47 protein-coding genes and 1 riboswitch (2 of these 48 cut by a window edge) are annotated in these 57,671 nt (G+C 73.9%); of the genes, 15 read left to right on the forward strand and 32 right to left on the reverse strand.

The window, feature by feature from the left end; all coding sequences use genetic code 11:
* The 3 genes from AC07D6_RS08560 to mnmA all read right to left on the reverse strand — a co-directional run.
* Positions 1-941, reverse strand: the 5' portion of a protein-coding gene (locus tag AC07D6_RS08560) for an alpha/beta hydrolase (RefSeq protein WP_479043023.1). It extends 850 nt beyond the left edge of the window; the window shows 941 of its 1,791 coding nt (coding positions 1-941); it begins with the start codon at positions 939-941; the stop codon falls past the left edge of the window.
* Complete coding sequence (locus AC07D6_RS08565; RefSeq protein WP_315875521.1) at positions 938-1,372, reverse strand: hypothetical protein; 435 nt, start codon at positions 1,370-1,372, stop codon at positions 938-940. Before AC07D6_RS08565 ends, AC07D6_RS08560 begins: the two co-directional genes overlap by 4 nt.
* Before the next feature lie 360 nt (positions 1,373-1,732).
* Positions 1,733-2,860, reverse strand: coding sequence for a tRNA 2-thiouridine(34) synthase MnmA (gene mnmA, locus AC07D6_RS08570; RefSeq protein WP_315875522.1), 1,128 nt, complete (start codon positions 2,858-2,860; stop codon positions 1,733-1,735).
* A 73-nt stretch (positions 2,861-2,933) separates the two neighbouring features.
* Here mnmA and AC07D6_RS08575 point away from each other — a divergent pair, with 73 nt between their 5' ends.
* Positions 2,934-3,668 carry an N-acetylmuramoyl-L-alanine amidase gene (locus AC07D6_RS08575; RefSeq protein WP_479043025.1) on the forward strand — a complete coding sequence of 245 codons (735 nt, stop codon included), beginning with the start codon at positions 2,934-2,936 and terminating at the stop codon, positions 3,666-3,668.
* Here AC07D6_RS08575 and AC07D6_RS08580 read toward each other — a convergent pair.
* From AC07D6_RS08580 to AC07D6_RS08590, 3 genes are all read right to left on the reverse strand, one after another.
* Positions 3,665-4,828 carry a cysteine desulfurase family protein gene (locus tag AC07D6_RS08580; protein ID WP_315875524.1) on the reverse strand — a complete coding sequence of 388 codons (1,164 nt, stop codon included), beginning with the start codon at positions 4,826-4,828 and terminating at the stop codon, positions 3,665-3,667. The genes AC07D6_RS08575 and AC07D6_RS08580 overlap by 4 nt on opposite strands.
* Before the next feature lie 82 nt (positions 4,829-4,910).
* On the reverse strand, positions 4,911-5,273 hold the full coding sequence (locus AC07D6_RS08585; protein WP_479043027.1) for a hypothetical protein: 363 nt from the start codon (positions 5,271-5,273) through the stop codon (positions 4,911-4,913).
* Positions 5,274-5,380: 107 nt separating this feature from the next.
* Entirely contained in the window at positions 5,381-5,539 is a 159-nt protein-coding gene (locus tag AC07D6_RS08590) for a hypothetical protein (RefSeq protein WP_315875525.1), read from the reverse strand.
* Positions 5,540-5,638: 99 nt separating this feature from the next.
* Between AC07D6_RS08590 and AC07D6_RS08595 the strand changes: the two genes are divergently transcribed.
* Positions 5,639-6,271 (forward strand): TetR family transcriptional regulator, encoded by a 633-nt coding sequence (locus tag AC07D6_RS08595; protein WP_479043028.1) that lies wholly within the window; start codon positions 5,639-5,641, stop codon positions 6,269-6,271.
* Between the two features lie 50 nt (positions 6,272-6,321).
* Here the strand turns inward: AC07D6_RS08595 and AC07D6_RS08600 are convergent, their stop codons facing one another.
* The 10 genes from AC07D6_RS08600 to AC07D6_RS08645 all read right to left on the reverse strand — a co-directional run bounded on the left by AC07D6_RS08600 (position 6,322) and on the right by AC07D6_RS08645 (position 16,430).
* Positions 6,322-7,146 carry a thioesterase family protein gene (locus tag AC07D6_RS08600; RefSeq protein ID WP_479043030.1) on the reverse strand — a complete coding sequence of 275 codons (825 nt, stop codon included), beginning with the start codon at positions 7,144-7,146 and terminating at the stop codon, positions 6,322-6,324.
* 26 nt (positions 7,147-7,172) lie between these two features.
* Complete coding sequence (locus tag AC07D6_RS08605; RefSeq protein WP_479043031.1) at positions 7,173-7,850, reverse strand: trimeric intracellular cation channel family protein; 678 nt, start codon at positions 7,848-7,850, stop codon at positions 7,173-7,175.
* Between the two features lie 175 nt (positions 7,851-8,025).
* Entirely contained in the window at positions 8,026-9,108 is a 1,083-nt protein-coding gene (locus AC07D6_RS08610) for an ABC transporter ATP-binding protein (protein WP_315875529.1), read from the reverse strand.
* A complete protein-coding gene (locus tag AC07D6_RS08615) occupies positions 9,105-10,106 on the reverse strand; it encodes an ABC transporter ATP-binding protein (protein WP_315875530.1) in 1,002 nt (333 codons plus the stop codon). The genes AC07D6_RS08610 and AC07D6_RS08615 overlap by 4 nt, the downstream gene beginning before the upstream one ends.
* 6 nt (positions 10,107-10,112) lie before the next feature.
* Positions 10,113-11,066 carry an ABC transporter permease gene (locus AC07D6_RS08620; protein ID WP_315875531.1) on the reverse strand — a complete coding sequence of 318 codons (954 nt, stop codon included), beginning with the start codon at positions 11,064-11,066 and terminating at the stop codon, positions 10,113-10,115.
* Position 11,067: 1 nt separating this feature from the next.
* The gene (locus AC07D6_RS08625) at positions 11,068-12,072 is read right to left on the reverse strand and encodes an ABC transporter permease (RefSeq protein ID WP_315875532.1); all 1,005 of its coding nucleotides are present in this window, start codon (positions 12,070-12,072) and stop codon (positions 11,068-11,070) included.
* 90 nt (positions 12,073-12,162) lie between these two features.
* Positions 12,163-13,833, reverse strand: a complete 1,671-nt coding sequence (locus AC07D6_RS08630; RefSeq protein WP_479043033.1) for an ABC transporter substrate-binding protein — start codon at positions 13,831-13,833, stop codon at positions 12,163-12,165.
* A gap of 207 nt (positions 13,834-14,040) precedes the next feature.
* Positions 14,041-14,859: an enhanced serine sensitivity protein SseB C-terminal domain-containing protein gene (locus AC07D6_RS08635; RefSeq protein WP_479043034.1), complete on the reverse strand. Its 819-nt coding sequence runs from the start codon at positions 14,857-14,859 to the stop codon at positions 14,041-14,043.
* A gap of 53 nt (positions 14,860-14,912) precedes the next feature.
* Positions 14,913-15,692, reverse strand: a complete 780-nt coding sequence (locus AC07D6_RS08640; RefSeq protein WP_479043036.1) for an enhanced serine sensitivity protein SseB — start codon at positions 15,690-15,692, stop codon at positions 14,913-14,915.
* An 84-nt stretch (positions 15,693-15,776) separates the two neighbouring features.
* Entirely contained in the window at positions 15,777-16,430 is a 654-nt protein-coding gene (locus AC07D6_RS08645) for an AAA family ATPase (protein WP_315875536.1), read from the reverse strand.
* Between the two features lie 148 nt (positions 16,431-16,578).
* A riboswitch (glycine riboswitch) is annotated at positions 16,579-16,676 on the forward strand.
* A 160-nt stretch (positions 16,677-16,836) separates the two neighbouring features.
* Between AC07D6_RS08645 and gcvT the strand changes: the two genes are divergently transcribed.
* The 4 genes from gcvT (at position 16,837) to AC07D6_RS08665 (ending at position 21,257) form a co-directional block, all read left to right on the forward strand.
* Positions 16,837-17,952 (forward strand): glycine cleavage system aminomethyltransferase GcvT, encoded by a 1,116-nt coding sequence (gcvT, locus tag AC07D6_RS08650; RefSeq protein WP_479043037.1) that lies wholly within the window; start codon positions 16,837-16,839, stop codon positions 17,950-17,952.
* A 96-nt stretch (positions 17,953-18,048) separates the two neighbouring features.
* Positions 18,049-18,423: a glycine cleavage system protein GcvH gene (gcvH, locus tag AC07D6_RS08655; RefSeq protein ID WP_315875538.1), complete on the forward strand. Its 375-nt coding sequence runs from the start codon at positions 18,049-18,051 to the stop codon at positions 18,421-18,423.
* A gap of 34 nt (positions 18,424-18,457) precedes the next feature.
* Positions 18,458-19,717 carry a serine hydroxymethyltransferase gene (glyA, locus tag AC07D6_RS08660; protein WP_315875539.1) on the forward strand — a complete coding sequence of 420 codons (1,260 nt, stop codon included), beginning with the start codon at positions 18,458-18,460 and terminating at the stop codon, positions 19,715-19,717.
* A 172-nt stretch (positions 19,718-19,889) separates the two neighbouring features.
* Positions 19,890-21,257, forward strand: a complete 1,368-nt coding sequence (locus AC07D6_RS08665) for an L-serine ammonia-lyase (protein ID WP_315875540.1) — start codon at positions 19,890-19,892, stop codon at positions 21,255-21,257.
* Between the two features lie 129 nt (positions 21,258-21,386).
* Here AC07D6_RS08665 and AC07D6_RS08670 read toward each other — a convergent pair whose 3' ends face one another.
* Positions 21,387-21,602 carry an EF-hand domain-containing protein gene (locus AC07D6_RS08670; protein WP_315875541.1) on the reverse strand — a complete coding sequence of 72 codons (216 nt, stop codon included), beginning with the start codon at positions 21,600-21,602 and terminating at the stop codon, positions 21,387-21,389.
* A 92-nt stretch (positions 21,603-21,694) separates the two neighbouring features.
* Here AC07D6_RS08670 and AC07D6_RS08675 point away from each other — a divergent pair, with 92 nt between their 5' ends.
* Positions 21,695-22,333 carry a GNAT family protein gene (locus AC07D6_RS08675; RefSeq protein WP_479043039.1) on the forward strand — a complete coding sequence of 213 codons (639 nt, stop codon included), beginning with the start codon at positions 21,695-21,697 and terminating at the stop codon, positions 22,331-22,333.
* Between the two features lie 31 nt (positions 22,334-22,364).
* Here the strand turns inward: AC07D6_RS08675 and AC07D6_RS08680 are convergent, their stop codons facing one another.
* From AC07D6_RS08680 to AC07D6_RS08700, 5 genes are all read right to left on the reverse strand, one after another.
* Positions 22,365-23,543: a YVTN family beta-propeller repeat protein gene (locus AC07D6_RS08680; RefSeq protein ID WP_479043040.1), complete on the reverse strand. Its 1,179-nt coding sequence runs from the start codon at positions 23,541-23,543 to the stop codon at positions 22,365-22,367.
* Between the two features lie 379 nt (positions 23,544-23,922).
* Positions 23,923-24,429 carry an ATP-binding protein gene (locus AC07D6_RS08685; protein ID WP_479043041.1) on the reverse strand — a complete coding sequence of 169 codons (507 nt, stop codon included), beginning with the start codon at positions 24,427-24,429 and terminating at the stop codon, positions 23,923-23,925.
* Between the two features lie 298 nt (positions 24,430-24,727).
* A complete protein-coding gene (locus AC07D6_RS08690; RefSeq protein ID WP_315875545.1) occupies positions 24,728-25,495 on the reverse strand; it encodes an enoyl-CoA hydratase/isomerase family protein in 768 nt (255 codons plus the stop codon).
* An 87-nt stretch (positions 25,496-25,582) separates the two neighbouring features.
* Complete coding sequence (locus tag AC07D6_RS08695; RefSeq protein ID WP_479043042.1) at positions 25,583-26,842, reverse strand: L,D-transpeptidase; 1,260 nt, start codon at positions 26,840-26,842, stop codon at positions 25,583-25,585.
* 206 nt (positions 26,843-27,048) lie between these two features.
* On the reverse strand, positions 27,049-28,245 hold the full coding sequence (locus AC07D6_RS08700) for a L,D-transpeptidase (RefSeq protein ID WP_479043043.1): 1,197 nt from the start codon (positions 28,243-28,245) through the stop codon (positions 27,049-27,051).
* Positions 28,246-28,454: 209 nt separating this feature from the next.
* On the opposite strand from AC07D6_RS08700, the gene glgX reads away from it, so the two are divergent.
* From glgX to AC07D6_RS08720, 4 genes are all read left to right on the forward strand, one after another.
* Positions 28,455-30,782, forward strand: coding sequence for a glycogen debranching protein GlgX (gene glgX, locus AC07D6_RS08705; protein ID WP_479043045.1), 2,328 nt, complete (start codon positions 28,455-28,457; stop codon positions 30,780-30,782).
* A gap of 219 nt (positions 30,783-31,001) precedes the next feature.
* Entirely contained in the window at positions 31,002-32,801 is a 1,800-nt protein-coding gene (locus AC07D6_RS08710; RefSeq protein WP_315875549.1) for an ABC transporter ATP-binding protein, read from the forward strand.
* Positions 32,798-34,669: an ABC transporter ATP-binding protein gene (locus AC07D6_RS08715; RefSeq protein WP_315875550.1), complete on the forward strand. Its 1,872-nt coding sequence runs from the start codon at positions 32,798-32,800 to the stop codon at positions 34,667-34,669. Before AC07D6_RS08710 ends, AC07D6_RS08715 begins: the two co-directional genes overlap by 4 nt.
* A gap of 476 nt (positions 34,670-35,145) precedes the next feature.
* Entirely contained in the window at positions 35,146-37,188 is a 2,043-nt protein-coding gene (locus AC07D6_RS08720) for a M4 family metallopeptidase (protein WP_315875551.1), read from the forward strand.
* Between the two features lie 74 nt (positions 37,189-37,262).
* On the opposite strand, the gene AC07D6_RS08725 is transcribed toward AC07D6_RS08720, so the two are convergent.
* The 6 genes from AC07D6_RS08725 to AC07D6_RS08750 all read right to left on the reverse strand — a co-directional run bounded on the left by AC07D6_RS08725 (position 37,263) and on the right by AC07D6_RS08750 (position 44,930).
* On the reverse strand, positions 37,263-38,198 hold the full coding sequence (locus AC07D6_RS08725) for a hypothetical protein (RefSeq protein ID WP_479043046.1): 936 nt from the start codon (positions 38,196-38,198) through the stop codon (positions 37,263-37,265).
* Positions 38,199-38,486: 288 nt separating this feature from the next.
* Positions 38,487-41,132 (reverse strand): alpha-glucan family phosphorylase, encoded by a 2,646-nt coding sequence (gene glgP, locus AC07D6_RS08730; RefSeq protein WP_479043047.1) that lies wholly within the window; start codon positions 41,130-41,132, stop codon positions 38,487-38,489.
* A 135-nt stretch (positions 41,133-41,267) separates the two neighbouring features.
* On the reverse strand, positions 41,268-43,160 hold the full coding sequence (locus tag AC07D6_RS08735) for an FAD-dependent monooxygenase (protein WP_479043048.1): 1,893 nt from the start codon (positions 43,158-43,160) through the stop codon (positions 41,268-41,270).
* A 14-nt stretch (positions 43,161-43,174) separates the two neighbouring features.
* Positions 43,175-43,384 (reverse strand): hypothetical protein, encoded by a 210-nt coding sequence (locus tag AC07D6_RS08740; RefSeq protein WP_315875555.1) that lies wholly within the window; start codon positions 43,382-43,384, stop codon positions 43,175-43,177.
* Positions 43,385-43,592: 208 nt separating this feature from the next.
* Entirely contained in the window at positions 43,593-43,832 is a 240-nt protein-coding gene (locus AC07D6_RS08745; RefSeq protein WP_315875556.1) for a hypothetical protein, read from the reverse strand.
* A gap of 144 nt (positions 43,833-43,976) precedes the next feature.
* Positions 43,977-44,930 carry an AraC family transcriptional regulator gene (locus AC07D6_RS08750; protein ID WP_315875557.1) on the reverse strand — a complete coding sequence of 318 codons (954 nt, stop codon included), beginning with the start codon at positions 44,928-44,930 and terminating at the stop codon, positions 43,977-43,979.
* Positions 44,931-45,495: 565 nt separating this feature from the next.
* On the opposite strand from AC07D6_RS08750, the gene AC07D6_RS08755 reads away from it, so the two are divergent.
* The 4 genes from AC07D6_RS08755 (at position 45,496) to glgB (ending at position 53,437) form a co-directional block, all read left to right on the forward strand.
* Entirely contained in the window at positions 45,496-47,532 is a 2,037-nt protein-coding gene (locus AC07D6_RS08755; RefSeq protein ID WP_479043286.1) for an alpha-1,4-glucan--maltose-1-phosphate maltosyltransferase, read from the forward strand.
* On the forward strand, positions 47,529-49,334 hold the full coding sequence (gene treS / locus AC07D6_RS08760; protein ID WP_479043050.1) for a maltose alpha-D-glucosyltransferase: 1,806 nt from the start codon (positions 47,529-47,531) through the stop codon (positions 49,332-49,334). Before AC07D6_RS08755 ends, treS begins: the two co-directional genes overlap by 4 nt.
* Positions 49,335-49,545: 211 nt before the next feature.
* Positions 49,546-51,021: a maltokinase N-terminal cap-like domain-containing protein gene (locus AC07D6_RS08765; RefSeq protein ID WP_479043051.1), complete on the forward strand. Its 1,476-nt coding sequence runs from the start codon at positions 49,546-49,548 to the stop codon at positions 51,019-51,021.
* A 64-nt stretch (positions 51,022-51,085) separates the two neighbouring features.
* Positions 51,086-53,437 (forward strand): 1,4-alpha-glucan branching enzyme, encoded by a 2,352-nt coding sequence (gene glgB / locus AC07D6_RS08770; protein ID WP_479043052.1) that lies wholly within the window; start codon positions 51,086-51,088, stop codon positions 53,435-53,437.
* Here glgB and AC07D6_RS08775 read toward each other — a convergent pair.
* The 4 genes from AC07D6_RS08775 to AC07D6_RS08790 all read right to left on the reverse strand — a co-directional run.
* Positions 53,424-55,667, reverse strand: a complete 2,244-nt coding sequence (locus AC07D6_RS08775) for a HelD family protein (RefSeq protein WP_479043053.1) — start codon at positions 55,665-55,667, stop codon at positions 53,424-53,426. The genes glgB and AC07D6_RS08775 overlap by 14 nt on opposite strands.
* 213 nt (positions 55,668-55,880) lie before the next feature.
* A complete protein-coding gene (trxA, locus tag AC07D6_RS08780; RefSeq protein WP_479043054.1) occupies positions 55,881-56,213 on the reverse strand; it encodes a thioredoxin in 333 nt (110 codons plus the stop codon).
* Entirely contained in the window at positions 56,210-56,611 is a 402-nt protein-coding gene (locus tag AC07D6_RS08785; protein ID WP_315875564.1) for a MerR family transcriptional regulator, read from the reverse strand. Before AC07D6_RS08785 ends, trxA begins: the two co-directional genes overlap by 4 nt.
* A 51-nt stretch (positions 56,612-56,662) precedes the next feature.
* Positions 56,663-57,671, reverse strand: partial view of a YncE family protein gene (locus AC07D6_RS08790; protein WP_479043055.1) — the 3' portion only. It continues 209 nt past the right edge of the window; 1,009 of the gene's 1,218 nt are visible here — the last part of the coding sequence; its start codon lies beyond the right edge, outside the window — the gene reads right to left on this strand; the stop codon is at positions 56,663-56,665.

Consider the following 57,671-nt stretch of genomic DNA (forward strand, 5'->3'; position numbering starts at 1 on the left):
AGCCGGAGCGCGTTGAGCTTGGTCCGCGCGTCCTCGCCGCCGTCCTTGGCCAGTTCGTCCATCAGCACCGGCAGGTAGTTCCGGTTGGCCTCGTCGCGGACGGTGGCCGGGAGGCCGTCCAGGCCCCCGATCAGGTCCGGCGCGATCTTCAGGTACTCCTGGCGCTGCTCCTCGGTCAGGCCGTCCCACCACGCCTTGCGCTCCGCCGGGGACTGGCTCTCCGGGACCTTCTCCAGGTAGGAGGCGGCGGCACCGCGCACGGCGGCGGTGTCGGCGGCGACGTCCTTCATCATCGCGGACGTGACGTCGAGCCCCCTGGCCGCCCTGAGTCCGTTCAGGGTCCTGGCGTACCGGGCGTCCACCTCCTGCGCGGCCCGGACCGCACGGGCGATCCGGTCGGCCACGTCCTGCGCCTTGGACGCGTTCGGATTGACCGGCAGGAGGCCCGGTCCGTTGAAGTACGGCGCCTTGGGGCCCTGGCCCAGCGGGTACGGGTCCAGCGGGAGCCGGGCGCTGCCCAGGGCGGTGCCGCCCGGCACCTGCCGCTTGTCGCCCGCGATGTTCTCGACCTCGGCGGCCGGGTAGCCGACCGAGCCGTCCTCGTTCACCGTCAGGTTCATGCTGGCGGCGTCCGCGAGGGCGTCCTCGAGGAGGCGCTGGGGTCCGGCCAGGTCCGCCGCGAGGCCGTTCAGTGCCGTGCGGACGAGGCCGCACTCGGAGTGGACGTACTGGAAGTTCCGGCTGAGGCGCCGCAGCCGCTCGACGGCCTTCTCCGCCGACTCGCTCTCCTGCGTCTCGCGAAGCTGCTTGGTCATGGCCTGGTCGACACGCGTACGGTCCGTGGCGGCCCTGTGGGAGACCTCGTGCCACTTGTCGCCGGCGTCCTCGAACGCGGACCGCTTCAGATCCCGTAGCTGCTGCCAGGTCAGCGTGCTGCTCACTTCGCGGCACCGCCCGCCTTCACCGGTGCGATGGTGTCCTTCACCGCGACGTCCGTCTCGCCCATCTCCACGGCGACCTTCCGCAGCGCCCCCTCCAGGTGGTCGCATTCGTCGCGGACGGCGGCGAGGCGGTCCTCCCAGGACTTCAGCACGCTCTTGAGCGACGCCACGGAAGCCAGCCCGGCGGCGCCGGTGCTGATGCCGTCGTGCCCCGGGCCGAGTGCGCTGCGGCTCTTCTCCGTGCTGGTGCTCAGCTCGGCGGCGGTGCCGGACGCCCTCCCCCAGGGCCCGTCGGTGTGCTTCAACCTGCCCTGTCCGCTGGTTCCCCCGCCGCCTCCGTCCGCCGCCGCGGAGGCGAGCTCCAGACGGGCGTCCGCGCCGTCGTCGGGCGGAAGGCCGAACATCTGCTGCCAGCGCTGCGAGTACTCCATCGAAACCATCCCCCCGGTCTCGCCGTCCGCGTGAGTGTGTGCCGCGCACGCAGGCACAAGGGCACGGACAGACCTTAGCCCAGCCCGGAGTCGCTCCCGGCACACGTGGACCGTGGGGCTGACGGGGCCGCCCCTCCAGTACCGCGAAGGGCGATCCTCCGCGGACTCTCCCCGAAGGGGCGGCTCGCGGGGCCGCTCCCGTGCGGAGGGCCTGACGGCCAGGGTGCCGGCCGCGTCCGTCGTGGGGCGGGCGGCGTCCGTGGACGGCACGCCGTTCGCGTACGAGCGGCGGGGCGCGCGGCGCCGGCGCGGCCGTCGCGGTCGGTTTCCGTCGGGTGCCCCGGAGGCGCCCGACGGGCCTCAGAGGGCGGCGGCGGTCGTGCGGCGGGTGGTCGTGGCGATGGTGGCCGAGCCGACGACGCGGGTGCCGTCGTACAGGACGACCGCCTGGCCCGGCGCGACGCCGCGGACCGGCTCGGTGAAGGAGACGCGCAGCTCGCCCTCGACGAGTTCGGCCGTCACCTCCGTCTCGCCGCCGTGGGCGCGGAGCTGCGCCGTGTACGTGCCGGGGCCCTCGGGGGCGCGGCCGCACCAGCGGGGCTTGACCGCCGTGAGCGCGGTGACGTCCAGCGCCTCGGCGGGGCCGACGGTGACGGTGTTGTCCACCGGCGAGATGTCGAGGACGTAGCGGGGCTTGCCGTCCGGCGCCGGGTGGCCGATGCGCAGGCCCTTGCGCTGGCCGATGGTGAAGCCGTACGCGCCGTCGTGGCTGCCGAGCCGGTTGCCGGACTCGTCGACGATGTCGCCCTCGGCCCTGCCGAGCCGGGAGGCGAGGAAGCCCTGCGTGTCGCCGTCGGCGATGAAGCAGATGTCGTGGCTGTCGGGCTTCTTCGCGACGGCCAGGCCGCGCCGCTCGGCCTCGGCGCGGATCTCGTCCTTGGTGGTGACCGTGTCGCCCAGCGGGAACATGGCGTGGGCGAGCTGGCGCTCGTCGAGGACGCCGAGGACGTACGACTGGTCCTTGGCCGCATCGGAGGCGCGGTGGAGCTCGCGGGTGCCGTCGGCGAGGGTGACGACCTTGGCGTAGTGGCCCGTGCAGACGGCGTCGAAGCCCAGGGCGAGGGCCTTGTCGAGGAGCGCCGCGAACTTGATCTTCTCGTTGCAGCGCAGGCACGGGTTGGGCGTGCGGCCCGCCTCGTACTCGGCGATGAAGTCCTCCACGACGTCCTCGCGGAAACGCTCCGCCAGGTCCCAGACGTAGAAGGGGATGCCGATCACGTCGGCGGCGCGGCGGGCGTCGCGCGAGTCCTCGACGGTGCAGCAGCCGCGGGCGCCGGTGCGGAAGGACTGGGGGTTGGCGGAGAGCGCCAGGTGCACCCCCGTCACGTCGTGGCCCGCCTCGGCGGCGCGGGCGGCGGCGACGGCGGAGTCCACGCCGCCGGACATGGCGGCGAGGACGCGGAGGGGGCGCTGGGAGGTCTCAGTCATAGCCCTACCAGGGTACGGGGCCGCGGGAACCGTCGTCGCGGGAGTAAGCGTTCTCCGTCACATGGGCAGACACATGGGCGGGGAAGAGAACCGGCGGGTGGGGCGGCGCGCCGTGCTGATCGGCGGCGGCGCCGCGGCGGCGGGCGCGGCCGTACTGGGCTGGGACGAGCTGCGGCACCTGTGGTGGCGGCTGCCCGGCACGGAGAAGAGGCGCGTGGAGGGCGAGCTGGACCACGCGGGCGCGGAGTGGACGGCGGCGGCGCGGGCGAACTGGCGGCGGGCGGACCGACCGGACGACTTCGGCATCGACCGGGTGGTGATCCACGTGGTGCAGGGCAGCTACGCGACGGCGCTGCGCGTGTTCAAGAACCCGGGGCACGGCGCGGCGACGCACTACGTGGTGGGCAAGGACGGGCGGGTCGCACAGATGATCCGCGAGCTGGACGTGGCGTTCCACGCGGGGAACCGCGCGATGAACGAGCGGAGCATCGGCATCGAGCACGAGGGGTTCGTGGACCGCCCGCAGGACTTCACGGCGGCGATGTACGCGTCGTCGGCGCGGCTGACGGCGGGCATATGCGCCCGGTACGGCATACCGGTGGACCGGGAGCACATCATCGGCCACGTCGAGGTGGAGGGCACGGACCACACCGACCCGGGGCCGCACTGGGACTGGGACCGGTACATGGAGCTGGTCCGGCGGGCCGCGGCGAACCCGTCGCCGGCCCCGTCCGCGTCGCCCACGGCGGGCGCGGCGCGGGCGGGCCGGCGGGAGGGGGCCGGGGGCGGGCAGGCGGGAGGGGCCTAGCTGAGGCCGGCCGTGCGGGCGCGTTCCACGGCGGGGCCGATCGCCTTGGCGAGGGCCTCGACGTCGGCGCGGGTGGAGGTGTGCCCGAGGGTGAAGCGGAGCGTGCCGCGGGCCAGGTCCGGGTCGGTGCCGGTGGCCAGGAGGACGTGGCTGGGCTGGGCGACCCCGGCGGTGCAGGCGGAGCCGGTGGAGCACTCGATGCCCTGCGCGTCGAGGAGGAGCAGCAGCGAGTCGCCCTCGCAGCCGGGGAAGCTGAAGTGGGCGTTGGCGGGGAGCCGGTCGTGGGGGTCGCCGCCGAGGACGGCGTCCGGGACGGCCGCGCGGACGGCGTCGACGAGTTCGTCGCGCAGGGCTCCGACGTCGCGGGCGAACCGCTCGCGGCGCTCGGTGGCGATCCGCGCGGCGACGGCGAAGGCGGCGACGGCGGGGACGTCGAGGGTGCCGGAGCGGACGTGGCGTTCCTGGCCGCCGCCGTGGAGGACGGGGACGGGGTTGTGGGCGCGGCCGAGGAGCAGCGCGCCGATGCCGTACGGGCCACCGATCTTGTGGCCGGAGAGGGTCATGGCGGCGAGCCCCGATTCGGCGAAGGCGACCGGGACCTGGCCGACGGCCTGGACCGCGTCGGAGTGCAGCGGGACGTCGAACTCGCTCGCCACGGCGGCCAGTTCGTCGATCGGCATGATCGTGCCGATCTCGTTGTTGGCCCACATGACGGTGGCGAGGGCGACGCTGCCGGGGTCGCGGGCGACGGCCTCGCGCAGCGCGTCGGGGTGCACGCGCCCGTACGCGTCGACGGGCAGGTACTCGACGGTGGCGCCCTCGTGCTCGCCGAGCCAGTGGACGGCGTCGAGCACGGCGTGGTGCTCCACGGGGCTGGTGAGGACGCGGACGCGGCGCGGGTCGGCAGCCCGGCGGGACCAGTAGAGGCCCTTGACGGCGAGGTTGTCGGCCTCCGTGCCGCCGGAGGTGAGGACGACCTCGCTGGGGCGTGCCCCGAGCGCCTCGGCGAGCGTTTCGCGGGCCTCCTCGACGGTGCGGCGGGCCCGGCGCCCGGCGGCGTGCAGGGACGAGGCGTTGCCCGTGGCGGCGAGCTGGGCGGTCATCGCCTCGATCGCCTCCGGGAGCATCGGAGTGGTCGCGGCGTGGTCGAGGTAAGCCATGGTGCCCCGATTCTACGAGCCCGGGACGGGCGCCCGGCGGCGGCGTGCCCGGCCGGTCGTTCCCGACGCCTCCGGCGGGCCGTCAGCCGAGGTTCCAGGAGACGGTGCCGTTCACGGTGACGAGGGCGGCGAGCACGGCGAGGTCGGCGATTCCGAGGGCCAGGCCGAGCAGGGCGCGACGGCGGCGCCCGGTGCCGCGCCGCAGGGCGAGGAGGGCGAGGCAGACGGCCGTGGGGCCGAGGAGGAGGTTGAGGAAGAGGAGGCCGACGAGACCGAGGACGAAGGAGGCGACGGCCATGCCGTCGGCGTCCCGGCGCTGCGACACGGCGGCGTCCCGATGCCTTGGCACGGTGGCGTCCCGGTGCGGCGACGCGGCGGCGTCCCGGTGCCCTGGCACGGCGGCGTCCCGGCGCTGCGACACGGCAGTGTCCCGATGCCCTGGCACGGCGGTGTCCTTTACGTCCCTCACACCCCTTGCACCCCCCACGCCCTTCAGCCCCCTTGCACCCCTCACGCCTTCCGCGTCCCCCGCGCCCATCGCGCGCCCTCCCTTCAGTACCGGCGCCGGCGGGCGGAGCGCTCGCGGGCGGCGAAGACGAGCAGCCACACGGCGATGGCGGCGGCGCCGGCGGCCGTGACGGACGGGGGGACGAACGCGGCCGTGCCCATGAGCGTGCCCAACAGGAGCAGGGCGGCGACGAGGAAGAGCATCGTGTTGCCTCTCGTGGAGCTGACACTTGTGCACTGACTGGTCAGTCCAGGTACGCGTACCCCTGGAGGCGCCCGACGAACGGCTGTTTACTGCATGGCATGAGTCACACCAGCGGGGGCACGGGCGTCCGGCAGGCGCGCAAGCAGAGGACCCGCCAGTCGCTGCTGGACGCGGCGCTGGCCCTGCTGGAGGAACAGAGCCTGAGCAGTCTGGGGCTGCGGGAGGTGACCCGCGCGGCGGGGATCGCGCCGACCGCGTTCTACCGGCACTTCCGCGACATGGCGGATCTGGGCGTCGCGCTCGTGGAGGAGTCGCTGGGCAGCCTGCACACGACGGTCCGGGCGAACCTCGCGGCGACCGTGGACAGCGAGCAGCGGATCGCGGGGGCGGTGGAGTTGGTCGCCCGGCTGGTGCGGGAGCACCCGGCGTACGTCCGGTTCCTGGCGCGGGAGCGGCACGGCGGGGTACGGCCGGTGCGGGACGCCATCGGCGGCGAACTCGACCGGTTCGCCGTGGAGGCTGCCGCCGAGTTGGCCCGGCTCCCGGAGGCGTCGCAGTGGCGGCGGGACGACCTGCTGATGCTGGCGCGGCTGTACGTCGACCTCATGGTGACGACCGCGTCCGCGCTCCTGGCGGCCGGGCCGGACGCGGCCGCCAGGGAGCGGGTGGAGGGGGAGGCGCGGCGGCGGCTGCGGCTGGTGGCGCTGGGCAGCCGCCACTGGCTGGACTGACCGGCCGCCCTCCCCCGGGCGCCACACCCCCCGGGGCGCCGCGTCCGGGGTCAGGACCCGCGCGGGGCGCGGGCGAGTTGGCGGGACTGGGCGACCAGGCGGTCGGCGCTGTCCCACACCTCGGCGTCCTCCTCCAGGAAGCCGCCGGCGAGGTTGCGCGTGGTGATCGAGACGCGCAGCGGCCCCGGCGCGGGACGGCAGCGGACGTGCACGGTGAGTTCGACGGTCGGCGTCCAGCCCTTGAGGCCCAGTTCGAAGGCGGTCGGCGGGAGCGCGTCGACGGTCAGGAGGAGGGACAGCGGGTCGGGGTCGCGGCCGTCCGCGAGCCCGAACCAGGCGCGGACCTCGCCCTTGCCGGAGGGGGCGCCGACCGCCCAGCCGATGGTCTCCGGGTCGAGCTTGACGTCGAGGAGCCGCGTGATCTCGGCGGAGCCGGGCAGCGGCGTCGGCGCGTCCGCCGGGCCAAAGCAGTGCTCGTACGGCGGGATGGCGGGCGGCTTGGCGCTGGTGCGCACGTCGTCGGGGAGGGCGTCGAGGTCGCCGTAGGTGGCGAGGACGCGGATCCGCTCGGTCTCGGTGCCGTCCTGCGCGTACTGGAAGAGGGACGCCTGGCCCGTCGAGAGGGTGCGTCCGGCGCGGACGGTCTCGGTGCGGATCACGGCGGGGCCGGGGAGCGAGGGCGCCAGGTAGTGGGCCGACACCGAGAAGGGGTGCGGGTGCGGCAGGGCGTCGCCGAGGGCGCGGCCCAGCAGGGCGAGCAGGTAGCCGCCGTTGACGACACCGAAGATCGTCCAGTCGGCGGAGAGGTCCGTGTCGTAGACGCCCGGCGCGCGGAGGGTCACCGCGGTGTCGCGGTCGAACTGGCTGCTGTCCATGGCCAGAACGGTACAACAGCAAAATACTAAGCGGTAGCTTTGTGTGCGGGTTCCTCGACCGCCGTGGAGCGCCGGTTCCAGGCGCGCGGCGCCCGCCAGCGGTAGCGCAGCGCGAGCAGGCGCAGGGCGAACGCGGAGAGCGCGGCGATGCCGCTGGTGAAGGGGTTCAGCGCCTCGAAGCGGATGAACAGCACGACCATGGTCGAGCCGACGATGGCCGGGACGGCGTACAGGTCGCGGTCCCAGCGCAGCAGCGAGGGGGCCTCGTTCGCCAGGACGTCGCGCAGGACGCCGCCGCCGACGGCGGTCGCCATGCCCAGGACGGCCGACTGCGTCAGGCCGAGCCCGTACTCGTACGCCTTGGTCGTCCCGGCCACGCAGAACAGCCCCAGCCCGGCGGCGTCGAAGACGTTCACCGCCGCCTGGGTGCGCTCGACGACGGGGTGGAGGAAGAAGACCAGCACCGTGGCGACCAGCGGCATGACGAAGTACCCGAGGTCGGTGAAGGCGGCGGGGGGCACCGCTCCGATGACCAGGTCGCGGAAGAGCCCGCCGCCCAGCGCGGTGACCTCGGCGAGGACGGCCATGCCGAAGACGTCGAAGTTCTTCCGCACGGCGAGGAGCGCGCCGGAGATGGCGAAGACGAAGATGCCCGCCAGTTCGAGGGCGTGGAGGACGGAGGGCGTGAACAGGTCCTGGAGCACCGCACTGTTCTACCCCGCGCGCCCCGCCGGCGGTGAACCGCCCCGCGCGGTACGCCACCGGCCCCGTACCGGCCCCGGCCCGTACCGATCCCGGCCCGTACCGGTCCCGGTCCGCGGCGGGGTCCGGTACGGGGCCGTCCGTCGCAAGGTCCAGTACGGGGCCGTCCGCGGCGGGCTACGGCGCCTTCGCGACGCCCTCCGGCGGCTCCGCCGGGGACGGGGCCGCGCCCACGACCGCCTCCACGCCCGTGGGCCGGGTCAGGGGCAGGTCGCCGGACTCGATCTCCGCGGCGAAGTGGCAGGCCACCTTGTGGCCGCCGCCCACGTCCGCCAGCACGGGGCGCTCCTCCCCGCACCGGGGCCGGGCCCAGGGGCAGCGGGTGTGGAAGCGGCAGCCCGTCGGCGGGTTGGCGGGGGACGGCAGGTCGCCGTGGAGGAGGATGCGCTCGCGGCGGTCCTCCACCTCCGGGTCCGGCACGGGGACGGCCGACATCAGGGCCTTGGTGTACGGGTGCTTCGGCGCCGCGTACAGCGCGTCGCTCGGCGCCTCCTCCACCAGGGAGCCCAGGTACATGACGCCGATGACGTCCGAGATGTGCCGGACGACGGCCAGGTCGTGGGCGATCACCAGGTAGGTGAGGCCCAACTGCTCCTGGAGCTCCTCCAGCAGGTTGATGACCTGGGCCTGGATCGACACGTCCAGGGCCGACACCGGCTCGTCGCAGATGATGACGTCCGGCTCCAGCACCAGCGCCCGGGCGATGCCGATGCGCTGGCGCTGGCCGCCGGAGAACTCGTGCGGGTACCGCGACAGGGCGTTCGCCGGGAGGCCGACCCGCTGCAGGATCGCCTTGATCTTCTCGCGGCGCTCCTCCTGGTTCGCCCCGATGCCGTGCGCGAGCATGCCCTCGGAGAGGATCGACTCGATGTTCTGGCGCGGGTTCAGGCTGCCCAGCGGGTCCTGGAAGACCATCTGGAGGCGGCGGCGGAACTTCCGCATCTCCTCCTCGGGCAGCTTCGCCAGGTCGGTGCCGTCGAAGACGACCTCGCCGTCCGTGACGTCGACCAGCCGCAGGACCGCCCGGCCCAGCGTCGTCTTGCCGCAGCCGGACTCGCCGACCAGGCCGTACGTCTGCCCTGCCTCGACCTTCAGCGAGACGCCGTCGACGGCGTACACGTGGCCGACCGTGCGGTCGAAGAGGAGGCCCTTCTTGACGGGGAAGTGGACCTTCACACCGTCCAGTTCGAGCAGGCTCATGCCGGTACCTCCTCAGCCGGTGCGTCGGGCAGGACGGGGTTGACGCAGCGCACCCGGTGGCCCTCGGCGCGCGGCTCGGTCAGCAGGGGCGTGCCGGTGAGGCACTCCAGGGTGTAGAAGTCGCAGCGCGGCGCGAACGCGCAGCCGTCCGCCCAGGCGATCTTGTCGTTGATGGAGCCGCGGATCGGGTTGAGCGGCTCCCCCCGGGGGGCGTCCAGGCGCGGGATGGAGCCGAGGAGCCCGTGCGCGTACGGGTGCGTCGGGTGGGCGAACAGCTCGCGACGGCCCGCCGACTCCACCGCCTTCCCCGCGTACAACACGTTCACCTGGTCGCACAGCCCGGCGACGACCCCCAGGTCGTGGGTGATCATCAGCAGGGCGGTGCCCTCCTCGTCCACGAGTTCCTTCAGCAGCTCCAGGATCTGCGCCTGGATCGTCACGTCGAGCGCGGTCGTCGGCTCGTCGGCGATCAGCAGCCGGGGCGCGCACGCCACGGCCATGGCGATGAGGGCGCGCTGCCGCATGCCGCCGGAGAGCTGGTGCGGGTACTCCTTGAGCCGCCGCCGCGGATCGGGGATGCCGACCCGGTCGAGCAGGTGCGCGGCCTCCTTGCGGGCGGCCTCGCCCTTCAGGCCCCGGTGCCGCTGGAGGATCTCGGTGACCTGCACGCCGATCGGGATGACCGGGTTCAGCGAGGACAGCGGGTCCTGGAAGATCATCGCGAGCTTGCTGCCGCGCATGTCCCGGATCTTCTTCGGGCCCATGGCGAGCAGGTCCTCGCCGTCGAACACGGCGCGCCCGCCGACGGTGACGCCCTTGCGCGGGAGGAGGCCCATCAGGGCGAGGGAGGTCACGGACTTGCCGCAGCCGGACTCGCCGACCAGGCCGACCACCTGGCCCTGGTCGACGGTGAAGGAGACCCCGTCGACCGCCCGGGAGGGGGTGCGTCCGCGTCCGCCGAAGGTGACGGTGAGTTCGTCCACAGAGAGCAGTGGCATGGCAGATCAGCCTCGCAGCTTCGGGTCGAGGGCTTCGCGCATGGCCTCGCCGAGCAGGGTGAAGCCGAGGGCGGTGATGATGATCCCGACCGCCGGGTAGACGGCCATCATCGGCGCGTTGTCGAAGAACCGCTGCGCCTGGGAGAGCATCACGCCCCACTCGGGGACGGCCGGGTCGGGGTTGCCGAGGCCCAGGTAGGACAGGGCGGCGGCCTCGATGATCGCGGTGGCGAGGCTGAGGGTCGCCTGGACGATCACGGGGCTGAGCGAGTTCGGCAGGATCTGCGTGAGGACGATCCGCTTCCGGCGCACGCCGAGGGCCTTGGCCGCCAGGACGTAGTCGGAGCCGCCCTGGGCGAGCATCGAGCCGCGCAGCAGCCGGGCGAAGACCGGGATCTGGACGACGCCGACGGCGATCATCACGGTGGTCAGGGACTGGCCCATGACGGCCGCGACGGAGACGGCGAGCAGCAGCGACGGCAGCGACAGCAGGATGTCGATGAAGCGCATGACGACCGTGTCGACCCGGCGGCCCGCCTTGCCGCCGAGGGTGGCGGCGGCACCGGACAGCATGCCGATCAGGGCGCCGACGACCAGGCCGATGAGCATCGACACGACACCGACGAGGAGCGTCTGGCGGGCGCCGACGAGCATCCGGGAGAAGATGTCGCGGCCCAGGTGGTCCAGGCCGAACCAGTTCTCCCCGCGGGCTCCGACGAACCTGCCCTGGTTGGGGAAGACCTCCCCGCGCCAGGACTGCGCGGTCGGGGCGTGCGGCGCGAGCCACGGGCCCACGACGGCGACGACGACGAAGAGGGCGATGATCGCGGCGCCGATGACGGCCATCTTGCTGGACTTGAGGCGGCGGAACGCCTCGCGCCACAGGCTGGCGCCGGTCGTCGTCTCGTTCGCCTGGGTGAGTTCCGCGAGGCGGTCGATCTTGTCCGTCTTGGTGGACACGTCAGTTCACCCGCACTCTCGGGTCGATGAGGCTGTACGCCAGGTCCACCAGCAGGTTGATGACGACGTACACCATCGCGATGAACATGATGAAGCCGACGAGCACCGGGTAGTCGCGGGCGTCGATCGCGTCCTTGATGAAGGAGCCGATGCCGCCGAAGGCGAAGACGGACTCGGTGAGGACCGCGCCCGACAGGAGGGAGCCGGTGAGCAGGCCGACCGCGGTCACCACCGGCAGCAGCGCGTTGCGCAGCACGTGGCGGACGCGGACGGTGTTCTTCTCCAGGCCCTTGGACTCGGCGGTGCGGACGTAGTCCTCGCCGAGGACCTCCAGGACGCTGGCGCGGGTCATCCGGACGATGACGGCGAGCGGGATGGAGGCGAGGGTGACGGCCGGCAGCGTCAGGTGGACCAGCGCGTCCCACGTCGCGTCGAACTCGCCGGTGAGGAGGCCGTCGAGGACGGCGAAGCCGGTGACCTCGGTGGCGTCGAGACCGGTCGACAGCCTCCCGTAGCTGGGGAAGAGGCCGAGGTTGACGGCGAAGATCCCCTTCAGGATGAGGGCGAGGAAGAAGACCGGGACGCAGATGCCGACCAGCGAGCCGGAGACGGAGGCCACGTCCAGCCAGCCGCCGCGGCGCCTGGCCGCGAGGTAGCCGAGCGGGATGCCGACGACGACGGCGATGAGCATCGCCGCGAGGCTCAGCTCCACGGTGGCCGGGAAGCGCAGGGCGAACTCGTCCCACACCGGCTGGCCGGTCTTGGTCGAGGTGCCCAGGTCGAGCTGGACGACACGCTTGAGGAAGCGGCCGTACTGCACCCAGACCGGCTGGTCGAGGCCCAGGGCCCGGTTGATCCGCGCCACTTCGGTGGGTGTCGCCCGTTCGCCCAGGATCGCCGAGGCGGGTCCGCCGGGCAGCCGGTTCAGCCAGAGGAAGAGGAGAACCGACAGGCCGAGCAGGGTGGGTATGAGCTGTAGCAGTCTTCGTACGACGAGTCGCAGCACCCCGCATGCCCCTTTCTTGCGTGTACGTCAGAAGCGGGTCCGCCCGGCCACGCAGTGCTGTGGCCGGGCGGACCCCGCGTGCGGATGCGGTTACTTGAAGGAGACCTCGGAGAAGTACTCCTGCGTCAGCGGGGAGACCTTCGGCGGGTTGACGTCCTTGGCGAACGCGATCGCCGGCGGGGAGGAGGAGATCGGGAGGCCCGGCAGGTACTCCATGATCGCCTCGTTGGCCTTCTTGTACGCCCCGACGCGCTGGGCCGGGTCGCCCACCTTGGAGCCCGCGTTCACCGCGTCGAAGACCTTGGCCTCCTTGAAGCCCCACTGCTTGTCGTACTTGGCGAACCAGGTGCCGATGAAGTTGTAGCCGTCGTTGAAGTCACCGGTCCAGCCGAGCATGTGCAGGGCGCAGGCGCCCGCCTCGGTGGCGTCCACGTAGTCCGGGGCCCACTTCAGGGGCTTCGGGGTGACGGTGATGCCGGCCTTCTCCAGGTCGGCCTTCATCAGCTCGAACATGTCCTGCGGGGCCGGCATGTAGGGCCGGGTGACCTCGGTCGGGTAGCAGAACTCGACCTTCAGCTTGGACTCGCCGGCGGCGGCCAGCAGCTGCTTGGCCTTGTTGGTGTCGTGCGAGTACGTCTTCACCTTGTCGGACCAGCCGGCGACCGTGTCGGGCATGAACTGCGTGGCGACCTTGCCGCCCTCGGGCAGCTGGGTCTTGACCAGGTTCTCCCGGTCGATGGCGTGCGCGATGGCCTGGCGGACCTCGAGCTTCTTCAGCGCCGGGTTCTTCTCCTGGGTCATGCCCACGTAGAAGAGGTTGAAGACGTCACGCGTCGGCACCTGGAAGCCGCCCTGCTCCAGGGTCTTCACGTCGGCGGGCGACACGAAGTCGTAGCCGTGGACGTCGCCGGCCTGCAGGGCCTGGCGGCGGCCCTCCTCGGTGGCGATCGTGCGGAAGACCAGGTTCTTCACCTTGGCCTTCTCGCCCCAGTAGTCGTCGAAGCGCTCAAGGGTGACTTCCTTGTTGCCCTTGTTCCACTTCACGATCTTGTACGGGCCGGTGCCGGCGACCGTGCCGGCCTCCTGGCTGTACTTGGGGTACGTGATGGCGTCGCCCTTGCCGCTCACGGCCTGCTTCGCGTACTCCTTGATCGCCTTCGGCGAGTGGATCGCCAGCGCCTGGAGGGAGAAGCCGCCCGGCAGGTTGGCGGAGGGCTCGTGGACCTCGATGACGGCCGTGTTCTCGTCCTTGGCGGTGCAGGACTTGTAGTTGGCCTTGGGGGTTTCCTTGTCCTCGTTCTTGGCGAAGCCGCCCATGATCTTCTGCCAGTAGTACGAGACCGCGCTGGTCTGGTAGGTGCCCTTCCAGTTGAACCAGTGGTCGTAGTTGGCACAGACGGCGGCCGCGTTGAACGGCTCGCCGTCGTGGAACTTCACCCCCTTGCGGAGGTTGAACGTCCACACCGTGCCGGCGTCGTTGCCGGACCACGACTCGGCGAGGCCGCCGACGAGCTTGGTGCCGCCCGACTCGTGCTCCAGCAGCGCCTCGAAGGCCTGGCGGGTCACGCGGAACGTTTCGCCGTCGCTGGCGAGGGCCGGGTCGAGCGACCCCGGGTCACCGGCGCCGGCGAACACGAACGTGTCCTTGTCGCCGCCCTTGTCGCCGTCCTTGCCGCGTTCGCTGGCGCAGCCCGTCGCGATCATTCCGACGGCGAGCGCCGCGGTGACCGCCCGGACCGCACGGGACTTGAGTATGCGCATGGGCCACCCCTGGTCTGGCCTAGTGAATGAGGTCTTGACCGGCCGAACACTACCCACGGGCGGCATCCCGGAGAACAGTCCGGATAGCGGTGATACCTAGTCGAGACCCGGACAGTCACCAAACCGTCCCCATCCCGGACAAGCCCCCTGTCGGAGTTAACACCCCCGTCACACGGGGGAGTTCGGCGGGAGCCGCCGGACGGCAGCTCAGCCCTGCTGCGGGTAGCCGTAGGCGGCGGTCCCGCGCCGCGGCGGGGGGAGGTGGGCCTCGCGGTCGTAGAAGGGGCGGGCGTTGGCGCGCAGCCACATCGCGACCGGGTCGTACCCGTCGGACATGGCGACCGTCGACACGGGCAGCCCGTCCGGGACGGCCGCGACGGACTGCTGCATCATCGCGCGGACCGCGTCGACGGACGCCTGGCCCGTGTCGTAGAGGTCGAGGCCGATGGCGAGGTACGGCGTGCCGAGGGCCGGCTGCACCCAGGCGCGGCGCAGGGAGCGGACGGCGGGGGTGCGGTGGGCGTTCTGGGTGAGCAGGGCGTAGAACTGCGGCAGCTCGATGGCGGGCTCGGAGAGCCGGAGCGGGCCGGCGGGCATGCGGTCCAGGCCGGTGGCGATCCGGCGCAGGTCGGGCCAGGGGATGCCGACGCCGCCGCCGGGGGCGTGCGGGTTGAGCCAGATGCCCCACCGGTCGGGGTAGAGGGCGCGGGCCACGTCGCGGACGGCGACGACCTCGTGGGCGCGGTTCCAGCCGGAGGCGGCGAGCTCCTGGGCGGAGGTGACGCACGGGGCGTAGCCGAGGCCGTCGACCTCCATGTTCCCGTACTGGGCGTCGGGGGAGCCGGCCTGGCCGTGCCAGAGCAGCATCCACACCTGGCTCCCGGCGAGGGCGTGGAGCAGCGCCTCGTAGGCGTCGTAGCGCCCGGGGGAGACCTGCCGCAGCATGTGCTCGACCTCTCCGTGAGGTCCCGGCTGCGCTCCACCAGGGGACGCCCCACTGCCCGCCGCGGTGCCTGACGCGCTCACCTGATCCCGCCCCTCGTTCGCAGACTTCCGGTCCAGCTTAAGGGCGCGCCCGGTCAGGAGCCGTGTTCGCGGCGGTAGAAGGGGCGCACCTTCTCGAGCATCCAGTCGCCGACGGGGTCCCGGGCGACGTCGAGGAGGACCAGGTTGACCGGCCACGGCACGGGGACGGCGCCCAGGGCCCGGCCGAGGGCGTCCATGGGGGCGGCGCGGTCGGCGTCCTCCCAGGAGGAGAGCTGGACGCCGACGAAGAGGGTGGGCGGCTCGCCCTCGATGCTGGCCAGGGCGCGCCGGGCGGTGAGGACCACCCCGGTCGCGCCGAACTCGGCGCTCGCGGCGGAGAGGAAGTCGACGGGGTCGTCCTGCCAGTCCGGCTCGAACAGCCGGACGCGGGCGCCGGAGGCCGGCCCTTCGAGGGGGCCGCGACCGGTGCGGCACAGCTCGGCGACGGCGGGCGGCGGGAGGGGCGCGCCGACGGTGCCGCCGGGGTTGAGGGCGAGGCCGAGCTGCGGCGGCAGGCCGCGGGCGAACTCGACGGCGGGGGCGACGGCGTACGCCATGTGGCCGCCGGCGCAGGCGCGGAACTGGCTCTCGGAGGTGAACACCGGGACGTACGGCAGGCCGTCGAGCTCCAGCGTGGGCAGGTCGAGGCCGGGGGCGCCGGGGCCGGCGCCGTCCGGGGAGCCGCCCCTGGGCAGGGGCACCCAGACGAGGCTGCGGCCGAGGACCTCGACGATGCGGGCGCCGGAGGCGCTCTGGCCGAGGGAGGCGGACAGGACCTCCTCCAGTTCGTTGGAGGGCCATGCGGTGTCGACTGCGGCGGGTGCGGTGTCCACGGTGTCCCCTGCGTCCTTCCCCGGTTCTTCCGGTGCGTGCCGCAGCACCCTAGCGCGGGCGGGGGACGGGCCGGCGCCGGCGGATCAGAGGAAGCGGATGCGGGCCAGGGCCGTGGCCGCCGCGCGGTCGAGGAGGACGGCGGAGCCGCAGCCGCCGGGCAGGACGCCCCGCTCGGCGTCGCGGACGAGCCGGCCGACGGCTCTGCGGTGCCGGGCGAAGGCGTACGCGGAGACGCCCCTCCCCCGCTCCCGCTGGCCCTCGCGGGCGGTGTCGGGGTCGACGTCGAGGAGCAGCAGGTGCAGCGTGCCGCCCCGGCGGCGGGCCTCGCGGGCGAGCCAGCGGCGCACCCAGGACTGCGTGCCGCAGTCGTGGACGACGACGCCGTGGCCGGAGCGCAGCCGGGCCCGCAGGCCGGCGTAGTGGGCGGCGCGGACGAGGGGCCGGTAGAGGGCGTACGGCAGGAGGCGCGGCACGCGGCCCTCCCAGCGCTCGCGGGTGTCCTGGGAGTCGACGGCGCGGCCGGGGGCGATCCGCCGGATGAGAGTGGACTTGCCGCTGCCGGGCAGACCGGAGACGACGACCACGTCGGCCTCGGCGAAGGCCAGCTCGCGCGGGACCCGCCCGCCGCGGGCGCGGAGGTCGCGCAGGACCGGGAGCGCGGCCGTGCGGGCGGGCAGCGCCGGCGGCGCCGGCACCCCCGCGGTCGTGGCGTACGCGCCGGACCGCTGCGACATCATGGCCCCTCCCGAGCTCGGCTCCCCCCAGCCTGCCCAAGAAGTGTAAAGAAACAGTAATGGGACACAAGCGATTTGCCGACAAGCCGAGGTTTTCCTCTCCGGGCCCCCGTGCAATGATGTGCGCGCCGACAACCGCATACAGGCCGCTCGAATCCGTGCGGGAGAGTCCCGGGCCGGCGACGGCCCGGGCGCCGAAGGAGCAAGTCCCTCCCTTGAATCTCTCAGGCCCCGCACCGCACGGATGAGGCAGATCTGAAAAGCGAGCCGCTCCCCGCACCGCCGGGGCGGGCTCCACCCAAGGTGCAAGCCGCGCCCCCGGAAGGGGTCACGGCGAACCTCTCAGGTTCCGATGACAGATGGGGAGGACCGTCCTCGCCACCCATGCCCCGGACCTGGGAGCCCTTCCATGAGCACTTCCCCCCGCCGCACGGCCCTCGATGCGCTGCATCGCGCGCTGGGCGCCACCATGACCGACTTCGCCGGCTGGGACATGCCGCTGCGGTACGGCAGCGAGCGCGACGAGCACACCGCCGTCCGCACCCGGGCCGGTCTGTTCGACCTCTCCCACATGGGTGAGATCACCGTCACCGGCGCGCAGGCGGCGGACCTCCTCGACTACGCCCTGGTCGGCGACATCGGCGGTGTCGGCGTGGGCCGCGCCCGCTACACGATGATCTGCCGGGAGGACGGCGGCATCCTCGACGACCTGATCGTGTACCGGCTCCAGGAGCACACGTACATGGTCGTCGCCAACGCCTCCAACGCCCAGGTGGTGCTGGACGCGCTGACCGGGCGCGCGGCCGGCTTCGACGCCGAGGTCCGCGACGACCGCGACGCGTACGCGCTGATCGCCGTCCAGGGCCCGGAGTCCCCCGGCGTCCTGAAGTCGCTCACCGACGCGGACCTGGACGGCCTGAAGTACTACGCGGGCCTGCCCGGCACGGTCGCCGGCGTCCCGGCGCTGATCGCCCGGACCGGCTACACCGGCGAGGACGGCTTCGAGCTGTTCGTGGCGCCCGAGCACGCCGAGGGGCTGTGGAAGGCGCTGACCGGGGCGGGCGAGGGCGTCGGGCTGATCCCGTGCGGCCTGTCCTGCCGGGACACGCTGCGCCTGGAGGCGGGCATGCCGCTGTACGGGCACGAGCTGACGACCGGGCTGACCCCCTTCGACGCGGGTCTGGGTCGGGTCGTGAAGTTCGAGAAGGCCGGCGACTTCGTGGGCCGCGCCGCGCTGGAGGAGGCCGCCGCGCGCGCCGCGACCGCGCCGCCGCGCAAGCTGGTCGGCCTGGTCGCCGAGGGCCGCCGCGTGCCGCGCGCCGGGATGGCCGTGGTCGCCGACGGCCGGGTGGTCGGCGAGGTCACCTCGGGCGCCCCGTCGCCGACCCTGGGCAAGCCGATCGCCATGGCGTACGTGGACGCGGAGCACGCCGCGCCGGGCACGCCCGGCGTGGGCGTCGACGTCCGCGGCACCCACGAGCCGTACGAAGTCGTGGCGCTGCCGTTCTACAAGCGTCGGAAGTGACACGCTCGCGAGCGGTCCGCCCGCGGCGCCGGACGTGATCCCGCACACCCCTCCCCCGTTCACCACCACGCACGCCCGTACAGGAGAATTCAGACCATGAGCAACCCCCAGCAGCTGCGCTACAGCAAGGAGCACGAGTGGCTGTCGCCCGCCGAGGACGGCGTCGCGACGGTCGGCATCACGGAGCACGCGGCGAACGCCCTGGGCGACGTCGTGTACGTCCAGCTTCCGGAGGTCGGCGCCACCGTCACCGCGGGCGAGACCTGCGGCGAGCTGGAGTCCACCAAGTCCGTCAGCGACCTGTACTCGCCGGTCACCGGCGAGGTCGTCGAGGCGAACCAGGCGGTCGTGGACGACCCCTCCCTGGTGAACAGCGCGCCGTTCGAGGACGGCTGGCTGTTCAAGGTGCGCGTCGCCCAGGAGCCGGAGGACCTGCTCTCCGCCGACGAGTACACCGAGTTCGCCGGCTGACCAGCCCGACACCCACACCCGTAGGGACCGCGTGATGTCGCTTCTGAACACCCCCCTCCACGAGCTGGACCCGGACGTCGCCGCCGCCGTCGACGCCGAGCTCCGCCGCCAGCAGAACACCCTGGAGATGATCGCCTCGGAGAACTTCGCTCCGGTCGCGGTCATGGAGGCCCAGGGCTCCGTCCTCACCAACAAGTACGCCGAGGGCTACCCCGGCCGCCGGTACTACGGCGGCTGCGAGCACGTCGACGTGGTCGAGCAGATCGCCATCGACCGCATCAAGGCGCTGTTCGGTGCCGAGCACGCCAACGTGCAGCCGCACTCCGGCGCGCAGGCCAACGCCGCGGCGATGTTCGCCCTGCTGCAGCCGGGTGACACGATCATGGGTCTGAACCTCGCCCACGGCGGGCACCTGACCCACGGCATGAAGATCAACTTCTCCGGCAAGCTCTACAACGTCGTCGCGTACCACGTCGACGACGCGACGGGCCAGGTCGACATGGCCGAGGTCGAGCGCCTCGCCAAGGAGTCCAAGCCGAAGCTGATCGTCGCCGGCTGGTCCGCGTACCCGCGCCAGCTCGACTTCGCGGCGTTCCGCCGGATCGCCGACGAGGTCGGCGCCTACCTGATGGTCGACATGGCCCACTTCGCGGGCCTCGTCGCGGCCGGGCTCCACCCGAACCCGGTGCCGCACGCCCACGTGGTCACCACGACCACCCACAAGACGCTGGGCGGCCCGCGCGGCGGCGTCATCCTGTCGACCGCCGAGCTCGCCAAGAAGATCAACTCCGCGGTCTTCCCCGGTCAGCAGGGCGGCCCGCTGGAGCACGTCATCGCGGCGAAGGCGGTCTCCTTCAAGGTCGCGGCCAGCGAGGAGTTCAAGGAGCGCCAGCAGCGCACCCTGGAGGGCGCGAAGATCCTCGCGGAGCGCCTGGTCCGCGCCGACGTCGCCGAGGCGGGCGTCTCCGTCCTGTCCGGCGGCACGGACGTGCACCTCGTCCTGGTCGACCTGCGCAACAGCGAGCTCGACGGCCAGCAGGCCGAGGACCGCCTCCACGGGATCGGCATCACGGTCAACCGGAACGCCATCCCGAACGACCCGCGGCCCCCGATGGTCACCTCGGGCCTGCGCATCGGCACCCCGGCGCTGGCCACGCGGGGCTTCGGGACCGAGGACTTCACCGAGGTCGCCGACATCATCGCCGAGGCGCTGAAGCCGTCGTACGACGCGGAGGCGCTGAAGGCCCGGGTCACGGCCCTCGCGGCCAAGCACCCGCTTTACCCCGGCCTGTAGGCATACCCGGCGCCCTGTCGGCGTTAGGTACGTTACAGACCACATTGCGGGGCACCGCGCACACTGGAGACGAGTGGGTGCGGTGCCCCGTCCCATGTCCACCGCACCACCCCAGCCCCTCCCTGCACCACCCACCGGCAGACAGCGGCGTCTACCACCAAGGAGTCCTCCCGTGGCCATCTCGGTCTTCGACCTGTTCTCGATCGGCATCGGGCCGTCCAGCTCCCACACGGTCGGCCCCATGCGGGCGGCCCGGATGTTCGCGCGCCGCCTGAAGAACGAGGGGCTGCTCGCCTCCACGGCCTCGGTGCGGTGCGAGCTGTACGGCTCGCTGGGCGCGACCGGCCACGGCCACGGCACGCCCAAGGCCGTCCTGCTGGGCCTGGAGGGGGACTCGCCCCGCACGGTCGACGTGGAGACCGCCGACGACCGGGTCGAGCGGATCAAGGCGAGCGGGCGGATCGACCTGCTCGGCACCCACGGGATCGGCTTCGACTTCGACGAGGACCTGGTCCTGCACCGCCGCAAGGCGCTCCCCTACCACGCCAACGGCATGACCCTGTGGGCGTACGACGCCGAGGGCGCGACGCTGCTGGAGAAGACGTACTACTCGGTGGGCGGCGGGTTCGTCGTCGACGAGGACGCGGTCGGCGCGGACCGGATCAAGCTCGACGACACGGTCCTGAAGTACCCGTTCCGCACGGGCGACGAGCTGCTGCGCCTCACCCGCGAGACCGGCCTGTCGATCTCCGCGCTGATGCTGGAGAACGAGAAGGCGTGGCGCACGGAGGAGGAGATCCGCGCCGGGCTGCTGGAGATCTGGCGGGTCATGCGGGAGTGCGTCGACCGCGGCATGTCCCGCGAGGGCATCCTGCCGGGCGGCCTGAAGGTCCGCCGTCGCGCCGCGACCACGGCCCGCAAGCTGCGCTCCGAGGGCGACCCGCAGGCCCTCGCCATGGAGTGGATCACCCTGTACGCGATGGCGGTCAACGAGGAGAACGCCGCCGGCGGCCGGGTCGTCACCGCCCCGACGAACGGCGCGGCGGGCATCATCCCGGCGGTGCTGCACTACTACGTGAACTTCGTGCCGGGCGCCGACGAGGACGGCGTCGTGCGGTTCCTCCTCGCGGCGGGCGCGGTCGGCATGCTGTTCAAGGAGAACGCGTCGATCTCCGGCGCCGAGGTCGGCTGCCAGGGCGAGGTCGGTTCGGCCTGCTCGATGGCGGCGGGCGCGCTCGCCGAGGTCCTGGGCGGCTCCCCCGAGCAGGTGGAGAACGCCGCCGAGATCGGCATGGAGCACAACCTGGGCCTGACCTGCGACCCGGTCGGCGGGCTCGTGCAGATCCCGTGCATCGAGCGCAACGGCATGGCCGCCGTGAAGGCCGTGACGGCGGCGCGGATGGCGATGCGCGGCGACGGCAGCCACAAGGTCTCCCTCGACAAGGTCATCAAGACGATGAAGGAGACCGGCGCGGACATGTCGGTCAAGTACAAGGAGACCGCGCGCGGCGGGCTCGCGGTGAACATCATCGAGTGCTGAGCACCCGCACCGGCACGCGCCGGGGGCGCTGCGAGGGCGCACGGGGGATCGGGGTCCTTCGAGGACACGCCGAGGAGGCGTCACCGCCGCGGGTCGCGGGTGACGCCCCCTCGGGCGTGTGCGGGCGGCTCAGGCCCTGTTGAGGTGCGCCCAGAACTCGTCCCAGCTCAGCAGGCCGTCGGCGTTGCCGTCCTGGGCGTTGATGACCGCCTGGGCGACCGGCTCGGTGACGTGGAAGTCCCCCAGCTGCGCCATGACGCTCTTGTACTCCGCGGCCGTGATGAACCCGTCGCCGTTCACGTCGTAACGGTCGAAAGCCTTGCGCGCAGACTCGATGTCCGCCATCGCTCCACCCCTTCGTCTCTCTGTACTACGGCCGCAAGGGTATCGGCAGGGGTGATCGCCGGACGCGGTGGGCCATGGGTGACGATGGGGGCATGAGCGGCGAGGTGGCACGGATCCTGGAGGCTGCGGCGCACGGCGGGTTCCCGCCGCCGGACGGTTCGACGGTGATCGTCCCGCAGCCGAGCCGGCGCGACGCGGGGGTGCTGGCCTTCACGGCGCATTCGGTGGTCTTCCTCGACGAGGACCCGGAGTGGATCCGCGCCGAGCTGGCCGCCGCCGGCGACGACCCGCTGGCCGCGTCGATGAACCCGCTGTTCCTGGCGTCGCTGATCCGCCGCACGGGCCGGTCGATGGGCACGGTCGACCTGCTGACCGTGGCGCCGGCGCTCCCGGGCGGGCCGCCCGTGCCGCTGCGGGAGATCGAGGACCCGGAGCACCCGCGGGTGGTGCGGGCCCGGAAGTACCGCGACGACGTGCGGGTGTGGCGGACGGACGGCGGGCTCCTCGTCCTGGGGCGCTCCGTCGCGGGCCGGTGGGAGGCGGCCGTCGAACTGGACGAGGAGGCGCGGGGGCGGGGCCTGGGCGTGCACCTGGCCCTGGCGGCGCGCCACCTGGTGCCGGCCGGCCACGTGTGGGCGCAGCAGTCGCCGGGCAACGCCCGCAGCGTACGGACGTTCCAGGCGGCCGGCTACCGTCCGGTGTGCGCGGAGGCCCTGCTCGTCGCGGGCTGAGGCGCCCCGGGGGGCGGAACGGACCCGGAGGTCACCGGAACACGCCGGTGTGGCCCAGGGAGTAGCGGCCGGGCTGGGGGTAGACCGCCAGGCCGTGGGGGCCGCCGCCGACGGGGATGCGGGCGAGCTGCCTGCCGGTGGTCGTGTCGATGGCGTACACCTCGGAGTCGTACCGCCCGGACAGCCACAGGACCTTGCCGTCGGCCGAGACGCCGCCCATGTCCGGGGAGCCGCCGCCCGGGAGCCACCACTTCTTCGTCAGCCGGTTCCGGGCGAAGTCGAAGACGGAGACGGAGCCCTCGCCGCGGTTGGGGATGTACATCTCCTTGGAGTCGCGGGAGACGTACAGGCCGTGGCAGCCCTTGCCGGTGGGCAGGAGGCGGGGGGCGGTGAAGGCGTCGCCGTCGAGGGCCCACATGCCGTGGGCCGTCATGTCGGCGACGTAGAAGGTCTTCCCGTCCGGTGAGAGCTTCACGTCCTGCGGCATGGCCCCGTCGAAGGGGAGCTTTCGCCGGGCGACGACCTTCATCCTCTCGGTGTCGACCTTCAGCAGTTCGCCGGAGAACTCGCAGGAGACGATGAAGTAGCGGCCGTCGGCGGAGAAGTCGGCGTGGTTGACCCCGTAGCAGGGGACGGGTTCGGTGTGGCGGCGCTCCATCGTGTGCGGGTCGCGGAAGACGAGCTCCCGGTCGAGGGAGGCCATGACGACGGCGTACCTGCCGTTGGGCGTGAAGTAGAGGTTGTACGGGTCGTGGACCTCGACGTCCTTGCCGCGCTTCCCCGTGCGGGGGTCGATGGGGGTGAGGGTGTGGCCCTGGTTGTTGTTGACCCAGAGGGTCTTGAGGTCCCAGGAGGGGACAACGTGCTGGGGGTGCTTGCCGACCGGGATCGTGTCGACGACCCGGTACGTCTCGGGGTCGATGACGGAGACCGTGTCGGAGAGGGTGTTGGGGACGTACACGCGGGAGGGGAAGTCCCTGACCACCGGGGAGAGCCGGTTGGGGCGGTCGGCCGCGTAGACGTCGCGGGGGTCGAGCGGGGGCGGCATCCCGGGCAGGGCGGCCGGCCCGGCGGGGGCCGTGCTCACCGGTGCGGTCCGGCGCGGTGTGGCGGCCTCCGTCGCGGCGGGCCCGCCGGAGCAGCCGGCGAGGGCGGCCAGCAGGGCGGCCGCGGCGAGACCGAGGGAGCGTCTACGCGGGAGCACGGTCACGCGACCATTTAAGGGCGGTGTGCGGCAAAAGATGATGATTGACGCACCTCACGCCTTCCGCACGTCAGACAGGGGAACGGAAGCGGAAGCCCCGAGGGCGGGAAGTACTCAATCGATTCAATATTTATTCATGGTTTTGCAGGTGAGTGGCCGATCTCACCTTGGAATCATCGAGCAATTGTCTGAATTGTATGCCCATATTCCCCTTTGGGGTTTTGGTGGCAAGGCCCCCCGTCTGCCATAGTCAAGGCACACGACCCCCTTGACCCGGGCCAGGTCGTCGACGGCGCCGCCGGACACACCCCTCCCCGTCCGCGGCGCCCCACCCAGAAGCCCCCCGCGGCGCCCCACGACGGCGCGCAGGGGGGCTTCTGTGCGTTCAGCGGTCGGTGACCCGCATCTCGAACCAGGTGTTCTTGCCGCGCGGCAGGAGGTCGACGCCCCAGCGGTCGGAGAGCTTGTCGACGACGGTCAGCCCGCGTCCGTTGACGTCCAGGCCCCGCACGGGCAGCAGGCAGGGCAGGCCGCGCGACGGGTCGCGCACCTCCACTCGGATCCGGCCACCCCGGCGGCGGTGCATGCGCAGCCCGAACGCGCGCGCGCCCGTGTGCCGCACGGCGTTGCCGACGAGTTCGGAGACGAGGAGGACGACGTCCTCGGCGATCTGCGGGCCCAGCGACCAGGTGCGCAGGACGACGCACCGGGCGAGCCGGCGGGCGATCGCGGCGGACTCGGGGCGGGACGGCAGCCGCACCTCTTCCACGGTCGGATCGCCGTACAGTTCAAGGGCCTTGAGGGCCTGTTCGTCATCCGCGGAGGGCACCCGTCTCGCCGCGGTGACACCGCCGTGCTGCCACGGTTGCTCCACACCATCCAGCCCCGCCATGCCCACCATCATGGCCGTCCGGCGGGGTCCGCGGGGCGGTTCCGCGGGAACGGCCTTCGCGGAACCGGCGTCCCCGCGGTCCGCCGAAGGCATATGACAAGGGCAAGGAGGACCCCCCACACCCCCGCTGACCTGCGGTGACGCTGTGCGCCGCCGCAGGCGCGGAGATGGCCGAGTCAGGGCGTCCCAACGGTTCCCTCAGAAGACCTTAAACCACCCGGACGGTGGAATTCCCGGTGGGCGGACCCTCCCCCGCCGAGCCACCGTCCGGCCGGCTTCGCCCCCAACGGGGCCGCGGTCAGAGGAACTTGGCCTTGCCCGGGCCCTCCTCCACGAAGCTGCGCATGCCGCGCTCCCGGTCCTCGGTGGCGAACAGGCCGGCGAACCAGTTGCGTTCGACGGCCAGACCCGTCTCCAGGTCCGTCTCCAGGCCGGCGTCCACGGACTCCTTGGCGGCGCGCAGCGCGAGCGCCGGGCCCTGGGCGAGCTTCGCGGCCCAGGCGTGTGCCTGCTCGTACACCTCGGCGGCGGGGACGACCCGGTCGACCAGGCCGATCGCCAGGGCCTCGTCGGCCTTGACGTGACGGCCGGTGAAGATGAGGTCCTTGGCCTTGGAGGGGCCGATGAGCCGGGCGAGCCGCTGGGTGCCGCCCGCGCCGGGGATGAGGCCGAGCAGGATCTCGGGCTGGCCCAGCTTCGCGTTGTCGGCGGCGACGCGGAAGTCGGCGCACAGCGCGAGCTCGCAGCCGCCGCCCAGCGCGTAGCCGGTGACGGCGGCGACGACGGGCTTGGGGATGCGGGCGACGGCGGTGAAGGAGTCCTGGAGGGCCTTGCCGCGCAGCACCATGGCCGTGTGGTCCATGACCTGCATCTCCTTGATGTCCGCGCCGGCGGCGAACACCTTCTCGCCGCCGTAGACGACGACGGCGCGGACGTCGTCGCGGCCCGCGGCCTCCTCGGCGAGTTCCTTGAGCCGGTCCTGCGTGGCGATGTCCAGCGCGTTCATCGGGGGGCGGTCCAGGCGGAGGGTGCCGACGCCCGCGGAAACTTCGAGAGTCACTGTCATACGGGGCAGGTTAGCCGCCGTTAACGCCGTGGGGACCGGTGCGGTTCGTCACAGCACCGGTCCCCACGGGCGGAATTCGCCGTTCGACTACTTGGTCCACTCCGACCACGGCATGTTCCAGCCGTTGAGGCCGTTGTCCGGCTGGATCTGCTTGTCCTTGGAGTTCTTCACGACGACCACGTCACCGACGAGCGAGTTGTCGAAGAACCAGGCGGCGGGCATCGAGCCGTCGTACGCGCCGCGCACGTCGCGCAGGCCGACGCAGCCGTGGCTGACGTTGGCCGAGCCGAAGGTGCCCGGCGACGCCCAGTAGTTGCCGTGGACGAAGGTGCCCGAGGTGGACAGGCGCATCGCGTGCGGTACGTCCTTGATGTCGTACTCGCCGCCGAAGCCGACGGTCGCGCCGTTCATCCGGGTCACCTCGTACTTCTCGCTGATGACCATCTGGCCGTTGTACGTGGTGGTGGACGGGGCGCCCGCGGTGATCGGGAGGGTCTTGATCGTCTTCCCGTCGCGGACGACCGTCATGGTCTTGGCGCTCGCGTCGACGGTGGAGACCTGGCTGCGGCCGATGGTGAAGCTGAACTTCTTGGCCTGCTTGCCGTAGACGCCGGGGCGGCCCTCGACGCCGTCCAGGTTCAGCTCGACGGTCACCTTGGTGCCGGGCGCCCAGTACTTCTCCGGGCGGAAGTCGAGCCGGTCGTTGCCGAACCAGTGGCCCTCGATCGGCACGGCCGGCACGGCGGTCACCTTGATGCCGGCCTCGACGGCCTCCGGGTCGGTGATGCCGCGGGAGAAGTTGATGGACACCGGCATGCCGACGCCGACCGTCTGGCCGTCCTCGGGCGTGTAGTGGCCGATGAACGTGTTCTTCGGGACGAGCGTCGTGAACGTCGTGTCCTTGGCGGACTCGCGGCCCGCCGCGTCCTTGGCGACCGCGTGCACCTTGTACCTGGTGGCCGCCGCCAGGTGCCTGACCGGCTGCCAACTGGTGGCGTCCGCGGACAGGGCGCCCTCCACGGGCCGGCCCTTGGAGTCGGTGACGTTGACCGTGGTCAGCTTGCCGCCCTCCGCGGTGACCTTCAGGGCCCCGCTGGTCGCGACCGCGTCGGCGCCGTCCTTCGGCGCGACGGTGACGACCGCCTGCGAGGCGGCGTTCTCCACCTGTCCCGAGCCGTTCTTGTCCGGCGCGCCGCCCTTCGCGCCGTCCGCCGGGCCCTCGCCACCGCACGCGGTGACGAGCAGCAGCAACGTTCCGGCAACGACGGCCAGCGACCCCCTGCCCCGACCGCGCCGGCCCCGCGACACGGCCCCGGCCGATGCCCCCGATATCGGCTGCCCCTTCACGATGAACTCTCCCCTCGCACGGCCCCGGCACCGCCGTGGCCTGCACCCCCGCGCGCTGCACCCGCGCGCACCGCGTTAGATAATCACACCGCGAGCGCCGCCGAGCACACCGGATTGTCACTGTTCGGTCCCAGCCCGTTCACATGACGGCTTTTCCGGTCCGGGGTGTGCCCGGGGCGCGCCCGGCGGGGCGGACGGGGCGCGGGTCAGCGCAGGGCGGAGCCGGCCTTCCACCGCTTCCAGCCCATGTTCCAGCCGCCCAGCCCGTTGTCGGGAGCGACCGTCCGGTCACGCGAGTTGACCACCTCGACGACGTCGCCGACGAGGGTCCGGTCGAAGAACCAGCCCGCCGGGGACGCGGCGCTGCCGCCCTTGACGTCGCGCAGCCCGACGCAGCCGTGGCTGACGTTGGCCGAGCCGAACACCGACGGCTCCGCCCAGTAGTTGCCGTGCAGGAAGGTGCCCGAGTCGGTCAGCCGCATCGCGTGCGGGACGTCCTTGATGTCGTACTCGCCCTTGCCCCGGGCGTCCGTGAAGCCGACCGTGGCACCGTTCATCCGGGTCACCTCGAACAGTTCGGTCACCACCATCTTCCCGTTGTACGTGGTGGTCTTCGACGCCCCGGCGGTGACGGGCAGCCTCGCGAGGAGGCGGCCGTCGCGGCGCACCTCCATCGTGTGGGCCGCGGCGTCGACGCGGGAGACCTGCGAGCGGCCGACCGTGAACCGCACGGTCCGGCGCTGGACGCCGTACACGCCGGGCGCCGCCTCCACGTCCCGCAGCCGCAGGTCGACGGTGACCCGCGTGCCGGTCCGCCAGTACCGCTCGGGGCGCAGGTCGAGCCGGTCGGCACCGAACCAGTGGCCTGCGACCTCGACGGGCGGGTCGGCGGTGACGCGGATCGCCCGCTCCACGGCGGCGCGGTTGCGCACGGGACGGTTGAAGCGGAAGGAGACGATCATGCCGGTGCCGACCGTGGCGCGGTCCTCCGGAGCGAAGTAGCCGATGAAGCGGCGCCCGGGGACCAGCGTGGTGAACGTGGTGTGCCGGGCGGAGCGGCGGCCGTGCCCGTCCAGGGCGACGGCGTCGACCGCGTACTTGGCGGCGAGCGCCAGCCGCGTCCCGGGCTTCGGCCGCCAGCGCAGCCCGTCGGGCGTCACCGCGCCGGGCACGTCGGACGGCTCCGCGTCCTCGACCCGGCGGACCCGGACGCTCTCCAGCCGGCCGCTGGGCACCCGCACCTCCAGCCGGCCGTCCGGCGGCACGCCCCGCGCCCCGTCGTCCGGGCTCACCCGGATGGTGTCGCCCCCGCGGGCGGCCCCGCCCTTCCCGCCGCTCCCGAAGGTCCCCTCGCCGCCCGTCGCGCACCCGGCCAGCCCGGCCGCCACTGCTGCCCAGGCCATCGCCGCGGCGACACCGAGCCCTGTCCGTTTCCATACGTTTCTCACGGTTTGCCCAACGACTGGCCCCCGGCGGGGGAAACGTCTGTACGGGTCGTGTTCGGAGCGGCCCATGTTGGGAGCGGGAGAGTCCGGGCAGAACACGGGGAGGACCGGAGCGGGGCTGTCGGGTGCCCCGGCCCGGTCGCGGACGAGCCGCGGGAGGCCGGCAAGTGTCGAGCGCAGCCGAACAGAGGCCAGTTCAGGGGGCGGTTCCGGGGGCGCCGGACACACCCTTCGAGGCGCGCCGCGCCGGGCCGAACGGGTTACGCCGCGCGGCGCGGGCGGTCACCCACACCGGCCCCGGGGCCGGTGTGGGCCCGGCCGGGGCCGCGCCGGCGCCGCCCCCCGCCTGGCCGGGGGCGCCGACGCCGCTGGGCGCCCGCTTCCGCGCCGGACCCGACGGGGTGGCCGGCACCAACTTCGCGCTGTGGGCGGGCGGCGCCGAGGCCGTCGAGGTGTGCCTGTTCGCACCGGACGGCACGGAGACCCGGGTGCCGCTGGCGGAGCTGACGCACGGGATCTGGCACGGCTTCGTGCCGGGCGTGCGACCGGGCCAGCGGTACGGGTACCGGGTGCACGGCCGGTGGGACCCGTGGACCGGCGCCCGCTGGAACCCGGCGAAACTGCTCCTCGACCCGTACGCGCGCGCGGTGGACGGCGACTTCGGCGCGCTGCCGCCGGAGGTGTACGGGCACGTGCGGGACTGGCCGGACCAGCACGTCGCGGACACCGTGCGCGACGACCGCGACTCGGCGCCGTACGTGCCGAAGGGCGTCGTGGTGCACGACGACGCGGCCGGCGACGAGTGGGCCGACGACCGCAGGCCCAAGACCCCGTGGGCGGACTCCGTCATCTACGAGCTCCACGTGCGGGGCTTCACCAAGCGGCACCCCGGCGTCCCGGAGGAGCTGCGCGGCACGTACGCGGGGCTGGCGCACCCGGCGGCGATCGACCACCTCGTGCGCCTCGGGGTGACGGCGGTGGAGCTCCTGCCGGTGCACCAGTTCGCCCACGAGGACCACCTGCTGCGGCGCGGGCTGCGCAACCACTGGGGCTACAACTCGATCGGCTACTTCGCGCCGCACGCCGCGTACGCCGCGACCGGGACGGGCGGGCAGCAGGTCGGGGAGTTCCGGCGGATGGTGCGGGCGCTGCACGAGGCCGGCATCGAGGTGATCCTCGACGTGGTCTACAACCACACGGCGGAGGCCGGCGAGCTGGGCCCGATGCTGTCGCTGCGCGGCATCGACAACCGGGGCTACTACCGCCTCCAGCCGGACGCCCGCCGGTACGCGGACTACACGGGCTGCGGCAACACGCTGCACGTCGTCCAGCCGCAGGTGCTGCGGCTCATCACCGACTCGCTGCGCTACTGGGTCACGGAGATGGGCGTGGACGGCTTCCGCTTCGACCTGGCGGCGGCGCTGGCCCGGTCGATGCACGACGTCGACATGCTGTCGCCGTTCCTCGCGGTGATCGCGCAGGACCCGGTGCTGCGGCGGGTGAAGCTGATCGCCGAGCCGTGGGACGTGGGCAGCGGCGGCTACCAGGTGGGCGCCTTCCCGCCGCTGTGGACGGAGTGGAACGACCGGTACCGGGACGCGGTGCGGGACTTCTGGCGGGGCGCCCTGCCCGACGTCCGGGACCTCGGCTACCGGCTGTCGGGGTCGAGCGACCTGTACGCCTGGGGCGGGCGCCGCCCGTACGCGTCGGTCAACTTCGTCACCGCGCACGACGGGTTCACGCTGCGGGACCTCGTGTCGTACGAGCGGAAGCACAACGAGGCGAACGGCGAGGACAACCGGGACGGCACGAACGACAACCGCTCGTGGAACTGCGGCGCCGAGGGCGAGACCGGCGACGAGGCCGTGACCGCGCTGCGCCGCCGCCAGATCCGCAACCTGCTGACCACCCTGCTGCTGTCCACGGGGGTGCCGATGCTGGTCGCCGGGGACGAGATGGGGCGCACGCAGGGCGGCAACAACAACGCCTACTGCCAGGACAACGAGATCGGCTGGGTCGACTGGTCGCTGCTCGACGAGCCGTGGGCGCGGGAGCTGCTCGCGCTGGCCCGGCGCCTGCTGGCGCTGCGCCACGCGCACCCGGTGCTGCGGCGCCGGGCGTTCTTCTCCGGCCGCCCGCAGGGCGCCGACGGGCTGCGGGACCTGGCGTGGTTCACGGCGGCGGGGACGGAGATGACCGAGGGCGACTGGTACGCGCCGGCCCGGGCGATCACCTTCTACCTGTCGGGGCGGGACATCCCGGGGCGCGACGAGCGCGGCCGGGCGGTCGTGGACGACAGCTTCCTGGTGGTCCTCCACGCGGGTGACGGACCGGTCGGGCACCGGCTGCCGGGGCCGCCCTGGGCGGAGGAGTACGAACTGGTCGTCGACACCTCCCGGGAGAAGCAGGCGGAGGCACCGGGCACGGTGTGCCGGGGCGGGGAGGAGGTGACGGTGCCGGCGAGGTCCGCGCTGCTGTGGCGGGTGGTCTCGTGAGCGGCGGACGGTGTCCGGCGGGAGGGGGGTTCGGCAGGCGGGGCGTCCGGCGGGGGTGCTCGGCGGGGGCGGCGGGTGAGGCGTCCGGCGGGCGAACGGCGGGCGGGCGATCGACGGGCGGAGGCCCTCGGCGGGCGGGGCGTCCGGCGGGTGAAGGGACGGGCGTTCGGCGGAAAACCGCGTGAGCGATGTCAGTGGTGAACCCTAGGCTCGGTCCTGATGCCTGCCTCGCCCTTCGCCGCCCCGCGTCCCGTCGCCCCCAAGCGTTCCGCCGTGCGCTCCCTGCTGCGGCTGTGGCCCTACCTGCGGCCGGTGCGGGGGCGGTTCCTCGCGGCGGCGCTCGTCGCGGTCGTGGCGTCCTGCCTGAGCCTGGTCATCCCGCTGGTCCTGAAGTGGATGGTGGACGGCCCCGTCGCCGACCGCGACCCGGACGGGGTGTGGTGGGGGGCGTTCGCCGTACTGGGGCTCGGGGTGGCCGAAGCGCTGCTGTTCGGCCTGCGGCGCTGGCTGGTGGCGCGGCCCTCGACGCGGGTGGAGGCGGCCCTGCGCGCCGACCTGTACCGGCGGTTGCAGCGGCTGCCGGTGGCGTTCCACGACCGGTGGGCGTCGGGCCAGCTGCTCTCCCGCGGGACGACGGACCTGTCGCTGCTGCGGATGTTCCTGGTCTTCCCGCTGACGTTCCTGTTCGTCAACGGGGTGACGGTGCTCGCCGGCTTCGTGGTGCTGCTGGCACAGGACTGGTCGCTGGGGCTGGTGCTGCTGTTGCCGGTGGTGCCGCTGGTGGTGGGCTGCTCGCTGTTCGAGACGCGGTACTCGAAGGCGGCGCGGCGGGCGCAGGACCAGGTGGGTGACCTGACGACGCTGGTCGAGGAGAGCGTGCTCGGCATCCGCGTCGTGAAGGGCTTCGGCCGGCACCGCAGCCAGGAGCGCGCGTTCCGGGTGCTGGCGGAGCGGCTGCGCGGGACGGAGCTGCACAAGGCCCGGCTGCTGGCGGGGATCTGGGCGTTCATCACGACCGTCCCGGAGCTGGCGATCGGCGCCGCGCTGGTGCTGGGCACGGTGCAGGTGGCGGACGGGACGCTGTCGGCGGGGACGCTGGTGGCGTTCCTCTCGACGGCGCTGGCGCTGCGGTGGCCGGTGGAGTCCATCGGCTTCCTGTTGGCGATGAGCCAGGAGGCGGCGACGGCGACGGAGCGGTACTTCGAGGTGATGGACCAGGCGGAGGAGGTCGCGGACCGGGTTCCCGCCGCGGCGGCGCCGGGGCGGGGCGCGCCGGGCGGGGTGGTGTTCGAGGACGTGACCTTCCGCTACCCGGACGCGCCGGAGGACTCCCCGCCGGTGCTGCGCGGGGTGGACCTGCGGATCCGGCCGGGCGAGACCCTGGCGCTGGTGGGCGCGACCGGCTCCGGGAAGACGACGCTGACGGCGCTGGTGCCGCGGCTGTACGAGCTGACGTCGGGCCGCGTCCTGCTCGACGGCGAGGACATCGCGGAGATGCCGAGGGAGCGGCTGCGGTCGCTGGTGGCCGTGGCGTTCGAGGAGCCGACGCTCTTCTCGGCGAGCGTCCGGGAGAACGTGCTGATGGGCGCCGGCCCGGGGGCGGGCGACGCGGAGCTGCGGCGGGCGCTGGAGGTGGCGCAGGCCGGTTTCGTGGCGGACCTGCCGCAGGGCGCGGCGACCGAGGTGGGCGAGCAGGGCCTGAGCCTGTCCGGCGGGCAGCGGCAGCGGTTGGCGCTGGCGCGCGCCGTCGTCGGCAGGCCCCGGTTCCTCGTCCTGGACGATCCGCTGTCCGCGCTGGACGTGCACACCGAGGCGCTGGTGGAGGCCGCCCTGCGGGAGGTGCTGCGGGACACGACGGCGCTCGTGGTGGCGCACCGCCCGTCGACGGTGCTGCTGGCCGACCGGGTGGCGCTGCTGTCGGAGGGCAGGATCGCGGCGGTCGGGACGCACCAGGAGCTGTTGCGGACCAGCGCCGAGTACGCGTGGCTGATGTCGGGGGCGGAGGACGGGAAGCGATGACGGTTCAGGACCGGGCCCCGCGGAAGCGGAAGGACACCGGAGGGGGAGCGGACGGGGCGCCGGGGCCGGACGGGCGGGACCCCTTCGACCGGGACGCGCTGCCCGCGCCGAAGGGCGCGACGGGGGCGCTGCTGCGGTCGCTGCTCGCGCCCCGGCGGGCGCGGGTGGCGCTGGCGGCGCTGCTGCTCCTCCTCCAGCAGGCGGCCGTGCAGGCCGGGCCGCTGCTCGTCGCGTACGCCATCGACCGGGCCGTGCCGGCGCTGCGCCAGGGCGACCACGGGCCGGTGGTCGCGGTGGCCGCCGGGTACGGGCTGTGCGCGCTGGGCGCCGGGCTGCTCCAGTACGGCTTCATCGGGGTGTCGGCGCGGGTCAACCAGGACGTGCTGCTCGACCTGCGGGGCCGGATCTTCCGGCACGCCCAGGCGCTGAGCGTGGACTTCCACGAGCGGTACACGTCGGGGCGGCTCATCTCGCGGTCGACGACCGACGTGGAGTCGCTGCGGGAGCTGCTGAGCGAGGGGCTCCAGGAGCTGGTCAACGTGGTGCTGTCGTTCGCCACCATCTCGCTGGTCCTGCTGTGGTTGGACCGGGGCATCGGCGCGGTCGCGGTGGCGTCGTTCGTGCCGCTGTACCTGTTGGTGCGGGTGTACCGGCGGCGGGCGTCGGCGGCGTTCGGCGCGCGGTCCACGGCGATCGCCGCGGTCATCGTGAAGTTCGCGGAGACGATGAACGGCATCCGGCCGGTCCGGGCGTTCCGCCGGGAGCGCACCAACGACGAGGTGTTCGCCGCGCTGAACCACCGCCACGAGCGGCGCAACGGCGACGCGATCCTGGAGATGGCCCGCTACGTGATCGGCTCCCGGCTGGTGGCGAACACCGCCGTCGCCGGCATGGTGCTGTGGGGCGCCTACCGGGTGGCGGACGGCACGCTGGCGCTCGGCGTGCTGGCGGCGGCCGTGCTGTACATGCGGCGGCTGTACGACCCGATCGACCGGCTGGGCATGTTCCTCAACGCGTACGAGTCGGCCGCCGCGTCCCTGGAGAAGATCGCCGGCCTGCTGGCGCAGCGGCCGACCGTGCCGGAGCCCGCCGTGCCGCGGGAGCTGCCGCCGCGGCCGTCCGGCGCGCCCGGCCGGGAGGTCGTCTTCGAGGGCGTCCGCTTCGCGTACCGGACGGGCGGCGAGGTGCTGCCGCGGTTCGACCTGACGGTCCCGGCGGGGCAGACGGTGGCGGTGGTCGGTTCGACGGGTGCGGGCAAGTCGACGCTGGCGAAGCTGCTGGCCCGCTTCTACGACCCGTCCGAGGGCCGGATCCTCCTCGACGGCGTCGACCTGCGGGAGCTGGCCGCCCCGGAGCTGCGGCGCGGGGTGGTGATGGTGACGCAGGAGGCGTTCCTGTTCTCCGGGACGGTCGCGGAGAACATCGCGGTGGGCCGTCCGGACGCGACGCGGGAGGAGATCGAGCACGCCGCGAAGGCGATCGGCGCGCACGACTTCATCGCGGCGCTGCCGGACGGGTACGACACGGACGTGCGCAAGCGCGGCGGGCGCATCTCGGCGGGCCAGCGGCAGTTGGTGGCCTTCGCCCGCGCGCTCCTCGCGGACCCGGGGGTGCTGATCCTGGACGAGGCGACCAGTTCGCTGGACGTCCCCGGGGAGCGGGCGGTGCAGCGGGCGATGGACACGGTGCTGCACGGGCGTACGGCGGTGGTGATCGCGCACCGGCTGTCCACGGTGGAGATCGCGGACCGGGTGCTGGTGATGGAGCGCGGCCGGATCGTGGAGGACGGGCCGCCCGGGCGGCTGATCGCCGGGGACGGTCGCTTCGCCGGCCTGCACCGCGCGTGGCGGGAGAGCCTGGCGGGATGAACCGGTGCCTCCGCGCCACCTGACGCGGAGGCACCCCGGGCACGGCCGCCGGGCGCGGCACCGGCCGCGGTCGCACGCCGGGCACGGCCGCCGGGCGCGGTCGCGGGCCCGGCTCCGGGCCACCGGGCCACCGGGCCACCGGGCCACCGGGCGGGAGACGCGCCGCGGGCAGCGGCACGGGCCCCCGGGCGAGGGCCGATCCGTCCGCGCCACGCCCCGGGCGGCCGGCCCGGAGCGCCGGCCGCACCCGCCGTCCGCCGTGACCTCGCTCGCGTAACACCGTCTTGACGTCCGGTTAACGGACTCGGCTTTTCGGGCAACGGACGAGTTCCGGCCAATCTTTTGACGCGCTCCTGACACAAACGGTTGTGCGATGCCAGTCTTCCCCCGTTCTTCGCACCTCGCTCCGCCAGCTCTGTTTGCACCGCCCGTGGGCCCACCCCGCCCCCGGTACCCCCCTCGCAAAGGAGTCCCGCGTGAGATCCACGCCATCCCGTCGCGCGACCGCCACCGGCGCCCTGATAGCCGCCGCCGCCATGCTCGTCGTGGGCGTCCAGACCGGGTCGGCCACCGCCGACGGCTCCCGGACCGCCGCGGCGCCGAAGGGCCAGACCGCGGCCCAGGCCGACCCGGGCGCGCTCCCCGCCGACCTCTCCCCCGCGCAGCGCACCGCGCTCATCCGCGCGGCCGACGCCGGCAAGGCCGCGAAGGCGAAGGAGCTGGGCCTCGGCGCCCAGGAGAAGCTCGTCGTCCGCGACGTGGTCCAGGACCGCGACGGCACCACCCACACGCGCTACGAGCGGACCTACGCCGGACTGCCTGTCCTCGGCGGCGACCTCCTGGTCACCGAGAACGGGTCCGGGCGCACGGAGAGCGTCGCCAAGGCGTCCCGCGCGGAGCTGAAGAACGTCGACACGACCGCCGACGTCGCCCCGGCCGCGGCCGAGCGGCAGGCGCTCACCGCCGCCCGCGCGGAGGGCTCGAAGGCGTCGGAGCCGGAGCGGGCGCCCCGCAAGGTCGTGTGGCTCGCGCAGGGGAAGCCCGTCCTCGCGTACGAGACCGTCGTCGGCGGCCTCCAGCACGACGGCACCCCCAACGAGCTGCACGTCGTCACCGACGCCGCCACGGGCGCCAAGCTGTACGAGTGGCAGGCCGTCCACAACGGCACCGGCAACACCCAGTACAGCGGCCAGGTCACCCTGGGCACCGCCCAGTCCGGCAGCTCGTACACGCTGACCGACAGCGCGCGCGGCAGCCACAAGACGTACAACCTCAACCGCGGTTCGTCCGGCACCGGGACGCTGTTCTCCGGCGCCGACGACGTCTGGGGCGACGGCACCCCGACCAACCTGGAGACCGCGGGCGCCGACGCCCACTACGGCGCCGCGCTCACCTGGGACTACTACAAGAACGTGCACGGCCGTTCCGGCATCCGGGGCGACGGCGTCGGCGCGTACTCGCGGGTCCACTACGGCAACAACTACGTCAACGCGTTCTGGCAGGACAGCTGCTTCTGCATGACGTACGGCGACGGCTCCGGCAACGCCAAGCCGCTCACCTCCATCGACGTGGCCGCGCACGAGATGACCCACGGCCTGACCTCCGTGACCGCGAAGCTCGTCTACAGCGGCGAGTCCGGCGGCCTGAACGAGGCGACGTCCGACATCTTCGCCGCCGCCGTCGAGTTCTACGCCAACAACCCCAAGGACGTCGGCGACTACCTGGTCGGCGAGAAGGTCGACATCCGCGGCAACGGCACCCCGCTGCGCTACATGGACAAGCCGAGCAAGGACGGCTCGTCCAAGGACTACTGGTACTCGGGCATCGGCAGCGTCGACGTGCACTACTCGTCGGGCCCGGCGAACCACTGGTTCTACCTGCTGTCCGAGGGCAGCGGCGCCAAGACCGTCAACGGCGTCACCTACGACTCGCCGACCTCGGACGGGCTGCCCGTCACGGGCATCGGCCGCGACAAGGCCGCGCTGATCTGGTTCAAGGCGCTCACCACCAAGTTCACCAGCACCACCAACTACGCGGGCGCCCGCACCGGCACGGTCGCCGTCGCCACCGAGCTGTACGGCGCGGGCAGCGCCGAGGTGAAGGCCGTCGAGAACGCCTGGGCCGGCGTCAACGTCGGTGCCCGTCCCGGCGGCGGCGAGCCGCCCGTCGGCAAGGTCTTCGAGAACGCCGCGGACGTGAACATCCCCGACGCCGGGGCGGCCGTCTCCTCGTCCGTCGCCGTCACCGGCATCACCGGCAACGCGCCCGCCGCGCTGAAGGTCGGCGTGGACATCGTCCACACCTGGCGCGGCGACCTCGTCGTCGACCTCGTCGCCCCGGACGGCACGGCGTACCGGCTGAAGAACTCCAGCAGCAACGACTCCGCCGACAACGTCCAGGAGACGTACACGGTCGACGCGTCCAGCGAGGTCGCCAACGGCACCTGGCAGCTCCGCGCCCAGGACACGGCCCGCTACGACACCGGCTACATCAACGGCTTCAAGCTGACCTTCCCGTAGGCCGGGAGGCCCCACCGGGCCGCGAGGAGGCCGCCGCCCCCGGAGAGCGGCGGCCTCACGCGTACCCGGACCGCCTACGCGCCGGCCGCACCACCCCGCGCGCGGCGCCTCACCGCCAGGACGAGGCCCCCGCCCGCCGCGAGCGCCGCGCCGCCCGCGAGCCCGGCGGCGCCCAGCGCCGACGACGGGCCCGTGTCCGCGAGCGCGCCGCCCGCCGGGGTCCCGCCGTGCGGCTGGGGCGCGGGCGCCGCGGTGACGGACGCCGTCGCGCTCGCGGTCGCGGTGGGCGACGGGGAGGCGGACGCGGACGGCGACCCGGTGGCGGACGCGGACGGCGACGGCTTCGCGGTCGCCGTCGCGGTCGCCGTCGGGGACGCGGATGCCGTCGGGGACGGCGTCGCGCTCGCGGTCGGGGACGGCTGCTGCCCGCCGCCCTGGGCCGGGGGCAGCACCTGGAAGTCGTACTGGTCGTACGTGTCGAAGCCGTGGTTGCAGTTCTTCTCGGCGTTCAGGTACCAGGCGCTGGCGAACAGCCAGCCCCTGCCGGTCGGCGCCTGGGCGTTCACGCTCACCCGGAGCCGCACGTCCACCGTCTGCCGGGCGGCCAGGTCCGTCTCGTCGGCGTGCATGCCGTGCGCGCCCGGCCGCCAGCCGTCGACCACCTTGAGCTGCGTGTCCGTGTAGGTGCCGAGCCAGTCCTGCGACATCCCCTCGCCGTTGTCGGCGCCGAGCCGCCAGCCGACGTCCTCGATCGGCGCGTCCGAGGTGTTGGTCAGCCGGAGGGTGACCTCGTGCCAGCCGTCGCCCGCGACGATCCGGTCGGGCACCCCCTCCACCGCCACGGCCACCTTGTTCTCCGGGTCCCGGTTGTTCTCGTCCCGCGGGCAGGGGAGGACCTCCCGGGGGAGGTCCTGCGTCCCGGACGCCTGGGCGGCCGGGGCCGCGAACAGCACCGCGGGCGCCAGGGCGGCGCCCGCCACCGCGAGGGACAGGGCACGTGCACGTTTCATGGAACACCTCGGGATCGGTGCGCTCCCGCCGGGGAGCGCTGAGCCGACGGCCCGTCCGCGACCACGTGCCGCGGACGGGCCCGTACAGCCGGGTACGACCCCCGGGACGGTCGAACGGTTGTACCAGGAACCGTCTCATCCTCCGGTACCGGGGCGGGTCCGTCCGGAGGCCGAGGGGGACCGGGACCGCGGGAGGACGCCCGGACCCCGTGCGGGACGGCAGGCTGGGACCGGGGCCGTCGCCCCCCGCGCGGGGAGGGGGCGACGGCCCCGGGCTCCGGGCCCCGGTCAGCGCAGCAGGACGCCCGCGCCCTCCGCCGCCGACTCGGCCGGCAGCGCCACCAGCCCCAGGTCGGCGCCGGACGCGAGGAGCCGGTGCGCCGGCAGGACGCGGACCGTGTAGCCGAACGGACCCGTCCGGTCCAGCGTCAGCGGGCCCTCGTACACCCAGCGGCCCTGCTGGTCCGGGCCGCTGCCGCCGCCCGCCGGCTTCAGCGGGAACGTCCGGGCGTCGGCCAGCGCGTCACGGGTGTCCACCCGGCCGGCGACCGCCTGGACCTCCACGTCCTCCGGGGACAGGTCGCCGAGGGCGACCCGGACCCGCAGGGCCAGCGTGGAGCCCAGCTCCGCGACCTCGCTGGTCTCGTCCACCTCGACGTGGTCGACGGCGACGCCCGACCAGGCCGCCCGCACCCGGGACTTCCACTCGGCCAGCTCCCGCGCCGCGTCCGGGTCCATGGCGCGGTGCGCCCGCGCGGCCGGGGCGTACAGCCGCTCCACGTACTCCCGCACCATGCGTCCCGCCAGCACCTTCGGGCCCAGGGAGGTGAGGGTGCGGCGGACCATCTCGATCCACCGCTCGGGCAGCCCGTTGGCGCCCCGGTCGTAGAAGCGCGGCGCGACCCGCTGCTCGATCAGCTCGTACAGGGCGTGCGCCTCCAGGTCGTCGCGCCGGTCCTCGTCGGTGGTGGGGCCGTCGGCGGTGGGGATGGCCCAGCCGAAGTCCGGGTCGTACCACTCGTCCCACCAGCCGTCCCGTACGGACAGGTTGAGGCACCCGTTGAGCGCGGCCTTCATGCCGCTCGTCCCGCACGCCTCCAGGGGGCGCAGCGGGTTGTTCAGCCACACGTCGCACCCCGGGTACAGCGTCTTCGCCATCCCCATGCCGTAGTCGGGCAGGAAGACGATGCGGTGGCGCACGCGCGGGTCGTCGGCGAACCGGACCATCTCCCGCACCAGCCGCTTCCCGCCGTCGTCCGCCGGGTGGGCCTTCCCCGCGACGACGATCTGCACGGGCCGCGTCGGGTGCAGCAGCATCTCGCGCAGCCGGTCGCGGTCGCGGAGCATCAGCGTCAGCCGCTTGTAGGAGGGGACGCGGCGCGCGAAGCCGATGGTGAGGATGTCCGGGTCGAGGACCCCGTCGATCCAGCCCAGCTCGGCCGAGCCGGCGCCGCGCTCCCGCCAGGAGGCGCGGAGCCGGGCCCGCACCTCGTGGACCAGTTGCTCCCGCAGGTCGCGGCGGAGCTCCCAGAGCGCGGCGTCGTCGATCTCCGCGACGGCGTCCCAGCGCTCCGAGCCGCCCACGCTGAGGGCGTCCTCGGCGCGCTGCACGCCGATCTGCCGGGCGCCGAGCCGAACCACCTCGGGCGCCACCCAGGTGGGGGCGTGGACGCCGTTGGTGATGGAGGTGATCGGCACCTCCTCCGGGTCGAAGCCGGGCCACAGGCCGGCGAACATCGAGCGGCTGACGGCGCCGTGCAGGGTGGATACGCCGTTGGCCCGCTGGGCGAGGCGCAGCCCCATGACGGCCATGTTGAAGACGTTCGGGTCGCCGCCCGGGTACGTCTCGCGGCCGAGCTGGAGGACGCGGCCGACGTCCACGCCGGGCAGTTCGGCGCCGGGCCCGAAGTGGCGGGCGACGAGGTCGCGGTCGAAGCGGTCGATGCCGGCGGGGACGGGCGTGTGGGTGGTGAAGACCGTCCCGGCCCGGACGGCCTCCAGGGCGGCGTCGAAGTCGGTGCCCCGGTCGGTCAGCTCCCGGATGCGTTCCAGCCCCAGGAAGCCGGCGTGGCCCTCGTTCGTGTGGAACACCTCGGGCGCGGGGTGGCCGGCGAGGGCGCAGTACGCCCGTACGGCCCGGACACCTCCTATCCCCAGGAGCATCTCCTGGAGCAGCCGGTGTTCGCTGCCGCCGCCGTAGAGCCGGTCGGTGACGTTCCGTTCGCCCGGCCCGTTCTCCTCGACGTCCGAGTCGAGCATGAGCAGCGGGACCCGGCCGACCTGCGCCACCCACACGTGCGCGTGGAGGGAGCGTCCGCCGGGCAGGGCGAGGGAGACGCGGACGGGGCCGCCGTCGGGGCGGCGCAGCAGGGTCAGGGGCATCTCGTTGGGGTCGAGGAGCGGGTAGTGCTCCTGCTGCCAGCCGTCGCGGGAGAGCGACTGGCGGAAGTAGCCGTGCCGGTAGAGCAGGCCGACGCCGACGAGCGGGACGCCGAGGTCGCTGGCGGCCTTGAGGTGGTCGCCGGCGAGGATGCCGAGGCCGCCGGAGTACTGCGGCAGGGCGGCGGTGACGCCGAACTCGGGCGAGAAGTACGCGACGGCGTCGGGCAGGTCGGCGTCGTCGCCCTCCCCGGCGGTCCGGTTCTGGTACCAGCGGCGGCCCCGCAGGTAGTCGTCGAGGTCGTCGGCGGCGGCGGTCAGGCGGCGCAGGAACCTCCGGTCCCTGGCCAGTTCGCCGAGCCGCGCGGCGGACACGGTGCCGAGGAGCCGGACGGGGTCGCCGCCGGCCGCGCGCCACCCCTCGGGGTCGACGGCCTGGAACAGCTCACGGGTCTCGGCGTGCCAGGACCAGCGCAGGTTGCGCGCGAGGTCGCTGAGGGGTCGCAGGGGGTCGGGCAGGACGGGGCGGACGGTGAATCGACGGATGGCCTTCACGTGTTCCACCTTCGCAGGGGAGATACGTACAGTGGCGGACACACCACGGTATGCGTCCGCCTTCCTGCCCAGACGGTAGTGCCACGGCACCGCGCGCGGCCATGGCGCGCGGCGCACGTGGCACGGGGGGCGCGTTCAGGGGCGCACGTGTGTACCGGGCGTGTCGTGGAGCGGTGCGGCGCGCGCGGATAAGCCGTACGTGGGCGCGGCGTAGGACGGCGCGGCGCGGAACGGGACTCCCCGGCCGGGTGCGCCGGGCGCGGGGAGGCCGTGCACCGGGGCGCCGTGGGCGAACGGGGTGCGCCCCGGCGCGCCGAGGAGCGGGGTGCCGCCGGCGGGCGCGCCGGGGGGAAGGGGGACGGGGGCCGGGATGTCGTACGGGGAGCCCTGGTTGACCGCCTCGCGGTCGGGCACCCCGACGGCCGCGCACCGGGCGGTGAGGGCGTGGCGCTCCTCCGGCGGGGCGAGGTCGTCGATGCCGGTGGGGCCGCCGGGGGCCCGTTCGCGGGCCGGGTGGGCGAGGGCCTGCGGGCCGGGGCTCCGGCCGGCGTGCCGGGGCCCGGCCGTGGCGGGGCGGCGCTCGGCCTCGTACGCGGCGAGGGCCTCCACCGGGTCCGGGTGGACGGCCAGGGCGTGGGCGAGGGCGCGGGCGTCGATGACGGAGCGGGTCGCGCCGCCGCACTCGACGGGGTACGCGGCGTGGGCGGCGTCGCCGACGAGGGTCGTGCGGCCGTGGCTCCAGCGGGCGAGGGGCGCGCGGTCCGCCACCGGGTGTGCGTACGCGCCGTCGGCCGCGCGCAGTACCTCCGGGAGGCTGACCCCGTCGAACTCCCAGCCCGTGTAGCGGCCGAGGAGCCGCTCGACCGGTACGGGGCGGTCCCCGTCCCCGGGGGGCCGCTCGCCGGCGGTGTCCGCCGGCAGGGCGAGCGTCCAGCCGACGAGGACCTCGGGACGGTGCGGGGACGGCGCGGTCAACGGGTGGACGACGGCCTTCTGCCGGTCGTCCCCGGCGACGAGCGTGAACGGCGGGGTGCGGCGGGCGTCCATCCGGGACACGCCGCGCCACACGAGCATCCCGCTCCCCGGGGGTTCGTCCTCGTCGGGGTGGAGCGCGGAGCGCACCGTCGAGCGGACGCCGTCGGCACCGATCAGCAGGTCCGGTTCGAGGCAGGAGAGGCTGCGGACGCCGCCTCCGGAGCGGTGCTCGATCCGCACGCGGGGCCGCGCGCCGCCGGGCGGTCGCTCCACGCCGGTGACGCGGACGCCGGTGACGAGGGCGCCCGCGCCGAGGCGTTCGCGCACGGCGTCGGCGAGGACCCGCTGGAGGTGGGCGCGGCGCACGGACAGCTGCGGCCAGCGGTAGCCGGCGCGCAGGCCGCGCTCCTCGCGGGCGACGAGGGCGCCGCAGCGGTGGTAGTAGCGCAGTTCGCGGGTGCGGACGGCGTCGGCCTCCAGCCGGCCGAGCAGGCCGAGCGCGTCGAGTTCGCGTGCGGCGTCGGGCATGAGGGTCAGCCCGGCGTCCGCGGGGCGCGCCCCGGAGGCCGCCTCGACGACGGTCACGCGGACGAAGCCGGCGGCGTACAGGGCGAGGGCCGTGGTGAGCCCGGCGACCCCGCCGCCGACGACGAGGACGTCGGGCTCCAGCGAGCGGGCCGCGGCGGCCCCGCCGCACTCGGCGGCCTCCTGCCGCGCGCAGGTGGCACGGGCGGCCTCGCGAGCGATGCCGGGGCCCGCGCCGGAGACGGCGCCCGAGACGGGGGCGGCGTCCGGGGCGGCGCCGCAGGCCGTACCGGAAGCGGCGACCGGGGCGGCGTCAGGGTCCGTGCGGGAAGCGGCGCCCGAGACGGCATCGGAGCCCGCGCCGGAGGCGGCGTCCCGAACGGCGTCGGGAGCGGCGACCGCAGGGGCGTCCGAAGCGGCGACAGGACCCGTACCGAAAGCGGCGCCCGGGACGGCGTCCGGGGCCGGGCGGGCGGGGTCGTCGGGTGCGGGCGGGGCGGTGTCCCGGGCGGTGTGGTCCGGAGTCATGTCCCGTGGTCCCCTCACGCGGCCGGGGTGCGCGGCGGGACCGCGGCGCGGCGGACGGGGGACCCGTCGCCGCGGACCGGGGCCGGGACGGGGTCCGGGGCCGGGCCGGAGCGCGGCGGGGCGGCGGTGGGCGCGGCCGGGGCGGCGGCGCGTGCCCCGGCTGTGCGGCAACGCGGTTCGGCGCAGGTGGCGAGTCCGGGCTCGACCAGGTCGTACTGGATCAACGCAGGCCCCTCTCGGGCATGTGTGGATGAGGTGTGACGCGGTCCGCTCCGGCGGGGCGGGACGGGCCCGGGCGGCGGGGGCCGCCGGGGGTCCGCACCGGGCCGCCGGGCGGTCACCGCGGGGCGCCCACCCCGTCCTGGCGCCGGGGCGCCGGCCGGGGGGCGGGCGGGCGCGGCCGGCGCGCCGTGCTCGTGCCGGCCGGGCGGGTCACCGGGGGTCCCGGGCGGCGCCGCCCGGGCCGTACCCGCCGGGGCACGCGCGGGCGAGGGCCTCGCGGGCCGGGCGGCCGGTCCGTCCGTACGGCGCCTCGGCGAGGCGGCAGCCGTACGGGCGGGGGGCCGGGGAGGCGGGGCGTCCGGTCACGTCCTCGACCCGCTCGCCGCCGGGCCGTGCCGCGCGGCCGTCGCGCGGCGACCGCGCGTACTCCTGACCGGACCTGGTCACCATGTCTCCTCCGGGGAACGGCTGTGCCGTGCAGAGCCTGACCCCCCACGGCCGCCCGGGGCAATGAACGTCCGTCCAGCGGTCCTTAAGAACCGGCCAGCCGTTGCGCGCCGTTGCGACCGGAATGCCCCGTACGCCGGGCGGGGCTCACGCGAGGGTCGCCGCGTGGGACCGGTACTCGCCGGGCGTCTTGCCGAACCACTTGCGGAAGGCGAGGTGGAAGCCGACCGCGCTCTGGTAGCCGACGCGCTGCGGCACGGCGGACTGCGGCAGGGTCGTCTCGCACAGCAGCCGGGCCGCCTCCTGCATGCGGCGGCCCGTCAGGTGGCGGGCGGGCGCCTCCCCGACGAGTTCGCGGAAGGCGGCCGTGAACGCCGAGCGGGACATGCCGACCTCGCGGGCGAGGGACTCGATCGTCCACGGCTCCGCGAACCGGGTGGCGATCGTGACCATGGCGCGGCTGATGCCGGGGTGGCGCAGCACGGGCAGGACGGCGGGGTTCTCGGTGAAGTCGCGCAGCAGCGGGCGCAGCGCGAGGACGAGGGCCATCTCGAAGGCGCGCAGGGTGATGAGCCGGTCGCCGGGGCCGGTGGGCCGGTCGGGGGAGGCGAGCAGCCGCAGCGTGTCGCGGAGCAGCGGCTCCCGGTCGACCTGGGAGCGGTCGAGGACGAGCACCCAGGGCAGGGCCCGGTAGAGGTCGGTGGCGGCGCTGGAGTCGTAGTGCAGCCCCGCGCAGAGCAGCCGGCTCTCGGGGCCCTCGCCGTCGATGTCGATCTCGCCGGACGTACCGGGCTGCCGCTCGGGCAGCACGGCCCTGAGGGGGACGCCCTGCCGCTCGGGGTGGTCGGAGAGGCGGTGGGCCGCGCCGGTCGGGAAGACGGCCAGGTCACCGGCGAGGAGCCGCTGGGCGGGCTGGTCGGTCCCGCTGATCCAGCAGACGCCCTCGACGACGTAGTGGAGGACGGCGACGCTGCGCTCCGCGTCGCCCTCGATGGCCCAGGGGGCCCGTACGCGCCAGCGGCTGTCGAAGACCCCGGTGAGCCGGAGCGGCCTCAGCAACTCGCTCAGGAGGTCGTCGCTGTCGTTCCGCACGATGTCCATGGACGATCCCTCAACCCCCGCCCCGGTTTGTCAATTGATCGGCCAAAGCTGTCGCCGCCGGCCTGAAAGGCGCCTCCCCCGGCAGCGGGGACACCCTATCGAAAGGCCTTTCAGCCACATGTCCGCTCACTTTCCGACGCTCGTCGCCGGGGTGGGGACGGCCGGTTCCCGGGGCGGCGCCACCGCCCGCCCGCGGGGCCGGGGCGCCGGGCGCAGGGCCCCTGGAGCCGGGGCGCGGGCGCCGGGGTGCGCGGGCGCCGGGGCCCGCGGGCGCCCCGGAGGGGGAACGGCCCCGGGGGAGAGGTGACACACCCGGCCGCCGTCCGGCCCCGGATTTCCTCCGAACGGGGCCGGTCCTCGGCTGTCTGGCCCGACGCCCCCGCGGGCCGATCGGCGGGAAACCCCCGGATTGCCCACCCGAGGGGTGTGGGAAGGCTCACCCGGTACCCGCCCACCCGAGTGAACCCGGAGAGGAGCGGTGATGCCCGCGCCGCGCCGTGCCGCAACAGAGCGGTTACAAAGAGCGATACCTCGTACACAATCCTCAGGTGATGCTGTGAACGCGATGATCGGTCGTATCCCCGTTCTGGACGTCTCCCCCGTCGTCGACTGCGGCAGAAGGCCCGCGAAGGCGGTGGCCGGGGAGACCTTCCAGGTGTCGGCCACGGTCTTCCGGGAGGGCCACGACGCGGTGGCCGCCGACGTCGTGCTCACCGACCCGTCGGGGCGGCCCGGCCCGTTCACCCCGATGCGGGAGCTGGCGCCCGGCACGGACCGCTGGGGCGCCGACGTCACCCCGACCCGCGAGGGCCTGTGGACGTACCACGTGGAGGCGTGGAGCGACCCGGTCGCCACCTGGCGCCACGAGGCCGGGATCAAGGTGCCCGCGGGCATCGACACGGAGCTGGTCCTGGCCGAGGGCGCCGCCCTGCACGAGCGGGCCGCGGGCGGGGTCCCGAAGGAGGAGGGCCGGGAGGCCGTCCTGGCGGCGGTGGACGCGCTGCGGGACGCGCACCGCTCCCCCGCCGACCGGCTCGCCGCCGCGCTCGCCGGGCAGGTGCGGGAGGTGCTGGACCGCCACCCGCTGCGCGAGCTGGTCACCGCGTCCCGGCCGCTGCCGCTGCTGGTGGAGCGGGAGCGGGCGCTGTACGGCTCGTGGTACGAGATGTTCCCGCGCTCGGAGGGCGCGTACCGCGACGAGGACGGCCGGCTCGTGTCGGGGACGTTCCGCACGGCGGCCGAGCGGCTGCCGGCGATCGCCGCGATGGGGTTCGACGTGGTGTACCTGCCGCCGATCCACCCGATCGGCACGACGCACCGCAAGGGCCCGAACAACGCGCTGACGGCCGGCCCCGACGACCCGGGCGTGCCGTGGGCGATCGGCTCGCCCGCCGGGGGGCACGACGCGGTCCACCCCGACCTGGGCACGCTGGAGGACTTCGACGCGTTCGTGGCGCGGGCGCGGGAGCTGCGGCTGGAGGTGGCGCTGGACTTCGCGCTCCAGTGCTCCCCGGACCACCCGTGGGTGCGCAAGCGGCCGGCGTGGTTCCGGCACCGGGCGGACGGCACCATCGCGTACGCCGAGAACCCGCCGAAGAAGTACCAGGACATCTACCCGATCGCGTTCGACGAGGACATGCGCGGCATCGTCCGCGAGACGGTGCGGGTGCTGCGGCACTGGATGGCGCACGGCGTGCGGATCTTCCGCGTCGACAACCCGCACACGAAGCCGGTGCTGTTCTGGCAGAAGGTCATCGCCGCCGTCAACCGCACCGACCCGGACGTGATCTTCCTGGCGGAGGCGTTCACCCGGCCGGCGATGATGCGGACGCTCGGCGCGATCGGCTTCCAGCAGTCGTACACGTACTTCACCTGGCGGAACACCAAGCAGGAGCTGACCGAGTACCTGACGGAGCTGTCCACGGAGACGGCCGCCTACATGCGGCCGAACCTGTTCGTGAACACCCCCGACATCCTGCACGCCTACCTCCAGCACGGCGGGCGGCCGGCGTTCGAGGCGCGGGCGGTGCTCGCGGCGACGCTGTCGCCGACGTGGGGGATGTACGCCGGGTACGAGCTGTGCGAGAACACCCCGCTGCGGGAGGGCAGCGAGGAGTACCTCGACTCGGAGAAGTACCAGCTGCGGCCCCGTGACTGGGCGGCGGCCGAGCGGGAGGGCCGCAGCATCGCCCCGCTCGTCACCGCGCTCAACCGCCTGCGGCGCCGCCACCCGGCGCTGCGGCGACTGCGGAACCTCCGCTTCCACCACGCCGACAACGACGCGGTCATCGCGTACAGCAAGCGGCAGGGCTCGAACGTGGTTCTGGTGGTCGTGAACCTCGACCCCCACCACACCCAGGAGGCGACGGTTTCGTTGAACATGCCGGATCTCGGCCTCGACTGGCACGAGACCGTACCGGTGCGCGACGAGCTCACCGGCGAGACATATCACTGGGGCAGGACCAACTATGTGCGCCTGGAGCCGGGTGTCGCACCCGCGCACGTGCTGGTGGTGTGCCGGGGATCCGGGGGCTGTCCCCCGGATCAGCACAGTTCCGTCCTGCGACCGTCTCCCCCGATCGGAGGGTCACCCACATCATGACCGTGAACGAGCCCGTCCACGACACGTTCGAGGACACCCCCGCCAAGGACCGGGACCCCGACTGGTTCAAGCGGGCCGTGTTCTACGAGGTGCTGGTCCGCTCCTTCCAGGACAGCAACGGCGACGGCATCGGCGACCTGAGGGGGCTCACGGCCAAGCTGGACTACCTGCAGTGGCTGGGGGTCGACTGCCTCTGGCTGCCGCCCTTCTTCAAGTCCCCGCTCCGCGACGGCGGTTACGACGTGTCCGACTACACGTCGGTGCTGCCGGACTTTGGTGACCTGGCGGACTTCGTCGAGTTCGTGGACGCCGCGCACCAGCGCGGCATGCGGGTGATCATCGACTTCGTGATGAACCACACCAGCGACCAGCACCCGTGGTTCCAGGAGTCCCGCGCCAACCCGGACGGCCCCTACGGCGACTACTACGTCTGGGCCGACGACGACAAGCAGTTCCAGGACGCCCGGATCATCTTCGTCGACACCGAGACGTCCAACTGGACCTTCGACCCGGTGCGCAAGCAGTACTACTGGCACCGGTTCTTCTCGCACCAGCCGGACCTCAACTACGAGAACCCGGCCGTCCAGCAGGAGATCCTCTCCGCGCTGCGGTTCTGGCTGGACCTGGGCATCGACGGCTTCCGCCTCGACGCCGTGCCGTACCTCTACCAGGAGGAGGGCACCAACTGCGAGAACCTCCCGGCGACCCACGCCTTCCTCAAGCGGATCCGCAAGGAGATCGACGCCGCCTACCCGGACACGGTGCTGCTCGCCGAGGCGAACCAGTGGCCGGAGGACGTCGTCGACTACTTCGGCGACTTCGCCGGCGGCGGCGACGAGTGCCACATGGCGTTCCACTTCCCGGTGATGCCGCGGATCTTCATGGCGGTGCGCCGCGAGTCCCGCTACCCCGTCTCCGAGGTCCTGGCCAAGACCCCGGCGATCCCGGCGGGCTGCCAGTGGGGCATCTTCCTGCGCAACCACGACGAGCTGACCCTGGAGATGGTCACCGACGAGGAGCGCGACTACATGTACGCGGAGTACGCCAAGGACCCGCGGATGCGCGCCAACATCGGCATCCGCCGGCGGCTCGCCCCGCTGCTCGACAACGACCGCAACCAGATCGAGCTGTTCACCGCCCTGCTGCTGTCCCTGCCCGGGTCGCCGATCCTGTACTACGGCGACGAGATCGGGATGGGCGACAACATCTGGCTGGGCGACCGCGACGGCGTCCGCACCCCCATGCAGTGGACGCCCGACCGCAACGCGGGCTTCTCCTCCTGCGACCCGGGCCGGCTGTACCTGCCGACCATCATGGACCCGGTCTACGGCTACCAGGTGACGAACGTGGAGGCGTCGATGGCGTCCCCGTCGTCGCTGCTGCACTGGACGCGCCGGATGATCGAGATCCGCAAGCAGAACCCGGCCTTCGGGCTCGGTTCGTACACCGAGCTGCCGTCGTCGAATCCGGCCGTCCTCGCCTTCCTCCGCGAGTACGGCGACGACCTGGTGATGTGCGTGCACAACTTCTCGCGCTTCCCGCAGCCGACCGAGCTGGACCTGCGGCAGTTCAACGGGCACCACCCGGTGGAGCTGATCGGCGGGGTCCGCTTCCCCGCCATCGGCGAGTGGCCCTACCTGCTGACCCTCGCCGGGCACGGCTTCTACTGGTTCCGGCTGCGCAAGGACGCGGTGCTCCCCGCGAAGGGCGCCAAGTCCGCCGGGCGCGCCGCCGGGAAGGCCGCGGAGCGCGCCGCCGGGGGCACCGCCGCACCCGCGGACGCGGCACCGGCGCGCCACTGACGGCGCGTCTTCGTCCCCCGCGGCCCCGGATGTCGGGGCGGGGCGTTTCCTTCGCTCCGCCCTGGGCACTGTCCCCCTCATACGTCGATTCGGGTCTATAAGGACCATCCCCGCCCGACACGTCCCGCACAGCCGGACAGCCCATGCCGCATTCCGGGACACTCTGCACATTCCGTGCATTCTGTAGTACCCGGGGAAAGGACGCGCTGCCATGTCGGAGACCGCATCCACCGCCCGGGCACCCGTCGCCCTGCTGCCGTCGCTGGCGCCGCTGCTCCACGAATGGCTGCCGCGCAGAAGGTGGTTCGCCGGGAAGGGGAAGCCGGTCACCGGCTTCGCCCTCGTGTCGGCCACCGAACTGCTCTCGCTCGGCGCCGCCGGACCCGGGCTCCTGCACCTGCTCGTCCGCGTCCAGCAACCCGGCCCCGCCGCCTCCTCGTCCTCGCCCTCGTCCTCGTCCTCGTCCTCGTCCGGCGACTGCTACCAGTTGCTGCTGGGCGTGTGCGACACGCTCCCGCCCCGGCTCGCCCCCGCCCTGATCGGGCGCGTCACCCAGGGGCCCCTGGCGGGGCGCACCGTGTACGAGGCGCTCCAGGACCCGCGGCTCGCCACGCTGCTCCTGGAGCGGCTGCGGGCACCCGGCGCGATCGGCCCGCTGAGCTTCCACCGGACGGCGACCATCCCCGACGGACTGCCCCCGCGCGTGCTGGACGCCGAGCAGTCGAACACGTCGCTCGTCTACGGCGACGCGTACATCCTGAAGATCTTCCGGCGGATCCACCCGGGCGCCAACCCGGACCTGGAGCTGCCGCTCGCCCTCGCCCGCGCCGGCTGCGCCCGGGTGCCGGCGCCCGTCGCCTGGTACGAGGCGGGGGCCGGGCCGGACGGCGCGACGCTGGGCGTGCTCCAGCCGTACCTGCGCGGCTCGCAGGACGGCTGGCAGCTCGCCCTCGACGCACTGGCCGCGGGCCGCGACTTCGTCCCGGAGGCGCACGCCCTGGGCCGGGCCACCGCCGAGGTGCACACCGCCCTGGCGGACGCGCTGCCCACGGTGGTGCTCGCCCGGCGCCAGGCGCGGGACCTGGCCGTCACGATGAGCCGCCGCCTGGACGCCGCCACCCAGGCGGTGCCCGCGCTCGTGCCGTACGTCCCCGGGTTGCGCGCCGCCTTCGAGGCGGTCGCCGCGCTCGCCGAGAACGGCAGCACCTGGCGCGCCCAGCGGGTCCACGGCGACCTGCACCTCGGGCAGGCGCTGCGCACCCCGGACGGCGAGTGGTCGGTGATCGACTTCGAGGGGGAGCCCTCGAAGCCGCTCGCCGAGCGCCGCCGCCCGCAGCCGCCGGTGCGGGACGTCGCCGGGATACTCCGCTCCTTCGACTACGCGGCCCACTCGCACCACCCGTGGCACCCGGAGTGGGCGGAACGCTGCCGCGACGCGTACTGCTCCGGCTACGCCGAGGCGTCCGGCCGCGACCCGCGCGCGGAGCATGCGCTGCTGCGCGCGTACGAGACGGACAAGGCGGTGTACGAGGTCGTCTACGAGGCCCGGCACCGCCCCGACTGGCTGCGCGTGCCGATGGCCGCCGTCCGCCGCCTGGCCTCGTCCCCGGGCGCGGGCCCCCTCCCGCCGGGCTCCGGGCGGGCGCTCTCCGGGCGCCCGCGGTTCTCCCCCGACCGGCTGACCTGACCCGCCCCCGCCCGTCCCCCCACCCCATCCCGCCTCACTCACCTCGCCGAGGAGGACCTCTCCCGTGACCCCCCGTCGTCCGACCCGCAAACCGCCCACGACGAGCACCGCGCAGCCGGTCGTCACCACCCTGGGGGCGTCCACGCCGCAGACACCGGCCCCGGACGCCCCCGCGCCGGCCGCGCCCGGCACCCCGGACGCCCCGGGGGCGCCCGCCGCGGCCGGCAGGCCGCCCCGCCCCCGGGACGGGGCCGACGGGGTGCCGGCGTCCCCCCTGGAAGGCGCCGACCGGGCGCGCCTCCTCGCCGGCGAGCACCACGACCCGCACGGGCTGCTGGGTGCCCACCCGGTGCCGGACGGGGTGGTGTTCCGGGCGCTGCGCCCGCACGCCCGGGCGGTCGCCGTCGTCCTCCCCGACGGGGAGCGGCACCCGCTGCACGACGACGGCGACGGCCTGTTCTCCCGCGTCCTGCCGCTGCCGGAGGTCCCGGCCGACCACCGGCTGCTCGTCTCGTACGACACGGCCGAGCTGGAGGTCCACGACCCGTACCGGTTCCTGCCCGCGCTGGGCGAGCTGGACCTGCACCTGATCCGGGAGGGCCGCCACGAGGAGCTGTGGACGGCGCTCGGCGCGCACGTGATGACCCATCAGGGCGTGGCGGGGACGCGCTTCACCGTGTGGGCGCCGAACGCGCGCGGGGTGCGGCTCGCCGGGGACTGGACGTTCTGGGACGGCACGGGCCTGCCGATGCGGTCGCTGGGCGCCAGCGGGGTGTGGGAGCTGTTCGTGCCCGGCGTCGGCGAGGGCACGCTGTACAAGTTCGAGGTGGTCGGCCCGGACGGGCGCCACTCGCTGCGCGCGGACCCGATGGCGCGCCGCACCCAGTGTCCGCCGGAGACGGCCTCCGTCGTCACCGCCTCGCACCACGAGTGGCGGGACGCCGCGTGGATGGCCCGCCGCGGCGAGCGCCCGGTGCACGCGTCGCCGTTCTCCGTGTACGAGGTGCACCTGCCGTCGTGGCGGCCGGGGCTGTCGTACCGGGAGCTGGCCGAGGTGCTCCCGGCGTACGTGAAGGACCTCGGGTTCACGCACGTGGAGCTGATGCCGGTCGCCGAGCACCCGTACAGCCCGTCCTGGGGCTACCAGGTCACCTCGTACTACGCGCCGACGGCCCGGCTGGGCACGCCGGACGACTTCAAGCACCTCGTGGACCGGCTGCACCAGGAGGGGATCGGCGTCCTCGTCGACTGGGTGCCGGCGCACTTCCCGAAGGACGACTGGGCGCTGGCCCGCTTCGACGGGACGCCGCTGTACGAGCACCCGGACCCGCGCCGCGCCGAGCACCCCGACTGGGGGACGCTGGTGTTCGACTACGGGCGGACGGAGGTGCGGAACTTCCTCGTGGCGAACGCCGTGTACTGGTGCGAGGAGTTCCACATCGACGGCCTGCGCGTCGACGCCGTCGCCTCGATGCTGTACCTCGACTACTCCCGGGAGTACGGCGAGTGGGTGCCCAACGAGTACGGCGGCCGGGAGAACTTCGACGCCGTCCGCTTCCTCCAGGAGATGAACGCGACCGTCTACCGCCGCTGCCCCGGCGTGGTCACCGTCGCCGAGGAGTCCACGGCCTGGGAGGGCGTGACCCGCCCCACCGACCACGGCGGGCTCGGCTTCGGGCTGAAGTGGAACATGGGCTGGATGCACGACTCGCTGGTGTACGTCTCCAAGGAGCCGGTGCACCGCAAGTACCACCACAACGAGATGACGTTCTCGATGGTGTACGCGTACAGCGAGAACTACGTCCTGCCGATCTCGCACGACGAGGTGGTGCACGGCAAGCAGGCGCTCGTGTCGAAGATGCCGGGCGACTGGTGGCAGCGGCGCGCCAACCACCGCGCGTACCTGGGCTTCATGTGGGCCCACCCCGGCAAGCAACTGCTGTTCATGGGGCAGGAGTTCGCGCAGGGCGCGGAGTGGTCGGAGGCGCACGGGCCGGAGTGGTGGCTGCTGGCCGACGACTACCACTCGGCGGGCGACCACCGGGGCGTGCAGGACCTCGTGCGCGACCTGAACGCCGTGTACGCGGCGACCCCCGCGCTGTGGGAGCGGGACACGGTCCCGGAGGGGTTCCAGTGGGCGCTGGGCGACGCCGCCGAGGACAACGTCCTCGCGTTCGTGCGGTACGACGCGCAGGGCGGCCCGCTGCTGGCGGTGAGCAACTTCTCGCCGGTCGTGCGCGACGGCTACCGGCTGTGGACGCCGGAGGCCGTGCCCGCCTGGGAGGAGGTCCTCAACACGGACGACGCGCGGTACGGCGGCGGCGGCGTGCGGAACGCCGGCCCGCTGAAGCGCGAGCCGGACGGCATCCGCATGACGCTGCCGCCGCTGGCGACGGTCTGGCTCAGGCCGGCCTGAGCCGGACGGTGCCCAGGCGCTGGGTCGCGCGGGTCAACGCCACGTACAGGTCGTTGACGCCGTGCGGCCCGGCGGCGCGGATCGCGTCCGGGTCGGCGACGACCACCGTGTCGAACTCCAGGCCCTTCGCCTGCCGCGGGTCGAGGAGGACGACGGGCCGGGTCAGGTCCGGGTGGGGGCCGTGCGCCGCGCCGGGGAGCGCGGCGGCGAGGGCGGGGTGGTGGGCGGCGGGCGCGATGACGGCGAGCCGCCCCTCCTCGCGGGCCTCGCGGGCGACCGCCTCCGCGACGGCGGCGGGCAGGTCGTCCACCACGACCTCCCAGGGCCGTGTGCCGGTGGAGCGCACCGAGCGGGGCGGCCGGAAGTCCGGCTCCTCGGCGCGCCGCTCCCGGGCGGCGACCTCCATGATCTCGGCGGGGGTGCGGTAGTTGACGCCGAGCGTGACGTGCTCGTAGCGGTCCCCCACGTACGGGGCGAGGATCTCCCGCCAGGAGCCGCAGCCCGCCGCGTCGCCGGTCTGGGCGGGGTCCCCGACCAGGGTCATGGAGCGGGTGGGGACGCGGCGCATCAGCAGTCGCCAGGCCATCGCGGACAGCTCCTGCGCCTCGTCCACGACGATGTGCCCGAACGCCCAGGTCCGGTCGGCGGCGGCGCGTTCGGCGGCGGTGCGGTGGTCGTCCTCCTCGTGGCGCTCCGCGAAGCGCTCGGCGTCGATGACGTCGTGCGCGCCGAGCACCTCGGACTCCTCGTCCTCGAACTCGTAGGTCCGCGAGGCGTACGACACGTCGAGGACGCCCTGCGCGTAGGCGACGCGCCGGGCGCGCTCGCGGGCGGCGGCGGCGCGGGCGGCGGAGTCGTCCTCGCCGAGCAGTTCGGCCGCCTCGTCCAGGAGCGGCACGTCGGCGGGGGTCCAGGGGGCGCCGGGCTCGCGGCGCACGAACTCGGCCTCGCCGTCGGGGAGGTAGCCGTACGGGGCGTCGAGGAACCGCTCGACGAGCCGCTGCGGGGTGAGGACGGGCCACAGCCGGTCGATCGCGGCGTGCACCTCGTCGCTGGCGGCGATCTCCTTGCCCAGTTGGGCGATGTCGGAGGCGTCGAGGAGGTTGGGCCCGCCGTAGGGGTCGGCGCCCAGGCGGTCGGCGAGCCGGGCGGTGAGCGCGTCGACGATCCGGGTGGCGAAGCGGGGGCGGGCCAGGTTGTGCGGCAGGCCGGTGCCGCGGGCGTCCCAGCGGGCGTCCTCGGCCGTGTCGCGGTCGAGGAGGAGCGTGCCGTAGTCCTCGTGGTCGATCTCCAGGGGCTCCCGGGTGGGCGGCACGGTCTGCTGGTCGCGGACGAACCGGGCGAGGACGTCCGCCATGGCGGCGCGGCCCTTGATCTCGGCGGCCTCCGGGCTGTCGGCGCCGGTCGCGCGGACGCCGGGGAACAGCTCGCCGACGGTGGCGAGCAGCACGCCGGTCTCGCCGAGGCTGGGCAGCACGTCCCCGATGTACCGCAGGAACGCGGCGTTGGGCCCGACGACGAGCACGGCGCGGCGGGCCAGCAGCTCCCGCTGCGCGTACAGCAGGTAGGCGGCGCGGTGCAGGGCGACGGCGGTCTTGCCCGTGCCGGGCCCGCCCTCGACGACGAGGACGCCCTCGTGCGGGGCGCGGATCACGCGGTCCTGCTCGGCCTGGACGGTCCGCACGATGTCGGTCATCCGGCCGGTGCGGGCGGCGTCGAGCGCGGCGAGCAACACGGCGTCGGCGTCGCGGCCCTCGTGCCCGCTGCGCGCGGTGTCGCGCAGGTCGAGGATCTCGTCGTGCAGGGCGGTGACCTCGCGGCCCCGGGTGGTGAGGTGGCGGCGCCGGCTGAGGCCCATGGGGGTGTGGCCGGTCGCGAGGTAGAAGGGGCGGGCGACCTCGGCGCGCCAGTCGATGACGAGGGGGGTGCGCTCGGCGTCGTCCTCCCGGATGCCGATCCGCCCGATGTGGTGGTCGCGCCCGTCGCGGAACACCAGCCGCCCGAAGCACAGCCCCTGGTCGCCCGCGTCGTACGCGGCGAGCAGCCCGGACTGCTCGGCGACGGCCACGTCGCGCTCCACCCGCGCCTGCCGGCTGCCCGCGTCGCTCCTGAGCGCGTCGCGCACGGCCGCCTCGGCCCGCTCCCGCAGGGCGTCGAGCCGGGCGTAGAGCCCGCTGACGAACCGCTGCTCGTCCCGTAGCGCCTCGGTCTCCCCGATTGACAATTCCACTCCCGACGCGATATGTTGTGCCAGTCGATTCCGCGCGGGGTTTTGTTGTGCCCGCACGCGGAATCGTCCACTATACGCGTCGCCCGCCCCCGCCGGTCAATCCGGAGGGGGTTTCTTCGTTGCCCGGCCGTGCGCCGGGCCGCGGGCCGCCGGGGGCGGGGTCAGGGCCGTGGGTCGCGCCGGGACGGGGCGGGGTCGGGGCCGGGCCGCAGGTCAGGGAGCGGTGAGCGCCAGGGCCTCCACGAGGCGGCGCTCGGGGAGCGCGCCCGTCACGGACCTCACCGGCTCGCCGCCCTCGAACAGCAGCAGCGTCGGCGTCGACAGCACCGCGTAGCGGGCCACCGCCTCCGGGTTCGCGTCGACGTCGAGGGCGACGACGTCCAGGCGGTCGGCGTACTTCTCGGCCACCCGGTCCAGGACCGGGGCGAGCTGGCGGCAGGGACCGCACCACTTCGCGGTGAACTCGACCAGGACCGGGCGGTCCGCGGACAGGACCTCGGTGGCGAAGTCGGCGTCGGTGACGGTCCTCACGGTGGTGGTCCTCATGGGGTGGTCCCTCCGAATTGGCAGCGGGGTTCGGGTGCTTCGTACCGGGCCGCCTCGGCGGCGGCCAGGTGTGCGGCGACCTGCGCGCGGACGGAGCCGAGCTGGCCGATCAGCGCGTCCAGTTCGGTCAGCTTCCGCCGGTACACGGCGAGCGAGGCCGGGCAGGCGTCGCCCGCCGGGTGCCCGGCGCGCAGGCACTCGACGAACGGCCGGGTCTCCTCCAGGCCGAAGCCGAAGTCCTGGAGGACGCGGATCTGCCGCAGCAGCCGCAGGTCGTCCTCGCCGTAGGTCCGGTACCCGTTGTCGCCGCGGCGCGCCGGGAGCAGCCCGCGCGCCTCGTAGTAGCGCAGGGTGCGGGTGGTGACCCCGGCGCGCCGGGCCAGTTCGCCGATTCGCATGCCCCGAACGTACGGCTTGACGTCGGCGTCAAGGCAAGCGCCGCCGCGCCGTCACCCCTGGGGCGTGAGGCCCGCCAGCGCCTCGGGCGCCGCGCGCCCCGTCCGCTCGCGCTGCGGGAAGTCGCCCACCTTCACCCGTGCGACCTCCTTCGCCGTCGCGTAGTCGACGACCGACACCTCGTCCCGGTGGGAGAGCGTCACCCAGCACGTCCCGCCGTCCGCGCCCGTCACGGACCAGTACGGGAGGGAGCCCGGCGGGTAGTGGACGAAGCCGTCCGTGGTGAGGGCGGGGCGGGAGACGACGGCCGTGTAGTCGTCGATGGTCCCGGCCACGCACAGCTTGTCCCGCGCCGCGTTCATGGCCATGCCGTGGTGGGCGGAGTTCTGCGGGTAGTCGTCCGGTTCGAGCGCCGCGCCCGCCTCGCTGAAGGGCATCTCCACGGTGCGGACCGTGCGCCCGGCCTGAAGGTCGTACTCGACGAAGCCGTTCAGGTACGACAGTTGGGCGTACATCGTCTTGCCGTCCGGGGTGACGACGGCGGGGCGGATCCCCTTGTCGAAGGCGTACGTGCGGACCACCTTCAGCGTCGCCGCGTCGACGACGGTCACCTGCTTGCTGCCCTTGAGGAAGTCGAGGGCCTTCGGCAGGGACGTCACCCCGATGGACATGTTGTAGATGAGGGAGCCGTCCGCGGAGTAGATGTTCTCGTGCGGGTACGTGCCCGTGGGGAACTCGCCGGTGACGCGGCCGGTCGCCGTGTCGAGGACCTGCGCCTTGGCCGCGGTGATCGCGGACACGACGAACGACCGGCCGTCCGCGGAGAGCGCCGCGTGGTCGGCCTTGAACCCGTCGAGGTGCGTCCGCCACAGCCGGCGACCCGTCGCCACGTCGAACGCGGCGGCGTCGCCGAGGTTGCCGCGCGAGACGTACAGGGTGCGGCCGTCCGGCGACAGGTGGGCGTCGTCCACGAACTTGTCGCCGCCCGCCTGCTGCTTGACCACCTCGTACGCGGCGCGGCGGAACAGGTCCATGCCGCCGAGGACCTCCTCCAGGTCCGGG

It is taken from the genome of Streptomyces sp. NPDC045287 (genome assembly GCF_056432325.1).

What these genes read in the sequence shown, in the direction of transcription:
- AC07D6_RS08565 (WP_315875521.1), bottom strand. Translation starts at nt 1,372, where the DNA reads ATGGAGTACTCGCAGCGCTGGCAGCAGATGTTCGGCCTTCCGCCCGAC.
- mnmA (WP_315875522.1), bottom strand. Translation starts at nt 2,860, where the DNA reads ATGACTGAGACCTCCCAGCGCCCCCTCCGCGTCCTCGCCGCCATGTCC.
- AC07D6_RS08575 (WP_479043025.1), top strand. Translation starts at nt 2,934, where the DNA reads ATGGGCGGGGAAGAGAACCGGCGGGTGGGGCGGCGCGCCGTGCTGATC.
- AC07D6_RS08580 (WP_315875524.1), bottom strand. Translation starts at nt 4,828, where the DNA reads ATGGCTTACCTCGACCACGCCGCGACCACTCCGATGCTCCCGGAGGCG.
- AC07D6_RS08590 (WP_315875525.1), bottom strand. Translation starts at nt 5,539, where the DNA reads ATGCTCTTCCTCGTCGCCGCCCTGCTCCTGTTGGGCACGCTCATGGGC.
- AC07D6_RS08595 (WP_479043028.1), top strand. Translation starts at nt 5,639, where the DNA reads ATGAGTCACACCAGCGGGGGCACGGGCGTCCGGCAGGCGCGCAAGCAG.
- AC07D6_RS08600 (WP_479043030.1), bottom strand. Translation starts at nt 7,146, where the DNA reads ATGGACAGCAGCCAGTTCGACCGCGACACCGCGGTGACCCTCCGCGCG.
- AC07D6_RS08610 (WP_315875529.1), bottom strand. Translation starts at nt 9,108, where the DNA reads ATGAGCCTGCTCGAACTGGACGGTGTGAAGGTCCACTTCCCCGTCAAG.
- AC07D6_RS08615 (WP_315875530.1), bottom strand. Translation starts at nt 10,106, where the DNA reads ATGCCACTGCTCTCTGTGGACGAACTCACCGTCACCTTCGGCGGACGC.
- AC07D6_RS08630 (WP_479043033.1), bottom strand. Translation starts at nt 13,833, where the DNA reads ATGCGCATACTCAAGTCCCGTGCGGTCCGGGCGGTCACCGCGGCGCTC.
- AC07D6_RS08645 (WP_315875536.1), bottom strand. Translation starts at nt 16,430, where the DNA reads ATGATGTCGCAGCGGTCCGGCGCGTACGCCACGACCGCGGGGGTGCCG.
- gcvT (WP_479043037.1), top strand. Translation starts at nt 16,837, where the DNA reads ATGAGCACTTCCCCCCGCCGCACGGCCCTCGATGCGCTGCATCGCGCG.
- gcvH (WP_315875538.1), top strand. Translation starts at nt 18,049, where the DNA reads ATGAGCAACCCCCAGCAGCTGCGCTACAGCAAGGAGCACGAGTGGCTG.
- glyA (WP_315875539.1), top strand. Translation starts at nt 18,458, where the DNA reads ATGTCGCTTCTGAACACCCCCCTCCACGAGCTGGACCCGGACGTCGCC.
- AC07D6_RS08670 (WP_315875541.1), bottom strand. Translation starts at nt 21,602, where the DNA reads ATGGCGGACATCGAGTCTGCGCGCAAGGCTTTCGACCGTTACGACGTG.
- AC07D6_RS08675 (WP_479043039.1), top strand. Translation starts at nt 21,695, where the DNA reads ATGAGCGGCGAGGTGGCACGGATCCTGGAGGCTGCGGCGCACGGCGGG.
- AC07D6_RS08685 (WP_479043041.1), bottom strand. Translation starts at nt 24,429, where the DNA reads ATGGCGGGGCTGGATGGTGTGGAGCAACCGTGGCAGCACGGCGGTGTC.
- AC07D6_RS08690 (WP_315875545.1), bottom strand. Translation starts at nt 25,495, where the DNA reads ATGACAGTGACTCTCGAAGTTTCCGCGGGCGTCGGCACCCTCCGCCTG.
- AC07D6_RS08700 (WP_479043043.1), bottom strand. Translation starts at nt 28,245, where the DNA reads ATGGCCTGGGCAGCAGTGGCGGCCGGGCTGGCCGGGTGCGCGACGGGC.
- AC07D6_RS08710 (WP_315875549.1), top strand. Translation starts at nt 31,002, where the DNA reads ATGCCTGCCTCGCCCTTCGCCGCCCCGCGTCCCGTCGCCCCCAAGCGT.
- AC07D6_RS08715 (WP_315875550.1), top strand. Translation starts at nt 32,798, where the DNA reads ATGACGGTTCAGGACCGGGCCCCGCGGAAGCGGAAGGACACCGGAGGG.
- AC07D6_RS08725 (WP_479043046.1), bottom strand. Translation starts at nt 38,198, where the DNA reads ATGAAACGTGCACGTGCCCTGTCCCTCGCGGTGGCGGGCGCCGCCCTG.
- AC07D6_RS08735 (WP_479043048.1), bottom strand. Translation starts at nt 43,160, where the DNA reads ATGACTCCGGACCACACCGCCCGGGACACCGCCCCGCCCGCACCCGAC.
- AC07D6_RS08745 (WP_315875556.1), bottom strand. Translation starts at nt 43,832, where the DNA reads ATGGTGACCAGGTCCGGTCAGGAGTACGCGCGGTCGCCGCGCGACGGC.
- AC07D6_RS08750 (WP_315875557.1), bottom strand. Translation starts at nt 44,930, where the DNA reads ATGGACATCGTGCGGAACGACAGCGACGACCTCCTGAGCGAGTTGCTG.
- AC07D6_RS08755 (WP_479043286.1), top strand. Translation starts at nt 45,496, where the DNA reads ATGATCGGTCGTATCCCCGTTCTGGACGTCTCCCCCGTCGTCGACTGC.
- treS (WP_479043050.1), top strand. Translation starts at nt 47,529, where the DNA reads ATGACCGTGAACGAGCCCGTCCACGACACGTTCGAGGACACCCCCGCC.
- AC07D6_RS08765 (WP_479043051.1), top strand. Translation starts at nt 49,546, where the DNA reads ATGTCGGAGACCGCATCCACCGCCCGGGCACCCGTCGCCCTGCTGCCG.
- trxA (WP_479043054.1), bottom strand. Translation starts at nt 56,213, where the DNA reads ATGAGGACCACCACCGTGAGGACCGTCACCGACGCCGACTTCGCCACC.
- AC07D6_RS08785 (WP_315875564.1), bottom strand. Translation starts at nt 56,611, where the DNA reads ATGCGAATCGGCGAACTGGCCCGGCGCGCCGGGGTCACCACCCGCACC.